Raw genomic sequence first — 57,120 nt, 5'->3', positions numbered from 1 at the left:
TGGGTGAGGCTTCGCACTTTTGGACAGGCGCTTCGAACCATTAGGCGCCCGAGGGTAGGAACGGAACGTCGATAATGCGCCTGCTCGTGCGGTTTCTGGGTTTCTTGTTCGCCGCCGGAACGGTCGTGTTCCTGGTCGGGGTCGCGGCCGTCGCCGGCGCGATCTGGCATTTCTCCAAGGACCTGCCGGACTACTCGCAGCTTCAGGACTACGAGCCGCCGGTGATGACCCGCGTGCATGCCGCCGACGGCGCGCTGCTCGGCGAATACTCCAAGGAACGCCGGCTCTATCTGCCGATCCAGGCGGTGCCGAAGCTCGTGATCAACGCGTTCCTCGCCGCCGAAGACAAGAACTTCTACGAGCATGGCGGCATCGACTATTCGGGCATGGCGCGCGCCGCGATCCTCTACGCACAGAACTACGGCTCCAATCGCCGCCCGCAGGGCGCCTCGACCATCACCCAGCAGGTCGCCAAGAACTTCCTGCTCACCAACGAAGTCTCGTTCAGCCGCAAGATCAAGGAAGCCTTGCTGGCGATGCGTATCGAGCGTGCCTATTCCAAGGACCGCATCCTCGAGCTCTATCTGAACGAGATCTATCTCGGGCTCGGCGCCTACGGCATCGCGGCCGCGTCGCTGGTCTATTTCGACAAATCGGTCAACGAGCTGACGATCGCGGAAGCGTCCTATCTGGCCTCGCTGCCGAAGGCGCCCGCCGCGCTGCATCCGGTGCGCAACCGCGACCGCGCCATCGAGCGCCGCAATTACGTGATCGACCGCCTGCTGGAAAACGGCTGGATCAAGCAGGCCGACGCCGACAAGGCGCGCAAGGATCCGCTCAACGTCACCAACCGCTCCAACGGAGCGCACATCTTCGCCGGCGAATATTTCGCCGAGGAAGTCCGCCGCGACATCTTCGAGCGCTATGGCGAGAAGAAGCTCTATGAGGGCGGCCTGTCGGTGCGCACCACGCTGGATCCCAAGATCCAGGTAATGGCGCGCAAGACCATGGTCGCCGGCCTCGTCAACTACGACGAGGCGCAGGGCTGGCGCGGGCCGGTTCACAAGCTGGACGCGTCAGGCGATTGGGGCGTCAAGCTTGCCGACGTCAAATCGCTCTCCGACATCTCGCCCTGGCGGATGGCGGTGGTGCTGGAGAGCAACGACCAGTCGGCGCGGATCGGCTTCCAGCCGGGCCGCGAACTCGGCGGCGCCGTCAGCAAGGAGCGGCAGACCGGCATCATCACGATGGACGGCGTGCGCTGGGCCAAGTCCAAGGGCAAGGCGCCGACGGCGGTCTCGCAGGTGTTGCAGCCGGGCGACGTGATCTATGCCGACCCGCTGGTGACCAAGGACGGCAATCCGGTCGAAGGCCAGTATCGGCTGCGGCAATTGCCTGAAGTCTCCGGCGCCATGGTGGCGATGGATCCGTGGACCGGCCGTGTGCTCGCGATGGTCGGCGGCTTCTCGTTCGACCAGAGCCAGTTCAACCGCGCGACGCAGGCCTACCGGCAGCCCGGCTCGTCGTTCAAGCCGATCGTGTACTCGTCGGCGCTGGACAACGGCTATACGCCGTCGACCACCGTGATCGACGCGCCGATCGAGATCGATCAGGGGCAGGGCGCCGGCGTGTGGCGTCCGGAGAACTATTCGACCGGCAAGTATTACGGCCCGACCACGCTGCGCAACGCGTTGCAGCGCTCGCTCAACACGGTAACGGTGCGCCTCGCCCAGGACATCGGCATGCCCCTGGTCGGCGAGTATGCAAAGCGCTTCGGCGTCTATGACGAGTTGCCGAACTATCTGTCCTACGCGCTCGGTGCCGGCGAGACCACCGTGATGCGCATGGTCACCGCCTATTCGATGTTCGCCAATGGCGGCCGTCGCGTGAAGCCGACCTTGATCGATCGCATCCAGGACCGCTACGGCCACACCATCTTCAAGCACGACACCCGCGAATGCCGCGGCTGCGACGCGCCCGGCGGCTGGAAGAGCCAGCCGGAGCCGCAGCTGGTCGACCGCCGCGAGCAGGTGCTCGACCCGATGACGGCCTACCAGATCACCGAGATGATGGAAGGCGTGGTCCAGCGCGGCACCGCGACCGTCGTCAAGGAGGTCGGCAAGCCGATCGCCGGCAAGACCGGCACCACCAACGACGAGAAGGACGTCTGGTTCGTCGGCTTCTCGCCGGATCTCGCTGTTGGCGTCTACATGGGCTACGACAAGCCGCGCAATCTCGGCCGTGCCGCGACGGGCGGCCATGTTGCAGCGCCGATCGCCCGCGACTTCCTCAAGCTTGCACTCGCCGACAAGCCGCCGACGCCGTTCAAGGTGCCGGCCGGCATCAAGCTGATCCGCGTCGATGCCAAGACCGGCATGCGCGCCGGCCCGGGCGATGGCGGCAACACCATCCTCGAAGCCTTCAAGCCGGGCACCGCGCCGCCGGAGAACTATTCGGTGATCGGTGTCGCCGATGCCGACGGCCGCGGCCCCGCGCCCGGCCCGCAGCCGTCGCAGAGTGGCGGGCAGCCCGACGGCGGCTTCTTCATGCGCCCGGGAACCGGGGGGCTGTACTAACGGCCGACAGGTCCAAATCGCCGGGATAGGGCCGCCAAGCCGATTGCGCTTTGCTGCGCCGGTCGCTACATCCCCCGGAACCGTTTTAGCCAACACCTGAAAGACCATGCGCGCGGAAATCGAACGCCTTGTTGAAGAGATCAAGCAGTCAGTCGGGCTGCTGAGGAGGCATCTTTGACGTCGAACAATCGACGGCACGCCTCGCTGAGCTGAACAAGCTCGCTGAAGATCCCAATCTCTGGAACGATCCCCAGAAGGCTCAGCGGCTGATGCAGGAGCGCACCTCATTGGAGGATGCGCTTTCGGGCATCGGCAAGGTCGAGCGCGAGCTTGAGGACCAGGTCGGCATGATCGAACTCGGCGAAGCCGAGAACGATGCCGGCGTGGTCGCCGAGGCCGAGAAGGCGCTCAAGGACCTCAAGAAGGAGGTCGCCCGGCGTGAGCTCGAGGCGCTGCTCTCGGGCGAGGCCGACAAGTTCGATTCCTATCTCGAAGTCCATGCCGGCGCCGGCGGCACCGAGAGCCAGGACTGGGCGCAGATGCTGCTGCGCATGTACACGCGCTGGGCCGAGAAGCACGGCTTCAAGATCGAGTTCCTTGAGGAGTCGCAGGGCGAAGAGGCCGGCATCAAGTCCGCGACCATCCAGATCTCCGGCCACAACGCCTATGGCTGGCTGAAGACCGAGGCCGGCGTGCATCGGCTGGTGCGCATCTCGCCGTTCGATTCCAACGCGCGGCGCCACACGTCGTTTTCGTCGGTGCAGATTTTCCCCGTGATCGATGACTCCATCAAGATCGAGATCAAGGAGTCCGATGTCCGTACCGACACCATGCGGTCGGGCGGCGCCGGCGGTCAGCACGTCAACAAGACCGAGTCGGCGGTGCGCCTGACGCACATTCCGACCGGCATCGCGGTGGTCTGCCAGGCCGGCCGCTCCCAGCACAAGAACCGGGCGCAGGCGTGGGACATGCTGCGCGCGCGGCTCTATGAGATCGAGCTGAAGAAGCGCGAGGAGCAGGCGGCAGCCGATCAGGCCGCCAAGACCGATATCGGCTGGGGACACCAGATCCGCTCCTACGTCTTGCAGCCGTACCAGATGGTGAAGGACCTGCGCACCGGCGTGCAGACCTCCGACACGTCCGGCGTGCTGGATGGCGACCTCGATGAATTCATGGCGGCAACGCTGGCGCAACGTGCATTCGGCACCGGGCCCGGCTCCGTCGAGGATGTGGATTAGGGATTAGGCCATGCCGCGCGTCGCATTCATCGGATTGGGACGCATGGGGCACGGCATGGCCGGCCGTTATCTCGACGCCGGCTTCACCGTGGCGGTGTGGAACCGGAGCAAGGCCAAGGCCGAGGACCTGATCGCGCGCGGCGCGATCTGGGCGACCTCGCCGGAGGATGCCGCGATCGATGCCGATGCCGTCGTGACCATGGTCGCCGACGACGAGGCCTCGCGCGCGGTCTGGCTGAGCAAGGACGGCGCCGCCGCCACCATGAAGGCCGGCACGCTCGCGATCGAATGCTCGACGGTCTCCTACCAGCACACGCTCGAGATGGCGCGCGAGCTCAATAGCCGCGGCCTGATCTACATTGATTGTCCCGTCACCGGCCTGCCGGAGGCGGCCGCTGCCGGCAAGCTGACGCTGCTGGTCGGCGCCGATCCGGCCGATCTCGAACGCGCGCAGCCGTTCCTCGCGCCGATCGGCAGCACGATCCGTCATTTCGGGGCGGTCGGCACCGGTACCGTGTTCAAGCTGATCAACAACCTGATCGGCGCGGTGCAGATCGCAAGCCTTGCCGAAGGCGTCGCGATCGCCGAGCAGGCCGGTCTCGACATGCAGTTGGTCGCCGAAGCCCTGGCCTCCGGCGCAATCGCGAGCCCGCAGGTGATCCGCCACAGCAAGCGGATGATCGACCGCAATTTCTCCGGCGCTTCGTTTACCGCAGCGCTGCGCCACAAGGATGCCGACTACGCCGTGCGTCTGGCCGAGACGCTGCTGCCCGGCGTGCCCGTGAGCCGCGCCGCGCTCGTGGCCTACGACAAGGCCAAGGCTCATGCGCCCGATGGCGACGAAGGCCAGATGATCGAGATCGTGTCGCGGCAGAAATAGGCAGGGCCGCCATTCACGGAAATCGGGTGGGAATATCCGCGCGCCTGCGTTAGTCACCTGTGCGATTGCAGGTGAGTGCCCGACATGCCTTCCGCCGACAACCGCATTGATAGCCGCGACTGGGCGCTGCTCGGCCTGCTGTCGGTGCTATGGGGTGGCTCGTTCTTCTTCAACGGCGTGATCCTGCGCGAATTGCCGCCGCTGACCTTGGTGCTGCTGCGCGTGGTGCTGGGCACGATCATCCTGCTGCCGCTGCTGCGATCCCGGAACATCGAACGCCCGCGCGGCCTGTCCGGCTGGGCGCCGTTTGCCGCGATGGGGCTGTTCAACAACGTGCTGCCGTTCTCGCTGATCGTATCCGGACAGACCTATGTTCCGAGCGGGCTGGCCTCGATCCTCAATGCGACGACGCCGCTGTTCGCTGTGGTCGTGATGGCGGCGGCCGGCGAGGAGCGTGTGCAGGCGCAGCGCGTGGCGGGCGTGGTGGTCGGGCTGCTCGGCGTTGCGATCCTGCATGGCGATGCGCGCGGCTTCGAGAGCAAGCAGGGTATCGGCATCCTGCTGTGCCTCGCCGGTGCCTTCAGCTACGGCATCGCGGCGCTGGTCGGGCGACGGCTGCCGCAGCGCGTGCCGCCGCTCGGGACGGCGACATTCCAGATGATGGCGTCCGGCGTGATGATGGCGCCCATCGCCGCCGTGGCGGACCGTCCGTGGCTATTGCCGATGCCGCACGCGACGACATGGCTCGCCGTGCTCGGGCTCGCGGCGTTGTCGACGGCACTGGCCTACATCGTGTTCTTTCAGATCCTGCAGCGCTCCGGGCCGACCAATGTGATGCTGGTGACGCTGCTCATTCCCGTCACCGCGATGCTGCTCGGCTATCTCGTGCTCGGCGAGCCGATTGCGCTGCGCGAGGTGATCGGCGCGCTGGTCATCGCAAGCGCATTGCTGCTGATCGACGGCCGCGTGCTGGGCTGGTTCAGCCGCGCGCCTGCTTCCACGCCGCATACCATCCGGTAAAGCGTCCGCTGTCGCGCTCGCCGCCGTGCCAGGCGGCGTAGGCGCTGCCGTCATCGGCGACCAGCACCACGGCATCGAGCCCCTTGGAGCGGCGCAGCGTGTCCATCGCCTGCGCCGGCGTCTGTGCGATCGGACCTGCGACGTTGAACGAGGTGTTGACCGACATCTCGACGCCGATGTAGCGGCCGAGCGCCTTGAGATAGGCGTAGGTGAGGGGATCGTCCGCCTCGCGCACGATCTGGATGCGGCCGGTGCCGTCGGCATGCACCACGGCCGGAATCTTCGCGCGTGCCTCGGGCTTCGAATGCGCCGTGAGCACCATGTAATTGTAGGCGTTGTAGTCACCGTCGGAGGCGCCGTCTTCCAGCTGGAAGTGATCGCGCGCCGCCTCAAGCGTCGCCATCGGTGCCAGCGGCCGGATCGCCTCGCGATACTTGACGCGCTCGTTGAGGCGCTCGCGCACCTGGGGATCGCAGGGATTGGCCAAGATCGAGCGATGGCCGAGCGCGCGCGGGCCGGTTTCGGCCGCGCCCTGATAGATCGCGATCACGCCGCCTTGTGCCACCATGCTGGCCATCAGGTCCGCGATCGCATCGCGGCCTTCCGAGGTCGCCGCATTGCCGATTACAATCGAGGCGACGTCGTCGGCTTGCAGTGCCGCCGTGATCTCGGCATTCGACGGCGCCAGGCCGCAATAGAACGCGTGCGACAGCGGCGCACCGCGCGGTGCGCCCGCCATGTGCGCGAACAGCCACGCGGCGCCGATCGGCACGCCGGGATCGCCGGGGACCGGCGGGATCCACATATGCAGCCGCGTCTTGCGCCGCTGCGCGCGTTCGAACCACGCCTCGTCGAAATGCTCAAGCAGGCGCATGTTGCCGAGCGCGTTCAGCGCCACGCCGCCGGTCAGCACCAGGCGGTCGGTGCCGGTGATGCGCAGGAGATGATCGATGACATGGATCATCGCGTCCTCGAACACCAATTGCGTCGCGGCCGCCTTGTCGACGCGGTCCTTGGTGTCGGGGCGGTGATTGATGTCCTCGACGCGCAGCACGGCGTCGGGATTCCAGAGTTGGTCGGGCCGTAGCGGGGGGCCGAGAATATCGATCAGCGGCTGATGATAGGGATTGTCGGCCGGATCGGCGTACCAATTGGCCATCGCGCGATTGAGCTGCACGCTGCCATTGGGCCCGAGTTGCAGCACGTCCTTCAGGCGCGAATAATACCGATTGGTCGCACGGCTCATGTCGCCCCAGGCGGCGGCGCCCATGTAGCGGCCCTCGCTGGAGAGCCAGGTCCAGCCGCCCTGGCTCGACGAGACCACGGTGTAGAAGGCGCCGAGCGAATCGAACAGGCTCTCATTGCAATAGAGCTGCTTCATCTCGCCGTTCTCGGCGACATAGAGCGAGATCGAGCCGACATCTCCGGTGCCGTCCAGCACCGCGATCGCGACGCGCTCGCGCAGCTCGGCGAACGGCGATGCGGTGAATGAATACCACGCATGATTGTCGTGATGCGGCATGCAGATCAACGGCAGCTGCTCGCCGAGCCCGTACATCTTCGCAAGCTTGCGCGAGATGCGCCGCACCTGGTCCATCTGCCGCAGGTTGATCGCGGGCGCGATCGGCGCGCGCAGCAATTTGAGGCTGGCCGGCGCCTCCTCGAACGAGGTGCGGATCAGCATCGCCATCAGCGCCGGATAATCCCACGTCGTGACGAAGGCCGCGATGTCGCCGATGTCGCGGCCCATCCGCTGCAACACCCTGCGCATGTCGTCGAGCGCGTGTTGCGGGAACTCGTTGGTGTGCTTGTTGCCGGAGAAGCGCTCTTCCTCGTTGTTGACGATCAGGCGCGGGCCGTCCTTCTGGGTGACCTCGACCAGCGCGACGCCGGTGTTGTGGGTGCCGGGGCAGGCGAGGCCCGCTATGTAGACGGTCTCGCCGCGCTGCAGCCTCTCGCGGATCGACGCGATCGTGCGCTGCGCGAACTCGCCATTGGCCTTGTGCAGGCCAAGCTTGGCCATCGCACGTTCGCTGAGGCGGCGCGTGATTTCATAGCCCGCGGCCGCAAAACGCGGATGCCGCGGACCGGTACGAATGTCCGGTTTACGCAATCAGAACGCCTCGACTCGTGATCCCCAGATCGATCTTCAATCATAAATAGCGCCAGGCAACAATGCCGTTTCGCCCAACGGAAAAACCCGGCGCTTGCCAGCCTATGCGTCTCTTGCGAGACTTGCCGTCAAAACCAACGACAAAAATCGGGAGGAAACGATGCCGGCTCGTTCTGGATATATTGGCGCGATCGTGGCGTTCGCAAGTGCGGCACTGATCGCAAGCCCGGCCGCCGCGCAGAAGAGATACGATCCCGGCGCGACCGATACCGAAATCAAGATCGGCAACATCATGCCGTACAGCGGCCCGGCGTCGTCCTATGGCGTGATCGGCAAGACCGAGGCCGCGTTCTTCAGGATGATCAACGAGCAGGGCGGCATCAATGGCCGCAAGATCAACTTCATCAGCTACGACGATGCCTATTCACCGCCGAAGGCGATCGAGCAGGCGCGCAAGCTGGTCGAGAGCGACGAGGTGCTGTTGATCTTCCAGCCGCTCGGCACGCCGTCCAATTCAGCAATCATGAAATACATGAATGCCAAGAAGGTGCCGCAATTGTTCGTGGCCTCCGGCGGCACGAAATTCGGCGATCCCAAGAACTTTCCCTGGACGATGGGCTTCCAGCCCAATTACCAGAGCGAGGGACGCATCTATGCGAAGTACATTCGCGACAATTTTCCCGACAGCAAGATCGCGGTGTTCTGGCAGAACGATGACGCCGGCAAGGATCAATTCAAGGGCCTGAAGGATGGGCTCGGCGACAAGGCGGGCATGATCATCGCCGACAAGTCCTACGAGGTGTCCGATCCTTCGATCGATTCGCAGATCGTCGCGCTGCACGATTCCGGCGCCGACATCTTCTTCTCCTGGGCGGCGCCAAAGGGCTCGGCGCAGGCGATCCGCAAGGTCGGCGAGCTCGGCTGGAAGCCGAAATTCTTTCTCGCCAACACCGCGACCTCGGTCGCCTCGGTCTTGAAGCCGGCAGGGCTCGAATATTCCAAGGGCATCATCTCGACAGCCTATCTAAAGGATCCGACCGACCCGACCTGGGACAAGGATCCGGCAGTCATGAGCTGGCGTGCCTTCATGGACAAGTATTATCCCGACGGCGACAAGGGCAACGCCAACAACCTCTATGGCTATGTGCAGTCCGAGGCCATGGTGCAGGTCTTGAAGCAGTGCGGCGACAATCTCACCCGTGAGAACGTGATGAAACAGGCCGCCAATCTAAAGAACTTCCATTCCGACCTGATGCTGCCGGGCATCATGGTCAACACCTCGCCGGACGACTACTTCCCGATCGAGCAGATGCAGCTGATGCGGTTCAACGGCGCGGCATGGGAGCTGTTCGGCGACGTGATCACGGGCGAAGTCGGGCACGAGGCGACGCGGTAGGCGGTCGGTATGAAGAGGTAGTGCCGCAACATCAGTGTCGTCCCGACCCCCCGTGCGCAATTGCGCACTAGGCTGGGACGACACCGAGTATTCGTCGCGCCGCTCGCGGTCATCCCCGACGTGCCGCGGCACCGTCCGCCAAAATCTTCTCCGGCCGGCGGGCGCGCAGCGCCGTGCCGCCGGCGACGCCGACGCCGATCACATACATCCAGCCCTCGTGGAAATCGGCGAGATGCGAGTTGAGCAGCGAGCTCGTGACGTTCTGCACGACGGTTGCAAGCCCGATCCAGCTCACGAGATCGCGGCCGGCGAACAGCGTGGCGTGGCTGATCCACATCGCGTAAAGCAACAGGATGCCGGCGAGCCCCCACTGGATCGCGACATTGAGGGTCTGGTTGTGCGGGTTGTTGATCACCTCGGCGTCAAGGCCGGTCTGTCCGGCGGCATCCTGCGTGAACATCTGCTTGATCGAGCCGGTGCCATGGCCGAGCCATGGCGCCGCGACGATGAATTTCACCGACTTTCGCCAATAGGTCAGGCGCTGTGCCGTCGAAGCGATCCCGGACGTATCGTGCGCGCGATATTCGATCCCGACGTCGGCGATGCGCTGGCGCAGATAGGGCGAGGTGGTCCAGACCACCAGGCTGGTGAGGGCGACGCCGGCAAACAGCAGGCGCGTGGCACGCCGGGACAGATGCAGCGAGGCGAACAGGACGAGCAGCACCGGCATGTAGATCAGCGCGGTCCGCGCCGAGACGACGTAGAGCATGTTGACGATGAACAGCAGGATGAGCGCGCCGGCACCGGCTGCGATGCGCCATTGCCGGGCGCGCAGCGCCGTCAACGCCGGCAGTGCCAGCGCGAAGGCGCACAGCGCGAATTCCTGGCTCTGGTCGAGGTAGTTCTTGACCGGCACGCCGTCGGACACCGTGTGCGCGAACCTCAGCTGCGGCAATGCCAGCACGATCCATGACAGGATCATCACCAGCGTGCATGACGCCAGGAAGGCGGCGAACACCCAGAGCCCGCGCTGCGAGCGCTGAAAATAGCCGAGCAGGAACGGCAGCAGCAGCAGCTTGCTGAGCGGTTTGACGCCTTGCAGCCGTTCGGCCCAGCCGGCCTCCGACCACGCCAGACCGATCGCCGCGAGCGCGACCAGCGCGACCGGTAATGCATAGGCCGGCTGCGCGAGGTCGAACACGAACTGCTCCCAGTCGATCGTCGGGATCACGGCGACCAGCCACAGCAGCATGAAAACGGCGAGCGCCGTCGTCGACCAGGGCAGCGAAGCCGCCGCCAGCGCCATCAGGATGTCGGCGGCGCGGACATAGGCGGCCGTACCGGACCAGGCGCGGACGCGGTCGCGCCATTGCAGTGCAGGTTCGGCGGCGACGTCGATCGCGTGGGACTCGGTGGTCATGATCGGATTACGCGGTCGCGCCGTTGAAGGTCGCCATCGCCGCGGTGAGCGCCGCGGCGGCGGTCGTGACATCGGCGGCAGCCCGATGCGACAGCAGGTCGCGCGCCTGGGTGTGGTGGCCGAAGCGGTCGGCGAGCTCGGCCCGCCGCTCGCGGATCCGGTCGCGCCAGTGCTCCTGCTGCGCCAGCACGCGCCGCACCGAGGCGCAGATCGATTCGGTCGAGAACGGATCGAAATAATCCGCAAGCTCGCCCGCGACCTCGCGAAACACGGCGATATCGGAGCACAGCACCGGGGTATTGGCCGCGAATGCCTCGATGATCGGGACGCCGAAACCTTCGGCGAGGCTCGGCATGATCAGGCCGTGCGCATCGGCGATCAACGCCGCCTTCTCGTGCTCGTCGACATAGCCGGAGAAGCGGACGTTCTTCGGCAGGTTGCTCGCCTGGTTGGCGCCGCCGGCATAGCCGATCACGACAAGATCGGCCTCCGGCAGCTTGCGGAAGGCGCGCACGACGGCCGCGAGGTTCTTGCGAGGCTCGTTCGAGACGATGACGACGAAGCTCGGCCGTGCCGTGACGGCCGCCGGCGCCGGCGCAAGCGGCACTTCCGGCACGTCGAAACGGGTCCGCGGATAGACCACCCGCGCGGGAATATGCGCATATTGCGGCAGCAGGGCGCGGAAGCGGTTCATGCTGTAGTTGGAGACGAAGGCGAGCTCGTCAGCCTGCTGCACGCTCGTGAACAGGCGCGACAGGAACAGGCGGGTCGCGATATCGTCCAGCTTGAGATCGGTGATCGGCAACAGGTCGTGCACGACGCAGATCACTTTGGCGTTCCGGCGGCGCTTGATCGCAACCCGGGTCGGGGTGTCGATCAGGATGACGTCGTAGTCGCGCGCATCGACCCGCGGCGGCGGCAAGCGGGTCAGGGCCGAGGTGTCCTGATAGCTGTAGAAGCCGGGCTCGAGCAGGAAATCGCCGAACAGCTCGAGATGGCGCAAATCGGTCGGAATGTATTCGAGGCCCTCGGTCCGGTTCTCGATTCGCTTGACGCTGGTCGGCAGCAGCTGAATCGAACGCAGGAAGGCGATGATGAACTCGAGCGAGGTCGCCGCCTTGAGCTTGTGCTTGAACCAGTCGACGGTGCGGCGCAGGCCGCCGCGCATGATCGGCGAGTTCATGTCGGTCTCGTCGAGGAAACGATAGAGCGCGAGCAGCTCGATCAGCCGCGAGTCCTCGGGCAGCAGGCGCGTCCGCTGCTGCCTGCGGCGCAGCTTGCGGTAGCGGCGCGTCGTCTCGACGACGAGCGTCAATTCATGACCGGCGCCGGCCAGCGAGCGGATCAGCTCGCGCGTGAAGTGAAAGATGCCGCGCTTGTGGTTGGGCTCGCCAAGCGCCTCGCTGACGACCAGGATCTTTGTCATGCGCTGATTTCTCTGAGCTCGAGGTGATGCGGGACGGGCGGATCCAGCGCGACGGTGCTGGCAATGCGGCCGTGGTCGAGATTGATGATGCTGGTGCAGGTCCGGCGCAGCAGTGCGTGGTCGTGCGAGGCGATGATCACGATCGCCGCGGTCTCGACCATCTTGCGCAGCCGCTGCTCGGCCTTGGCCGAGAATTTCTCGTCGACCACGCTGAGCCATTCGTCGAGCAGCAGGATGTCGGCGGGAAAGGCGGTCGCGGTCGCGAACAGCACCCGCATCAGCATGCCCGAGGAGAACATCCGCAGCGGCAGCCGTTGCATGCGCTCCTCGAGCTCGGTGAACGCCCAGATCTCGTCCAGGATCGCTTGCGTCGGCTTGCGGCCGGAGATCCGCAGCAGCAGGTTGATGTTGTCGGCGGCGACGAAATCGAGATTGACGCCGGCGCCCAGGCCGAGCAACGGCACGACGTTGCCTGTCGTCTCGACCCGGCCGCTGGTGGCCGGGAACACGCCGGCGATCAGCCGCAGCAAAGTGGACTTGCCGGAACCGTTCGGGCCGGCGAGCCCGATGCGCGCGCCGGCCTTCGCCTCGATCGAGAAGTTGTCGATCGCGCGGATGGTGCGCATCTCGCTGCTTTGCCGGAACAGGCGCCCAAGCAGGCGGCGCTTCAGCGAGAAGTCGTAGGCGCCGTACAGCGGATAATCGAGGCAGGCGTCTTGGAGGTGGATGCTTGCCATGACTAGATCCAGAACGCCGCTTTGCGCAGATGGGCGATGGTGACGGTCGCGGCGACCGCGAGCACGGCGAGGCAGGCCAGCACGTAGATCAGGCTGGTCATTGCGACGTGGCCCGTCGCCAGCGGCTCGCGCCAGATCGCGAACAGATGCGTCAGCGGGTTGAGCCGCATCACGGTCGAGCCGCGATCGATCATCTCCGATGTCCAGATGATCGGCGAGGCCAGGAAGGCCAGCGTCAGCGAGGACTCGATGATCGGCTTGATGTCGCGGTAGCGCGTCGCCAGCGCACCGAGCACGAGGCTCAGCGCCATCGTGCAGACGACGAACAGCGCGAGGCCGGGCAGGGCGATGACGGCGCCGCCGAAATCCCGCGGCGTCAGCACAAGCCACAGGATCATCGGCACCACTGCGTTGTGCGCCGCGAACAGTGCCTGGCGGAAGGTACATTGCAGCAGGAAGATCACCGGCGGCAGTGCGCGATCCTTGATCAGGCTGGCCGAGTTCTGCAACGCGGTGGTGGCATCGAGCACGACGCTGTTGAGGAAGGTCCAGGCGGTGAGGCTTGCCGCCAGCATCGGCAGCCGCGCCAGCGCGCCGGCGTTCGAGAAATGGCCGATGACCGAGCCGAGCACGGCCACCATGATCGCCATCTGGATCGACATCCAGAAGGGTCCAAGGAGGGAGCGGACGTAACGATGCCGCATGTCGGACCATGCCAGCGCGGCGGCGATCCGGATCGCACCGACGGGGCCGGCCGTTTGGCGATGCAAGCCTGGGGCTGACGAGCTTGCATCCTTTGCGGCGGCCTCTTCGGCGACGACTTTGCGGTACACCGTCTCCACTCCCTCCTTGAAGGCTGTTGTCGAGTATTTCGTGATCGCGCGGTGCCGCGCGGCCTGACCCATGCGGCGGCGCCGCTCCGGATCGTTGATCAGGCTTTCGATGGCGTCGGCGAGTGCCGCGGGATCGCCAGGCGGCACCGTGATCGCCTCGAGCCCGTGGCGGGCGACATGGGGAACGCCGGTGTCGAGCGCGGTGTTGACGACGGGACGGCTTGCGGCCATCGCCTCGAGCTGAACCAGCCCGAAGGTCTCCGCATTGGTCACCGACGGCATCACGAAGACATCGGCGATGCGCATCAGCTTGACGCGCTCGCTCTCGGATACCGAGCCGAGCAGGCGGACCCGGTCCTGCAGGCCGTAGTCGCGGATCAGCTGCTCGAGATTGGCGCGCTCGCGGCCCTCGCCGACGATCCAGACCTCGAAATTGCGGGCGTGGGCCGATCGCACCAGCACGTCAAAACCCTTGTAGGGCACCAGCCGCCCGCAGGCGAGGACGAGGCGGCCGCGGGCGTTGACATCGTCAGCCTGTGCGGCCGGCCGGTCATATTTCTCCACATCGACGCCGAACGGGACGGCGTGGCACTTGTCGGAAAACTCCTGCAGCAACGGCGTGGTTTCGACCAGCACCGGATCGGAAACGATGATCGCGGCGGCGCGGTGCAGGGTTCGCCGCATCAACGGCTCGACCAGGAAGCGCAGTGCCGCGTGCGAGACGATATCGGCGTGCCAGTGCACCACCAGCGGCCGCGAGCGTCCGAGGCCGAACGCGAACACGAGGTCGGCGAGCGGGAAGGGGGCGTGCAGCGCCAGCAGATCGTGATTGGCGATGCGGCGCCACAGCCGCCACGGATAGGTCGGCGCCGCCGGCAGCGACAGCACGTCACCGAACGAATGCACGCGCTCGACGGCAACCTCGTTGACCACGATCTGCCGCTCGCCGCCGGAGCGCGAGCAGACCAGCACGGCGGCGTTGAACGTGCCCTTCAATCCGGCGCAGATGTCGCGGATGACGGTCAGCGTACCGCCGAACAGGTCGGGGTAGTAGACCTTGAAGATGTGCAGCACCGACGGACGTCGGGCCGGCTCGTTGACGACGATCATGGGCGGCTCGATCCGGATCATGCTGCGTACAGGGCGACGACGAACGGCAGCGCCAGCGCGGCGAAGAACACCAGCGAGCGCAGCAATGCCGGAAACACCGGCTCGATCGGGCCGCAAGGCGCCTGCGGCGTCAAGCAAGACGGCGCCTGCGGCGTGAAGAGTGTGGCGGCGGCGAACCGAGCGGATTGGCGCGGCGAATCGGATTCGCGAAGCGAATAGAGGCCGCGGGCCGAACGAAGAGACATTGCGTCGGATTCCCTGCTGAATGGATTTCGAATACGTGGGAGAATTTCACACGTCAATGGCTGCGAACTAAAATGTGGGATTATGTCCCACGTAAGGCGGTGGAAAACTTTTTGAGGGATGGAATGGCGCCCATAGGGGCGCGATCGCGCCGCGACTGCGCGGGGCGGGCGGGCGAATACGGGAGGTACCTAACTGGGCGTCAGGCCGGCTCGGCTGGGCGCGTCGTTGATGTCAGCAACTGGCGCCGGATGGTGGCGATGTCGAAATGGATCCGCTCCGGCAGCATCGCGGCTGCGGGCCGCTGCAGATCCTGCTCGATCACGACACGCTTGCCGCCGTCCGATGTCAGCGCGATCGAGATCGATTGCGCGCGCGGCTCGGCGCAGAGGCCGGCATGCGCGCGGCTGGCATATTCGCCGGCGCGCAAGCCGCCGAAGCCGAAGGCGAGCAGCCGGCCGTAGATGTACAGCGCCAGCAGGTCGGTTTCGCCGAAGCGGCGCGGCGAGCCGGGCACGACGCCCGGCAGGCAGGGATAGCCGCCCGCCATCACCGTCGACACGAACTCCTCGTAAGGAACCTGGGCGATCCGGCAGGCTTCCGCGATCGCAAGATCGAATCGGGCAGGCGTCATGGAAGGGATCCGTATGCCAGGCACCGCGACAGCCGCGCCGGCAAGCGCGCGGTGTGTCCGGAGGTAACTTTGTTTCCAATAAGTGGGAAAATATCACACGTCAAGTGATGCGAGTTGAGCAGTGGGATTGTATCCCACGCAATCGACGGCTAAAAGTTAGGCATGAATGCCAAGGCCCCGAAGTCGAAGGCGGGATCGTCCGCGCCGATCGCCGCAGCGAAGCTGCACGCGCCGCTGGCGCGGATGCTGCGTCCGCTGGTGCGGCTTTGCATTCGCGGCGGCATGACATTTCCGGCGCTGACGCAGCTGCTGCGCGAGCTCTATGTCAATGTCGCCGAGCACGACTTCGCGCTCGAGGGCAAGGAGCAGACCGACAGCCGCGTCAGCCTGTTGACCGGGATCCACCGCAAGGAGGTGGCGCGGTTGCGCGGCGCCGGCGCGCCGGTCAATGCGGTGCCGGCGACGTTGTCGCGCACCAGCGCGATCATCGCACGCTGGCTGGCCGCACCCGAATTCACCGACGCCAAGGGCGATCCGCTGCCGCTGCCGCGCACCGCCGACGGCGGCGCGCCGTCGTTCGAGACGCTGGTCGAATCGATCACCAAGGACGTGCGGCCGCGCGCTGTGCTCGACGAATGGCTCGACCGCAAGCTCGTCACCATCAATGATGACGACGAGATCATGCTGGTCGAGGAGGCGTTTGTGCCGTACGGCGACGACGACCGCAAATGGCACTATCTCGGGCGCAATCTGCACGACCATGTCGCGGCCGCCGAGCTCAACGTGTCCTCGGCGACGCCGCGCTTCCTTGAACGCGCGGTGCATTACGACGGGCTGTCGGCGAAGTTGGCAAAACGGCTCGAGGGGCGCTCGCGCGAGCTGGCGATGGAGGCATTGAAAGTCGCCAACCGCGAGGCCAACCGCGCGCTCGCCAAAGACAAGGGTGGCGACTATCGCTGGAATTTCGGCATCTACATCTATCGCGAGGGCCCGGACGGGCCGGTCGATGACGATGCGGACGAAGGCGGTGCGTCATGACGCGCCCGCCAGGCATCTCGCGCCGGGCGCTGCTGATCGGCTTCTGGCTTGGGGGAACCTCGCTCGCCGGCGCGCAGGTCAAGAAACGCGGCAACGACCACGGCATCGGCGGCACCGGCATCACCGGCTCCGACCAGGGCATCGGTGGCACCGGCATCGTCGGCGTGATCCAGCGGTTCGGCTCGATCTACGTCAATGGCGAGCGCGTCGCCTATGCGGCCGACGTGCCGGTCAGGATCGACGGTGAGGCGGCGAATGCGAAGGCGCTGCGGATCGGACAACTCGCGCGCGTCGTGGCGCAGCGCGACGCCGGCGGCACGCTGTCGACCAGGCGCATCGATGTCACGAGCGAAGTGACCGGGCCGGTAGAGCATGTGAAGTCGGGCGAGCTGACCGTGCTCGGCCAGAAGGTCGCCTGGAGCGGCCGCGAGAGCTGGCTGAAGCCGGGCGCGCAGGTCGCCGTGTTCGGGCTGCGTCGCACGGATGGCGTCGTCGTCGCCAGCCTTGTGCAGGAGCGTCACGATGCGGCGATGCGCGTCGCCGGACCGCTCGAGCGCGATCGCGCCGGCAGCTTGCGGATCGGCGAACTCAAGCTCGCCGGTGTCGATGCGGCGCTGGTCGGGCAGCGCGTGCAGGCCGAGGGCCACGTCGCGCAGGGCGTGATGCAGGTGTCGCGCAGCCGCGCCGACGACTTCTCCGATCTCACCGGTGCCAAGCGGCTCCTGATCGAGGCCTATGTGCGGCGGGTCGGCAATGACCTGCAGCTCGGCTCCGGCTTTGTCGCGCGTGACCACTCGCGCTTCTCGCCGGCGGCGGATACGCGTGTCGTCGTCAATGCGCAGCTGTCGGGCCCGCGCGAGCTGCGGGTCGAATCGGTGCAGTCGGTCGGCCATTTCCCGGGTTCGTCGGTGCGCAATCCCGGCACGCCGGGGCGCGGCGCCGGTGGTGGCGGACCTGGCGGCGGAGCAGGGCCGGGCGGGCGCGGCGGGCCCGGTGGCGGACCGGGCGGAGCTGGTCCCGGCGGCGGGCCGTCCGGTGCACCGGGAGGCGGTCCACCGCCAGGCGGTGGTCCTGCGCCCGATCCCTTGAGCGGCGGAACGACCGGCCCAGGTCCGGGCGGCTTCGGCCCGCCTGGCGGACCGTTCGGCCCAGGCGGCGGCGGTGGTCCGTTCGGACCCGGCGGTGGATTCGGTGGCGGCGGGCCGCCCGGCGGCATGGGCGGCGGCCGCCGCTGAGCAAACAACGAAACGGCGCAAGCGAGCCGCTTGCGCCGTTATTCAGGTCGATCGTTGAGGGCTTGAATTAGCCCGCGCTGAGCCGGACGCCGGCGCGGAGGAATTTCTGCGGGTCGACCGCTTCGCCGTCGATGCGGGTTTCGTAATGCAGATGCGGACCGGTGGAGCGGCCGGTCGAACCGACGGCGCCGATCACCTGACCGATCTTGACGTATTCGCCGACCTTGACGCCGATCTCGGAGAGATGGCCGTAGCGGGTCGACAGCCCGTTGCCGTGATCGACCTCGACCATGCGGCCGTAGCCGCCGGCCCAGCCCGCCGACACCACCTTGCCGTTGGCGGTGACCCGCACCGGATCGCCCTGCGCGGCGCGGAAGTCGAGGCCGGTGTGCATCGCCGGCCGGCCGAGGAAGGGATCGGAGCGAACGCCGAAGCCGCTGGTGAACTCGACTTCGCCGACGACGGGCTTGCGATAGGGCACCAGGGCCAGCGTCTGGTTCAGCCGCTGCATCTGGGCGCGGTTGATGTTGATGCGGTAGAGCTGGCGCTCGAACGCGCCGGCGTCGGGGGAAAGTTTCACGGGAACAAAAGGTCCGCCCATGCCCGAGCGCGGCACGGCTGCTTCGAGTTGCGCCATGTTGAGGCCGAGATCGCTGATCACGCCGCGCATCCGGCGCACTTTGGAATCGATGCTGTCCTCGACCGACGAGAGGGCCGCGACCTGGCGACGCTCGACCTGATCAAGCGAGGTCTGCAGCCGGACCAGCACGTTGTCGACGCCCTGCGCCTTGACGAACTGGTTCGGCTGCGCCTTGGCGATCAATGGCGCGCGCGATTCCAGCCGCGCCTCTCGATCCGGCGGCGCCACGAAGATCACGGTGTCGCTGATCGGAGATGGTTTCAACGGACCGGAGGAGGGCGCCGCCTCGGCGCGGCCCTGCGGCTTGATCGAGCCGGTCACGGTGGCATCGGGCATCGCGCCGAGCGCGGTGGCGCGCTGCTCCAGCGTCGACTGCCGCTTCATGATCTGGTCGAGCTTCTGGTCGAACTGCTCCTGGTCGAGCAGCTGGCGGCTGGTGGTGCGGTCGACCTTGGCGCGCAGTTCCGAGATGCGGTCCTCATAGGCGTACTGCATCTCGGCCTGGCGCGCGATCAGCCGGGTCAGGACGTCATCGCGGAACGCGAAATAGGTGGCGGTCGCCGCCGACCACATGCCGAGCAACACGACGGTGCCGACCGCGATCCAGAACACGACCGGTCCGAACCGGACCTGCTTGCCGGCATGGACCAGCGTATAGCCCTCGCCGGAGGCGGCCACCGCAGCGGCATGCTGGGCTGCCGGACGGCGCATCGGCGTCCGGCCATGGTCCTGCGGATGATGGTGTTTCTGGTATTCCTGGTGATGACCGGACCGGCTCGACATCGGTACTCCCGCGGCCGGTCGGACCAAGCTCCGTACGGCTAATTTGCGGGGGCGATTTGAGCCCGGCATGGTTAATTTTCAGGAAACGGAACCGCCCGGGTCAGAGCGAACGGGCGGCCTCCAATACCGCTTCGGCATGGCCGTCGACCTTCACGTGGCGCCAGACGCGGGCGATTTTTCCATTGGAATCGACCAGAACGGTGGTGCGAATAATTCCCATGAAGGTCCTGCCATACATGGATTTTTCGCCCCAGGCGCCATACGCCTCGAGCATCTCATGGGCCGGGTCGGAGGCCAGCGGCACCGACAACTGGTGTTTGTTTCGAAATGACTCCTGCGTCCTAACCGTATCGGCGGATACGCCGACCACTTCGGTTCCCGCGGCTGCGAACTCGTTTTTGAGCCGGGTGAAATCGATCGCTTCCCGGGTACAGCCGGGCGTGTCGGCCCGGGCATAGAAGAACAGCACCAGCTTCTTGCCGGCGAAATCCTTCAGGGAGATGCTGCTGCCGCCGTCGCGCGGCAGGTTAAAGGCAGGCGCCGCGGCACCTTCGACAAGCGCCGGGGCACCTTCGGCAAGTGTGACGGCTGACGGTTTGGTCACGGTCGCGGCCGGCTCTCGCTTTAACGGTTTCGATGCGGCCTTGTGCGAGGCTTTGCCGTGAACACCCGCTGCGGTCTTTGGCTTCGTCGCTTTCTTGGCCGTTTTCTTGGCCGCTGCCGTCTTCGCAACCGCTGTGCGGGTTTTCGTCGCGGACTTCCCAGTGCTTGCGCTTGCGGCGCGCGCAACTTTCGTTGCGACCCGCTTTCCGGTTGTCTTGGAGGATTTCTTGCGCGTTTTCTTGGACATACGCCTTCCTTTCGTCGCTTTCCGAAGCTCAACCATTGGGGTATTGCGGGGCTCATTCGCGGCGACCGGATTCGCAACCGGCCGCTGGGCAAGTTTGATGGCCACGGAGTATGGTGACAAGGAATTCGACGCGTCACCCCGTCTGTTTGCTGAATTGGCGTTTGATTGGTTGGTCTGGTCCATTTTGGGGCCATCGGCGAGTAACATGATGAGGCGAGGATAGGCGGCGATGCCGGCAGGGGAGCGCTCGATACGAATCGACGGGCGCCCCGATGACGGCGATCAGAGTCGCCGTCAGCACCGAGAGGCAATGGCAAGGAACACGTCGCCGCAGGGTCCAAATCCGCGCGCCGGGGCTGACTTCTCGCAATGGGAAGACGACGCCGCGTGGGACGAGCAGGATGAGGCGGCGGGCAACCGTGCGCGGCAATTGCTGTCGCGTTCCAACACCAATTTGCATCGCTTCACCGATTTCTGTTCCGGCATGCAGCGCTGGTTGAACGGCGAGCGCTGGATCCGCCGCGTCGGATTGGTCCTCGTGGTGCTGGTCGTGATGTTCGCGACCTGCTTCGGCGCGCTGTGGTGGCGGCTCGGCGCGGGTCCGATCAATCTCGATCTGGCGACGCCCTGGCTTGCCGCGGCGATCGAGGAGAATATCGGCCACGGCAATACGGTCGAGGTCGGCGGAACCCAGATCGAGCGCGCCGGCCGGATCCGAATCGCGGTGCGCATCCGCGACATCATCGTCCGCGACCGCGACCATGCCGTCGTTGCCAGCGCGCCGAAGGCGGAAGTGCGCCTGTCCGGGACGGCGCTGCTGATGGGGCAGTTGCGGGCGGAGAGCCTCAACCTGGTCGATGCCGAACTGTCGGTGCGGATCACGCCGGACGGCAATGTGACGGTGTCCGCCGGCGACACCGCAAAACCGCTCGCCACCGGCGTCGCCTCCAAGCGCGATGCGGGGATGCCGCCGACCTTCCCGCGACCCGCACCCGCGGCGTCGCCGCCGGTTGCTTCGCCGCCTGCTGCCTCCGAGCCCGCGGCGGCCTCGTCCGATTCGGCGCAGAGCGGACTGCTCGCCGGTCTCGACTGGCTCGACAGCCTCAGCATGACCGGCCTCGATGGGCAGAACCTCAACGAGATCGGCCTGAAGAACGGCAACCTCGTCGTCGACGACCAGCAGCGCGGCAACAAATGGAGCTTTGAGAATATCAGCCTCAGCCTGCGGCGCCCGAGCGGCGGCGGCGTCGCGCTCAGCTTCGGCGAGGAGGGCACAAAGCCCTGGTCGGTCCGCGTCCTGGTCGGACCGCAGCAGAACGGCGTGCGCTCGGTCGATATCAAGGCCGACAAGGTGTCCACCCGGAACATCCTGCTCGCGATGCGGAGCAAGGATCTGACCTACACCGCCGACCTGCCGTTATCGGGCGAGATGAAGGGCGAGCTCGGCCGCGACGGCCTGCCGACCTATTTCCGCGGCAAGATCAATGTCGGCGCCGGCAACATCATCGACACCGATACGCCGGACTACCCGATGCCGGTCGATTCGGCCGAGATGAGCGTCGAATGGGATTCCGGACGGCGCGTGCTGCTGGCGCCGATCAAGATCGTCTCGGGTGCCAACCGCATCACGCTGCTCGGTCATCTTGAACCGCCGAACGACAACGTCACCGACTGGCAGGCGGGCCTGTCCGGCGGCACCATCGTGTTGGCCGGCGCCGACAAGAACGAGCCGCCGCTGATCTTCAACCGCATCAACATCGGCTTCCGCTTCGACACCGAGAAGAAGCGCGTGCTGCTGACCCAGGCCGACATCTCGAACGGCGAGATCGGCGTCGCCGGCACCGGCAGCATCGACTATTCCGGCGAGCCGCGACTGCAACTCGGATTCGCCGGCACGCCGATGTCGGCCTCCGCCTTGAAGCGGATGTGGCCTGTCATCATCGTGCCCGAGGTGCGCGAATGGGTGCTGGAACGGATCGACCGCGGCACGCTCCAGCGCATCGATGTCGGCGTCAATTCGCCGGTGCATAACCTGTCGCGCAAGGGGCCGCCGATTCCCGATGACGGTCTCTCGGTCAACATCGTCGCCTCCGGCGTCACGGTGCGCCCGGTGGACCAGATGCCCGCGGTGCATGATGCCGATCTGAAGGCCAGGGTGACCGGCCGCACTGCGACCGTGACCATCAACCAGGGCATCGCCGACACGCCGGCGGGCCGCAAGATCACGATCTCGGATTTCACCTTCGAGGTGCCGGACATGGCGCCGAAGCCATCGCCGTCCAAGGTCAAGTTCCGGGTCGACTGTCCGGTGCCGGCCGCGGCCGAGATCCTCGCATCCGACCGGCTCAGCGATCTGTCCGGTCCGCCGATCGATCCCAACGCCAGCAAGGGCAACGTCACCGCGACGATCAATCTCGGCATGCCGGTGAAGGGCGAGCTGACCAAGGCCGATACGATGTACTCGGTCGCCGCCGACATTTCCGGCGTCGCCGTCGATAAGCTGGTGATGAACCAGAAGCTCGAGGCCAATGCGCTGAAGCTGGTTGCCAGCAATGCCGGCTTCCAGGTCAAGGGCGACGTCAAGATCAACGGGCAGGCTGCCTCGCTCGACTATCGCAAGCCGGCCGATGGCGACGCCGACGTCAAGCTGCAAGCGACGCTGGACGATGCGAGCCGGGCGCGGCTCGGGCTCGATCTCGGTCCCGCGGTGTCGGGGGCGATCCCGATCAAGCTGAACGGCAAGATCGGCAGCGGCGACAACCCCACCACCAAGATGGGCGTCGAGGCCGACCTGACCCAGCTCAAGCTCGACAACATCCTGCCGGGCTGGGTCAAGGCGCAGGGCAGGGCCGGCAAGGCGACGTTCAACGTGGTGCCGAAGGGACAATCGACGCGGTTCGAGGATATCTCGATCGACGGCGTCGGCGTGTCGATCAAGGGCGCGCTCGAGGTCGACCAGAACGGCGACCTGATGAATGCGAACTTCCCGACCTATGCGCCGTCGGAAGGCGACAAGACCTCGCTGCGGGCCGACCGCGGTCCCGACGGGGTGATCAAGGTGACGATGCGCGGCGACGTGTTCGACGGCCGCGGCTTCCTGAAGTCGGCGATCTCGGGCCGCGACAGCGATCCGAAGAGCAAGACCAAGACCACCGATTTCGACGTCGATCTGAAACTCGGCGCGGTGGCGGGCTTCAACGGCGAAGCGCTGCGCAGCGTCGATGCCAAGATCTCGCGCCGCAACGGATTCTTCAAGGGCTTCACGCTGAGCGGCAAGGTCGGCCGCGATACGCCGGTGACGGTCGACATGCGCGGCCGCCAGCAGGGCCGCGAGGTGATCTACCTCCAGACCGGCGACGCCGGCGCATTCCTGCGCTTCATCGACACCTATTCGAAGGTGATCGGTGGTCAGCTCACGCTGGCGATGGAGCCGCCGATCCCCGAACCGAGCCCCAGGGAAGGCCTGATCAACATCACCGGCTTCTCGGTGAAGGGTGAAACCCAGCTCGACCGCGCCGTCGCCGGCGGGCCGGTCAGCACCCAGAACGGCATCGGCTTCGACGCACTGCGCGCCGAGTTCACCCGCCAGAGCGGCCAGCTCTCGATCCGCAACGGCGTGGTCAAGGGACCGAGCATCGGCGCGACCATCGAAGGCAGCATCGACTACATCGGCAACCAGGTGCGGATGAACGGCACCTTCATTCCGATGTACGGCTTGAACAACATGTTCGGCCAGATCCCGTTCTTCGGCATCTTCCTCGGTGCCGGCAGCAATGAGGGCCTGATTGGCGTGACCTATGAAGTGGTGGGAACGCCGAGCCAGCCGGTGCTGCGCGTCAACCCGATCTCGGCGCTCGCGCCCGGCCTGACGCGGAAGATCTTCGAGTTCAAACAGTACGGCCCGAACGATCTGCCGACGACGAATAACTAGGCCGTTTCGAGCCAAGCGGATACCGGTCGCGCTTCGATCAGATGAAGGGGCGCAAAGCACGCTTCGAAGATCAGCCGTCCAGCAGCTCCGCCAGCCGATGTCGATCGAAGATGCCGGGGGGCGGCGGTAATGCCTCGCCGTCCAGTTCGGCTAGTTTTGCGGCGACGCGCGGCCTCGCAATGACGTCTTGAGGCAGCGCAACGCACATTGCAATCTCGAGTATCCCGCGAAAAACGTCGGCGTCATGGGACGCGGCAGCAAGCAGCCTGGCGGTGATCGGATTGGGCTCAGGCATTGCCAAGCCTTGGTCCAGCGCGTTCATCTCGGCGACCCGCGCTCGGTCCGCCGCGATCTGGTTTCGATAATACGGACCGACCTGGCGGTCGGTCTCCAGATCGTAGTCCCGTGAGAATGCGTCGGGATTGTTGATGTGCCGGCGCGCGACATCGCGGAGCACCTGCGCGTGGAGCAAACCGACGCTCAATCCCCGTCCGCCGGACGGGTTGGTGCAGGCCCATGCGTCACCAACAGCGGCGAACCCCGTGACGACGGGCCGGCCATCGACGATGAACCGCCGGTACCGGTCGAGAACTCCCGCCATCAACAGGACGTCCGTCATCGGCTCCCCGTCGAGCCAATGGGCCTGAAGCGGACACGCGGAAACGACGCGATGGAATGTGACAGGATCACGCAAGGCTCGCATCGCCTTGTTTTTCGACGAGGTATACAAGGTGACCGACCAGGTGTCGTTGTCTCCGTCCAGCGTCAGGATCGAGAACAGGCCCATCGGCGTGAGCGTGCTGCCCATCCGGCGAGGCCGCTGCTGCCCTGAGAAATAGCGCCCGAAATAGACGAAGTTGCAATCTTCGGATTCCTCGATGGGACTGCGGCCGCCTGCACCGAGAATCCATTCGCTGGCCGGGCTTCTCCGTCCCATGGCGTCGACGACCAGATCGGCACGAATCTCTTCGCCGGCCATGGTGCGGACCCCGGCAATGTGAGGCACGCCAGGGATGGCCGATGTGCCGGTGATCAATTCGCGAACCTTGGTTCCCCGACGGACGGTCACGTTCGATGCTGCCTGCGCCATCGCGGCCACCACCCACTCAACCGTAGGCCTGCGACCGGCGACGCAGCGCATCGCTTCATCGCCCGGACGCGGCGCCCGGTCGGTGATGGTCGGGGGAAGGGATCGACCATCGAGATAATCCACCCAGACGCAACCGGCGCGAAGCAGGCCGTCCGTCAGCCCTGGCAATTCTCGATCGCTGATCATTCGAAATCGCGAATGGAGACTGTGGGGTTGTCTGAACTGCGCAACTCCCGGGCGCTGCCACGCGTCCCAGCCCTCGATAGAGGTCGAAGGGTGATCTTCGGGATCGGCCTCCAGCACCGTGACGTGGTGACCGTCGCGGCCAAGCATCATCGCGGTGCACAACCCGATCAAGCCACCACCGCAAACCAGGATTCTGCTCATCTATTTCCCCGCTGCCATGGATGGCTCCAGCGCGCGGGCGAGCCAAATGCCCACCTTGGCACTAGCAGGCACCCGTGATTTTGCCTTTCAGAAAGCCTTGATTTTCGCTTGAGAAGCTTGTGATTTGTATGCGAGCCAAGCTCAGCCCTGAGGAGCCTGATGCGCTTCAAGTTCAGCGATTACGTTCTGGATGCGGAGCGGCGCGAGCTGCAATGCGGCGCTCAAACGATTACGGTCGAACCGCAGGTTTTCGATCTGCTTCTTCACCTCATCCAGCACCGTCACCAGGTAGTTTCCAAAGATGATCTCGTGACCTCGGTTTGGCGCGGCCGGATCGTCTCGGACTCGACGATAGCCAGCCGGATCAACGCGGCTCGCCGCGCTATCGGAGATGACGGCATCAGCCAGCGATATATTCGGACAGCTGCGCGGCGGGGAATCCGTTTCGTCGGTGACGTGGAGCAGGAGGAAGCACGACCGGCCTCAGAACATGCCTCATCCCGCTTTCCAAAGGGTGCTTCTGGGCCGCCCAAGGAACTTGGGTTGCGCGAGGAGATTACGTTCTGCGAAGCGCCTGACGGAGTCCATCTTGCCGTAGCGAGCGTTGGCCAGGGTTCTCCTATCGTAAAGACGGCGAATTGGCTGACCCATGTCGAGCATGACTGGCAAATCGAGGTTTCGAGTCCGCTTCACGCTCAACTGGCCGCCCGGCACAAACTGGTTCGATACGATCAGCGCGGTAACGGTCTGTCCGACTGGCGCGTCGCCGACTTTTCGTTTGCGGCCCTCGTGCAGGACCTTGAGACAGTCGTCGATGCGCTGTCGCTCGAGCGCTTTGCCCTGTTCGGCATATCGCAGGGCGCTGCGGTTGCCATCGCATATGCCGCGCGACATCCCGACCGTGTGTCGCGCCTCGTCTTGCACGGTGGATACGTGCGCGGTTTCCGTAACCGGGGCGCTGCCGACCAGATTGCCAGGTGCGAGGCTCTCGCGACTCTGATCCGGGAGGGGTGGGGCAAGGATACCCCGGCATTCCGTCAGGTCTTTACCTCGCTGGTGCATCCAAACGCGACGCAGGAGCAAATGCGCGATTTCAACGAAGTGCAGCGCATATCGACATCACCGGAGAACGCTGCGTCGCTGTTCCTGGCCTTTGGCGACATCGACGTTTCCGAGGCGCTGCAACAGATCGCGGCGCCGACGCTCGTCACGCACAGCCGCGGCGATGCGTTGGTTCCGTTCGATCAAGGCCTGGCACTCGCGCACGCTATTCCAAACGCGCGGTTCGTTCCGATTGAAAGCCGCAATCATATTCTGCTTCCAGACGAGCCGGCATGGCCTGTGTTTGTCGCCGAGATATGCGACTTCCTCGATGAAAAACCCCGAGATGCTAGCGCCGCAGCGCCGGCACCACCAAAAACGGTATCAGGCCGAGCACGACATTGACCAGCGCAAACGCAATCAGCGGATTGTAGCTGTGGGTCCAGTCGTGGATCAGGCCGCCGCCCCATGAGCCGAGGCCGGAGCCGAGGCCGCTGCCGATCATGATCGTGCCGTAGATCGTGCCGACGCGCTCGCCGCGGAAGATCTTCAGCGCGGTCGCGGTGATCAGCGGACCGCGCGAGCCGATCATGCTGCCGAAGCATATGATGAAGCCGGTCAAGAGCCAGTAGTTCGGATACCATTGCAGCAGCCAGAGCAGGATGATGCCTGCTATCGAGACGCCGTAGCTGAACAGCACGCTTGGCCGGCGGCCGATGATGCCGTCGAGCGTGGAGACGCCGAGCATGCCGACGAACAGCGCGACGCCGGAGAAGCCCCAGGCGGTGGCCGCCTGCAGCGGCGGGAAGCCGACGTCGATCAGATAGGCGACGATCTGCGCGGTCAGCGCATACATCGCGATCGCGGTGAAGAAGAAGGTCGAGAACAGCGCCCAGAAGGCGTGGTGGCGCATCGCGCTGAGCAAGGTCCAGCCCTCGTCAGCCAGACTGGCCTCCGCCTTCTTCACGATGTGCGGCGATCCGCCGGCGAGCAGCCGCCACGGCAGGAAGACGAGCGGTACGAGGAGGCACAGCGCGCCGACGCCGAACACCTGATAGGCCTCGCGCCAACCGATCCGGTCGATCAGGACCTGCGACAGCGGCAGCAGCAACAGCAGGCCGGCGCCGGTCGCCGAATACATCACGGCCATCGCGGTCGGCAGCCGCGGCCCGAACCAGCGGCCGAGCAGGATCGAGTTCGAGACGTTGCCGATCAGCGCGGTGCCGAAGCCGACGCAGAGCCCGACGCTGAGCTGGAATTGCCACAGCTGCTGCGCGCGCGAGGCAATCAGGAACGCGCAGCCGAGCAGCGACAGGCCGAGCGCATAGACCACGCGCGGCCCGGAGCGATCGAACAGGCGCCCGACCAGCGGCGCGGTGAGGCCGCTGGCGAGCCAGGTCAGCGAATAGACCGACACCACCGAGGCGCGGTCCCAGCCGAAATTTTCCGAGATCGGTTTCAGGAACACCGTGAAGCTGTCGCTGAGCCCGCGCCCGAGCACAGACAGCACGAAGCAGAGCGCGAGCACGTTCAACGCGACGCGCGACTGTTTCGCAGGTGCGGAAAGCGTGTCGTTTGGAGGCGTGGTCTGCTGGTCCATCGCATTCTTTTCGAGCGCGATCGGACGCAAAACCGGAAGTCCACTTTTGCTGATCGCGCTCCTAGATGGGAGCGCGCTTTCCGCACTCCCGACAACCGACAAAAGCGAATGCGCCTATGCAGGCTTCAGCAGGACGTGGCGCTTCTTGCCGAGCGACAGCTTGACCACGCCCTCCGGCGTGAGGTTGGCCGATGTCAGCAGCATCTTCTCGTCGGTCACGGCAGCATCGTTGACGCGCAGGCCGCCGCCCTTGATCTGCCGCCGCGCTTCGCCGTTCGAAGCGACGAGCTCGGCCTTGACGAAAGCGGCGAGCACGCCGACGCCGGCTTCAAATTCGCCGCGCGGAATTTCAACCGTCGGAAGCGTCTCGGCCAGCGCGCCTTCCTCGAAGGTGCGGCGCGCGGTCTCGGCGGCTTCATTGGCGGCATCGCGACCATGGAGCAGGGCGGTCGCTTCGGTCGCCAGCACCTTCTTGGCCTCGTTGATCTCGCCGCCCGCCAACGCCGCGAGCTTGTTGATCTCGCTCATAGGAAGGATGGTGAACAGCTTGAGGAACTTGACAACGTCGGCGTCCTCGACATTGCGCCAGTACTGCCAGAAGTCGTAGGGCGAGAACTGGTCGGCGTTGAGCCACACCGCGCCCTTGGCGGTCTTGCCCATCTTGTCGCCGGAGGCGGTGGTGAGCAGCGGCGTGGTCAGCGCGAACAGCTGCGGCGAGCCCATGCGGCGGCCGAGATCGACGCCGTTGACGATGTTGCCCCACTGGTCGGAGCCGCCCATCTGCAGCCGGCAGCCGGCACGGCGCGACAGCTCGACAAAGTCGTAGGCCTGGCAGACCATGTAGTTGAACTCGATGAAGCTCATCTCCTGCTCGCGCTCGAGCCGGAGCCGCACCGAATCCATCGTCAGCATGCGGTTGACCGAGAAGTGCCGGCCGATGTCGCGCAGCATCTCGATCCAGTTCAATTTCGTCAGCCACTCGGCGTTGTCGAGCATGATGGCGTCGGAGTGGCCGTCGCCATAGCGCAGCACCTTGGCGAACACGCCGCGGATCGAGGCCTTGTTGGCTTCGATCTCGGCGACCGTGCGCATCGCGCGCGTCTCGTCCTTGCCGGAGGGATCGCCGACCATCGTGGTGCCGCCGCCCATCAGCGTGATCGGCTTGTTGCCGCTCTGCTGCAGCCAGTACAGCATCATCATGGTGAGGAAGTTGCCGATGTGCAGCGACGGCGCGGTGCAGTCATAGCCGACATAGGCGGTGGCCTCGCCCTTCGCGGCGAGCGCGTCGAGGCCCTCAAAATCGGAGCACTGGTGGACGAAGCCGCGTTCCTGTAGAGTGTTCAGGAAATCCGATTTAAATGCAGTCATTTGTCGGCGAGCCAGATCATTCTTGTTTTACGGTTTTTGCATCTATTTGCGGAACCTTGATGCTCAGGGCTGCCGCGGCGGACGCGCAGTGGCATTATAGGATGTACTTGTTTGAGACAAGCCGGGGGTTCCCGGCTGGGGCGCTTCCAGCATGATGTTAACGGCACTCGGTCTGATGAGCGGGACCTCGCTCGACGGGGTCGACGTGGCATTGATCGAGACCGATGGCCGCCAGATCAAGGCCTTCGGACCCACCGGCTATCGCCCCTACACCGATGGCGAGCGCGGCCTGCTGCGCCAGGCGCTGACGGAGGCCGTTCACCTGTCGCAGCGCGACGCCCGACCGGGGATCTTGCGGCAGGCCGAACAGGCCGTCACCACAGCCCATGCCGAGGCGGTCGCCAGCTTCTCGGCGCAGCACCGGATCTCCGCCCAGGAGATCGACATCGTCGGGTTCCATGGCCAGACCGTGCTGCATCGCCCCGAGCGCAAGCTCACGGTGCAGATCGGCGATGCGCCGGCGCTCGCCAAGGCGATCCACATCCCGGTGATGCATGATTTCCGTGCCGCCGACGTCGACGCCGGCGGGCAGGGCGCGCCGTTCGTGCCGGTGTACCACCGCGCGCTGGCGCAATCGCTGCACCGCGAAGGGCCGATCGTCGTGGTCAATATCGGCGGCGTCTCCAATATCACCTATATCGACGGCGCCGACGCGCTGATCGCCTGCGACACCGGGCCGGGCAACGCGCTGCTCGACGACTTCATGTTCCGCCAGATGCACCAGCCGTTCGACACCGCCGGCAAGTTCGCGGCACTCGGCAAGCCTGACGAGGCCTGGATCGCGCAGGCGCTGACGCTGCCGTTCTTCTCGGCTCCGCCGCCGAAATCGCTCGACCGCAACGATTTCGCGAGCCTCAAGCTCGGCGCCGTGGCGCCGGCCGATGGCGCGGCGACGCTGACCGCGTTCACCGCGGCCGCGATCGCGCGGATCGTGCCGCTGCTGCCGAAGGTGCCGAAGAGCTGGATCATCTGTGGCGGCGGCGCCGCCAACCTGACGATGCTGCGAATGCTGCGCGACCGCCTGGCGCCGGCAACCGTCGAGCCGGCCGAAGCGCTCGGCTGGGCCGCCGACGCGATCGAGGCCCAGGCGTTCGGCTTCCTCGCCGCGCGCGGCATGAAGGGACTGCCGCTGAGCTACCCCACCACCACGGGGGTGCCGATCCCGATGACCGGGGGCATCATCGCGCGACCGTGATTTAGATGCAAATGCATCTATCTTGACAGTTCCATGCCGGTGCATTTAATTCGATGCAGTTGCATTGAACGCGAGGTTCGTCATGGCCGCCCTGAAGCTGATCAGCCACAAGCTCTGTCCCTATGTGCAACGCGCTGTGATCGCGCTGCATGAGAAGGGCGTGCCGTTCGAGCGGATCGACATCGATCTCGCCAACAAGCCGGATTGGTTCCTGAAGATCTCGCCGCTCGGCAAGGTGCCCGTGCTGGTGGTGACCGGCGACGACGGCAAGGAAGTCGCACTATTCGAAAGCAACGTGATCTGCGAGTACATCGAGGAGACGCAAGCCGGCGCCAAGCTGCATCCGCAGGACGCGCTCACGCGCGCCGAGCATCGCGCCTGGATGGAGTTCGGCTCGGCCGTTCTCGGCGATCTCTGGGGGCTCGAGACCGCAACGGATGCCGCGACCCATGAGAGCAAGCGGCAGGCGGTCGCGGCGAAATTCGCGCGCGTCGAGGCGGCGCTCGGCGCCGGTCCGTTCTTCGCGGGCGACAAGTTCGGCCTGGTCGATGCGGTGTTCGCGCCGGTCTTCCGCTACTTCGACCTGTTCGACCAGCTGACCGATCTCGCCGTGTTCACGCATACGCCGAAGCTGCGCGCCTGGCGCAGTGCGCTGGCGCAGCGGCCGAGCGTGCGCAACGCGGTGTCGCCGGACTACCCGGCGCTGCTGCACGCGTTCCTGGTCGGCCACCGCGCGCACATGCTGAAGCTTGCCGCCTAAGCCATGTCGCACTCGCTTGCCTGGATCGCGCTCGTCGTCGCCGGTCTTCTCGACGTCGGCTGGGCGATCTCGATGAAATATGCCGAGGGCTACACGCGACTTGGCTGGACGCTGGTCTCGCTGCTGCTGCTCGCCGCGTTCGTGTTCCTGCTCGGGCGCGCGCTGCAGGTACTCGGCGTCGGCGTCGCCTACACGGTGTGGACCGGCATCGGCGCGGCCGGCACGCTCGCGATGGGCGTGCTGTTGTTCAACGAAGCGCTGAACCCGATGAAGGTCGCGGGGATTGCGCTGGTGCTGGTCGGGATCGCGGCGCTGAAATTCGCGCCGGAGTAAAGCCGTAGCCGGATGAAGCCAACGGGTCGCGCGAACGCGCGCCCGATGACAGGCACCGCGTAATCCGGGGTTCTATCCGCGTTGAGAGTGGTCCCGGATTTCGCTGCGCTCCATCCGGGCTACAAGATCCGCGTCCTCAGCGCACGTTGGCGAGACGCATGTCGAGATAGCCGGTCACCGTCTCCATCAGCGGCTCGAGCTTGCCGTCGAAGAAATGGTTGGCGCCCGGGATCACCTGCTGGTCGATCACGATGCCCTTCTGCGTCTTCAGCTTCTCGACCAGCGTGTTGACGTCCTTGGGCGGCACCACGGCATCCTTGTCGCCATGCACGATCAGGCCCGACGACGGGCAGGGCGCGAGGAACGAGAAGTCGTAGAGATTGGCGGGCGGCGCGATCGAGATGAAGCCCTCGACCTCCGGCCGGCGCATCAGAAGCTGCATGCCGATCCATGCGCCGAACGAGAAGCCGGCGACCCAGCAGGCGCGCGCCTCGGGATTGATCGCCTGCGCCCAGTCGAGCGCGCTCGCCGCGTCGGACAGTTCGCCGGTGCCGTGATCGAACGAGCCCTGGCTGCGGCCGACGCCACGGAAATTGAAGCGCAGCACCGAGAAGCCGCGATGCGCGAACGCGTAGTAGCACTGATAGACGATCTGGTGGTTCATCGTGCCGTGGAACTGCGGATGCGGATGCAGGATCATCGCAATCGGCGCGTTCTTCTGCTTGGCCGGGTGATAGCGGCCTTCGAGACGGCCAGCGGGGCCGGTGAAAATCACTTCAGGCATTGTGTTCCCTTGATTGACGCGTTCCCTTGATTGACGTCGATCAATCAACCGGTTGGAGCCATCTTCAGCGACGGGCGCGAACAGGGCGGCTCATGATGAAATCGGGCGCAGGCACCGCCGGGCGGCACGCTGGAGGGCCTTCTAGCATGACGCAAGGGGCAAAAATCAAGGAAATTGTGCCGCTTGGCGGCGGCGAATCCATATCGTGAGGCGCGTGCAGCCGACACATCCGCGACGATCAAGATCGGCATGCCGGATTTTGCCATCGGCTACCTGAAGCTTTGGTTTGTCACGGGTGCTTGCGAATGTCTTGCTTGGCAACACCATGAGACGTCCGGCGAGATACGAAAAATCCTTCGCACCGGGGACTCTGATCTGGTCTCGGTGCCGGACTACGGTTATGTCGCAGTGGGAGGGCCGCAACCACGCTGATTGCGGCGACAAGCTCGATGGCCGATCGCGTCTATCTCGACTGGAACGCCACCACGCCGCTTCGCCAGGAAGCGAAGGCGGCGATGGCTGCGGCGTGGGAGTTGAGCGGCAACCCGTCCTCGGTGCACAGCGAGGGACGGCGGGCGCGCCGGCTGGTCGAGGATGCCCGCAACGCGGTGGCCAAGGCAGTCGGCGGCCGGCCGCAGGACGTCGTGTTTCTCTCCGGCGGCACCGAGGCCAATGCGCTGGCGTTGACGCCGGGATTGCACCGCGGGGCGGGCGCGCCGGTGCGGCGGCTGCTGGTGTCGGCGATCGAGCATGCCTCCGTGCTCGCGGGCGGGCGGTTTGCCGCGGACGCAATCGGCGCCATCAAGGTCACACGCGCCGGTGTGATCGATCTCGAACACCTGCGCGCACTGCTGGCGGATGGTGCGCCAGCTTTGGTCTCCGTGATGCTGGCGAACAACGAGACCGGCGCGATTCAGCCGGTGGCCGGCGTCGCCGAGATCGTCCATGCGGGCGGCGGGCTGCTGCACGTCGATGCGATCCAGGCGTTCGGCAAGATCCCGTTCGATCTGGCCTCGATCCAGGCCGACCTCGTGACGCTGTCGGCGCACAAGATCGGCGGGCCGAAGGGTACGGGCGCGCTGGTGCTTGCCGATGGCATCGAGGGGCTCGAGGCGGCGCTGCGCGGCGGCGGGCAGGAACTCGGGCGGCGGGCGGGGACCGAGAACGTCGCCGGGATTGCCGGCTTTGGTGCGGCCACCAAGGCCGCGATGGCGGCGCTGAAGGCCGACGCCGCGCGCGTGCGTGGACTGCGTGAGCGGCTCGAGCACGGGCTGCGGCAGACGCCGGACGTGCTGGTGTTCTCCGACGACGTCAAGAGGTTGCCGAATACCGTTTTGTTCACCGCGCCAGGGATGAAGGCCGAAACGGCGGTCATCGGCTTCGACCTCGGGGGAATCGCGGTCTCCTCCGGTTCCGCCTGTTCGTCGGGCAAGGTCCAGCCCTCGCACGTACTTGAGGCAATGGGATACCGTTCAGAGGTGTCGCGGGGAGCGGTGCGGCTCAGTCTTGGCTGGTCTACCACGGAGACAGACGTGGATTTGACCCTCAAGGCTTGGCGAAAGCTCGCCGATACCTTAGTTAAGGGGGAACGACGAAACACAGCTTGAACTGTTCTAAGCGGATTTCGTCGTCAAAGCATCGTAAGAGATTTTCGGAACTTGAGATCCACCGCGGTCCTTGAAACCGCGAGCGGAGGATTGAATGCCTGCTGTACAAGAGACGGTCGAGCGCGTCCGGCGCATCGACGTCGACCAGTATCGATATGGGTTTGAGACGCTGATCGAGTCCGACAAGGCCCCGAAGGGGCTGTCGGAAGACACCGTCCGCTTCATCTCCGCAAAGAAGAATGAGCCGGCCTGGATGCTGGAATGGCGCCTGGAGGCGTATCGCCGCTGGCTGACCATGACCGAGCCGACCTGGGCGCGCGTCGACTATCCGAAGATCGACTACCAGGACATCTATTACTACGCGGCGCCGAAGCCGAAGAAGACGCTGTCCTCGATCGACGAGATCGATCCGGAAATCCTCAAGACCTATGAGAAGCTCGGCATTCCGCTCCGCGAGGTCGCGATCCTCGAGGGCGTCGAGCCGCCGCCCGGCGGCGAGCAGACGCCGAACCGCAAGATCGCGGTCGATGCCGTGTTCGATTCGGTCTCGGTCGCGACCACCTTCCAGAAGGAGCTGAAGGCGGCCGGCGTGATCTTCATGCCGATCTCGGAGGCGATCCGCGAGCATCCCGAGCTGGTGCAGAAATATCTCGGCACCGTGGTGCCGACCTCGGACAATTACTTCGCGACGCTGAATTCGGCTGTGTTTTCGGACGGCTCGTTCGTCTATGTGCCGCCGGGCGTGCGCTGCCCGATGGAGCTGTCGACCTATTTCCGCATCAACGAGCGCAACACCGGTCAGTTCGAGCGCACGCTGATCATCGCCGACAAGGGCTCCTACGTCTCCTATCTCGAAGGCTGCACCGCGCCGCAGCGCGACGAGAACCAGCTGCATGCAGCGGTGGTCGAACTCGTCACGCTCGATGACGCCGAGATCAAATATTCGACGGTGCAGAACTGGTACCCCGGCAATTCCGAGGGCAAGGGCGGCATCTACAATTTCGTCACCAAGCGTGGCGACTGCCGCGGCAAGAATTCCAAGATCTCCTGGACCCAGGTCGAGACCGGTTCGGCGATCACCTGGAAGTATCCGAGCTGCATCCTGCGCGGCGACAATTCGAGCGGCGAGTTCTACTCGATCGCGATCTCGAACGGCTTCCAGCAGGTCGATAGCGGCACCAAGATGATTCATCTCGGCAAGAACACGTCGAGCCGGATCATCTCCAAGGGCATCGCCGCCGGCAAGTCGCAGAACACCTATCGCGGCCTCGTCAGCGCCCATCGCAAGGCGACCGGAGCGCGCAACTACACCGCCTGCGACTCGCTCCTGATCGGCGACAAATGCGGCGCGCACACCGTGCCCTATGTCGAGGCCAAGAATTCCTCGGCGACGTTCGAGCATGAAGCGACGACGTCGAAGATTTCCGAGGACGTGCTGTTCTACTGCATCCAGCGCGGGCTCAGCCAAGAAGAAGCCGTCGGCCTCGTCGTCAACGGCTTCGTGAAGGACGTGCTGCAGCAACTGCCGATGGAGTTCGCGGTGGAAGCGCAGAAGCTGATCTCGATCAGCCTTGAAGGTTCGGTTGGTTAATCCATCCCGCGTGAGGGCGCGACCGACGCGCCCCCGGGTGATGCTCAGGAAAAATCAGATGTCTCTGCTTGAAGTGAAAGATCTCAAGGTTCGTGTTGAGGAGCGCGAGATCCTCCACGGGCTGTCGCTCACCGTGAACCCGGGCGAGGTGCACGCGATCATGGGGCCGAACGGCTCCGGCAAATCGACGCTGTCGCACGTCATCGCCGGCAAGCCGGGCTATGAAGTCACCGGCGGCCAGATCCTGTTCAAGGGCGAAGACCTCCTGGAGATGGAGCCCAATGAGCGCGCCGCCAAGGGCGTGTTCCTGGCGTTCCAGTATCCGGTCGAGATCCCCGGCGTCACCACCTGGAATTTTCTGCATGCGGCGCTCAACGCGCAGCGCAAGGCGCGCGGCGAGGACGAGATCTCGTCGCCGGCCTTCCTCAAGAAGGTCCGCGAGGTCGCCAAGTCGCTCAACATTCCGCAGGACATGCTGAAGCGCGGCGTCAATGTCGGCTTCTCCGGCGGTGAGAAGAAGCGCAACGAGATCCTGCAGATGGCGCTGTTCGAGCCGGCCGTCTGCATTCTCGACGAAATGGACTCTGGTTTGGACATCGACGCGCTGCGGATCGCCGCCGACGGTGTCAACGCGCTGCGCTCGCCGGAGCGCGCGATGGTCGTGATCACCCACTACCAGCGGCTGCTCAACTACATCGTGCCTGATGTCGTGCACGTGATGTCGAAGGGCCGGGTGGTGAAGAGCGGCGGCAAGGAACTGGCGCTGGAGCTGGAAGAGTCCGGCTACGCGCAGTTCGAAGACGCTGCCTGACAAATACGGGTTTTGAGATGAACGTTGTCGCAAAGACCGAGACAGGGCGCGCGCTGGGCGATGCATTCGCCGTCGTGCGCGACCGTCTGCCGGGCAAGGGCAAGATCGCCGATCAGCGCCGCCAGGCATTCGAGGCCTACGAGCGCCTTGGACTGCCGCATCGCCGGATCGAGGATTGGAAATACACCGATCTGCGCGCGCTGATGCGTGGGGTGCTGCAGCTGGCCCCCGCGCCGGATGCCGCCGCGCTTGATCGCGCCGCAGCCGCGATCAAGCTGCGCGCGATCGACGGCGTGCGCCGCCTGGTGCTGGTCGACGGTGCGTTCGTGCCTGATCTCTCGGATCTCGGCAATCTCGACAAAGGCTTCAGCATCCGCCCGCTGCGCGACGTACTCGACGCGGGCGACGACGCGCTGTCCGCGCAGGCCATTGCGACCGACGTCTCCAACCCGATGATCGCGCTGAACGGTGCGATGGCGACCGACGGCGTCGTCATCGAGGTTGCCGACGGCACCGTGCTGACCCAGCCGCTGCACATCGTTCACGTCGCGTCAGGCACGGCGCCGGCCTCGATGTTCACGCGCTCGCTGCTGCGGCTCGGCCGCGATGCCGGCGTCACGCTGGTGGAGAGCTATCTCGCCGGCGTGGGCGCCAAGGCCTACCAGACCCATGACGGGCTGATTGTCGCGATCGGCGACAATGCGCGGCTCGATCATGTCCGCCTGGTCGAAGACAGCATCGATGCCTTCAACATTTCCTCGGCGACGGTGTCGCTCGGCGCGCATGCCCATTTCAACACCTTCGGCCTGACCTCGGGCGGTCACGTCAGCCGCTACCAGCTGACGGTGACCTGCGCCGGCGAGGGCTCGAAGGTCGAGACCAATGGCGTCAACCTGATCAACGGCAAGCAGCACGCCGACACCACGCTGTTTATGGATCACGCGGTGCCGCATTGCGCGAGCCGTGAGATCTTCCGTGCCGTCGTCGACGACCGCGCCCACAGCGTATTCCAGGGCCGCATCATCGTTCGTCCGGACGCGCAGAAGACCGACGCCAAGATGATGACCCGCGCGCTCTTGCTGTCCGACGACGCGGAAGCCGACAACAAGCCCGAGCTCGAGATCTTCGCCGACGACGTCACCTGTGGTCACGGTGCGACCACCGGTGCGCTCGACGAAAGCCTGCTGTTCTACATGCGCGCCCGCGGGCTGCCCGAGAAGGAAGCGCAGGCGCTTCTGATCCAGGCCTTCGTCGGCGAGGCGATCGAGACCATTGCCAGCGACGCGTTGCGCGAGGTCGCAATTGCGACCGCGCAGCGCTGGCTGGAAGCGAGGGCGTGAGCATGCACAAGGCGGTCGCCAACGGTTCTTACGACGTCGCACTGGTGCGGCAGGATTTCCCGGCGCTCGCCATGCAGATCTACGGCAAGCCGCTGGTCTATCTCGACAACGCGGCCTCGGCGCAGAAGCCGAATGCGGTGCTCGACCGCATGACCGAGGCCTACAAGAGCGAATACGCCAACGTGCATCGCGGCCTGCATTACCTCGCCAACGCGGCGACGGAGGCCTATGAGGGCGCCCGCGGCAAGGTCGCGCAGTTCATCAACGCCCGCCGCGATGAAGAGATCGTCTTCACCCGCAACGTCACCGAGGCGATCAATTTGGTCGCATCGTCCTGGGGCGGGGTGAACATCAAGGAGGGCGACGAGATCGTCCTCTCGATCATGGAGCACCACTCCAACATCGTGCCGTGGCATTTCCTCAGGGAGCGCCAGGGGGCCGTGATCAAGTGGGCGCCGGTCGACGACGAAGGCAACTTCCTGATCGAGGAGTTCGAGAAGCTCCTGACCCCGCGCACCAAGATCGTCGCGATCACCCAGATGTCGAACGCGCTCGGCACGCTGGTTCCGGTCAAGGAGGTGATCCGGCTGGCGCATGCCCGCGGCATTCCGGTGCTGGTCGACGGCGCGCAGGGTGCGGTGCATCTGCCGATCGATGTCCAGGACCTCGATTGCGATTTCTATGCCTTCACCGGCCACAAGGTGTATGGCCCGACCGGCATCGGCGCGCTCTATGCCAAGCACGACCTTCTGGTGGCGATGCGGCCGTTCAACGGCGGCGGCGAGATGATCCGCGAAGTCGCCAGGGATTGGGTCACCTATGGCGATCCGCCGCACAAGTTCGAGGCCGGCACGCCGCCGATCGTCGAGGCGATCGGGCTCGGTGCTGCGATCGACTACGTCAATTCGATCGGCAAGGAGCGGATCGCCGCGCATGAGCATGACCTGCTCACCTATGCGCAGGATCGCCTGCGCGAGATCAACTCGCTGCGCGTGATCGGAACCGCCCGCAACAAGGGCCCGGTGATCTCCTTCGAGATGAAGGGCGCGCATCCTCATGACGTCGCGACCGTGATCGACCGTCAGGGCATCGCGGTGCGTGCCGGTACCCATTGCGTGATGCCGCTTTTAGAGCGGTTCAACGTGACGGCCACCTGCCGTGCATCCTTCGGGATGTATAATACAAGGGAAGAAGTCGACCATCTGGCGCAGGCGCTGATCAAGGCGCGGGAATTGTTCGCATGACCGATACAGCCGAAGTCAAGACGGCCTCCATGGAAACCACCTCGGCACTGCCGGCGGAGGAGACCGAGCGCATGAGCGGCGAAATCGTCGCGGCGCTGAAGACGGTGTTCGATCCGGAAATCCCGGCTGACATCTACGAGCTCGGCCTGATCTACAAGGTCGACCTCAAGGACGATCGGTCGGTCGACATCCTGATGACGCTGACCACGCCGAACTGCCCGGCCGCGGGTGAACTGCCGACCATGGTCGAGAACGCGGTTGCCAGCGTTCCCGGCGTCGGCGTGGTGAACGTCAATCTGGTCTGGGATCCGGCCTGGACGCCGGACCGGATGTCGGACGAGGCGCGCCTCGTCCTCAATATGTGGTGATGCGTTAGGGGATTGAACTTAACATCGGAATATCCGGCAATTGATTTGCCGCTGGGACTGACCACATGAGTGACATGACGCAAGCTTCACCAACCCCAGCCAAGCCGAAGCGGCCGCGCCCGCAGGTCATGAGGCTGACCGATGCCGCGGCGGAGCGGATCAGCGAGCTGACCAAGCGCGCCGACTCGGAGATTATCGGGCTGCGCGTCGGCATCAAGAACGGCGGTTGCGCCGGACAATCCTACACCGTCGAATACGCCCACGAGATCCGCCCGAGCGACGAAGTGGTCGAGGACAAGGGCGTCAAGATCCTGGTCGATCCGAAGGCCGTGCTGTTCCTGCTCGGCACCGAGATGGATTACGTGGCCGACAAGATGCAGGCCCAGTTCGTGTTCAACAATCCGAACCAGGTCTCCGCCTGCGGCTGCGGCGAATCGGTGCAGCTCAAGCCGGCCACGGTCTAGAAAGATCGGGCGAACGCCGGTCTGTGCGTGCGACCACCAATTCCATCCGGGGTCATTGCGAGGAGCAAAAGCGACGAAGCAATCCATGGGTCCGCATACGCGGTTGAATGGATTGCTTCGCTTCGCTCGCAATGACGTGGATGGCGCTGCGCTATTCACTTGAGCGCGCAAAGCGAGGCGATGGGCCCATGGACCGTGAGTTTCTCACCGATCTGTTCGTCGATTTCGGCCCGGTCACGCTGCGCCGGATGTTCTCCGGCTACGGCATCTCCGCCGACGGCACCAATTTCGCGCTTGCCTTGCGGGCCGGGCTCTACTTCCGCGCCGACGAGGCGACCATCCCGCAATTCGAGGCGGAAGGCTCCAAGCCGTTCCAGTACACGACGCGGAGCAAGGCCGTCACGGTGAACTCCTACTGGCAGCTGCCGGCGCGGCTGTTCGACGATACCGAGGAGCTCGCAGCCTGGGCGCGCTCGGCGCTCGGCGCCGCCCAGCGCGCCGCGCTGCGCAAGCGGCCGAGGAAACGAGCGGCCGCGGGAAAGTCGAAGACGCCGGCGAAGGAGACAGCTGCGGCCCAGAGCGTAGCGAAGAAGCGTGCCGCCAAATCGAAGCGTAGGGTGGGCAAAGCGAAGCGTGCCCACCAGACTCGACGGCGCTAGGACGGGGGGCACGGCGCTATCGCGCCTTTGCCCACTCTACGAAGTTCTGAGAGGGGAATTTACGCGACGCGCGTCTGGCTCTCGGCGCTGTATTCCGGATCGGCCTCGCAGATCACGCGGTTGCGGCCGGCATGCTTGGCAGCATAGAGGCAGGCGTCGGCGCGTTCGATCAGCGAATCCGTGTCGTCGGCCGGCTTCAGCATGGAGACGCCGACCGAGATCGTGACACGGCCGAGGATTTCGCCGGTCGACTTCTTCTTCAGCTCCTTGGCCATCACGGCACGACGGATGTGGTCGGCGACCGTCAGCGCCTGGCGCAGCGCGGTGTTGGGCAGCACGACCGCGAATTCCTCGCCGCCATAGCGGGCGGTGATGTCCTGGCCCTTGATGTTCTGCTTCAGCGATTGCGCCACCAACCGCAGCACCTGGTCGCCGGTGAGATGGCCGTAGGAATCGTTGAACGACTTGAAGTGATCGATGTCGAACATCAGAAGCGACAGCGGTTCGCCGCTGGCGAGTGCCGTCTGCACCGCCATGTCGATCGAGCGGTCGAAATATTTCCGGTTGCCGAGGCCGGTGAGCGGATCGGTCAGGCTCTCGGCGCGGATCGCCTCGAGGCTGTGTTGCAGGTCGCTGATCTCCGACTTCGACAGCGCGAGCCGGTTCTCCAGGGCCTGATTGGTCTCGCGCATCTCGCGCGTCGATCTGGCCAGCCCCTCGACGATGGTCTTGATCTGGTCTCGGGTGGTCGCCGTCGAGAGGCGGTCGCTGGCGCCGACGAGGCTCGCGTCGTAGGTCGCGGACACACCGAGCGCATCGGTGATCAGCCGCATGACGGCATCGATCTCGCCGATGACGCGCGCGCCGACCTTGTCGATGCGGTCCGAGGTCTTGATGTGCGAGAGATAGGTTTCGTAGATCTGCTCGAGATCGGACTCGGAGAGCTTGCCGCTGCGCGCCAGCGTCTCGTTGATGACCTTGTTGAGCGGTGCGTTGTAGCCGGTCGCGTAGACGTACCAGATTTCATAGTTGCGGGGGACGGCGGTCTGGCGAAGCGAGCGGATCTGACCAAGCGCGACTTCGGCAAAGGCCAACGTACGTTCGTGTTCGTCCAGCAGCTTGACCACTGTTACGTCCTCAATGCACGCAATGCCGGTCATGCCCGGCAGCAATGACTAAATTATTGGCGCGAGGGTACGGGACGAGAATGAAGGCAAGGTAAACAGTGGAACTACGGGAATTTGCCTGCAACTGACGTTGTCGCGCTCGATTCCGTCGCGGGTCGAACGCAGCTTTCGGGCGCCTTTCGCTTGTTCGTCGTTGCGATGCGAAAACCGCGCGCATTTGCCTCAAACGCCGGCGATCGGCGCGTGCGTCGGTGGTTTGGCGGCAACGCAGCTTGCCCTGATACCGCCGCTGGTGCGGCGGTATCAGACAAGCCTTATGCGCGTGCGCGCACAGGTCGCAGCAGGAAAGCGGGCAGGTGCGAATGATCGGCGGGCTCGTGGTCCACCTCGCGCTGCGGCCGCCGCGGCTCGGCACGCCCGATCGACGGCACATGCGACGGAGCGGACTGCGGAGCCGAGTTGCGGCCGTGGCGCGGCTCGCGCTCCGGCTTGGCTGCGCGCTCCTGGCGGGGCTCCTGGTCGTGACGCGGCTCGCGCTCACGGCGCGGCTTTCGGCCGCCGCGTCCGCCATCGCGCGAACCGTCGCGGCCGCGCGAGCGGCGCGGCGCGGCATCCTCGTCGGAGCCGTCGCTGTGAACGGTGTAATCGCCTTCGGTGCGCGGAATCTGCTGGCCGATCAGCTTCTCGATCGCAGCCATCGACTTGCTGTCGAGCGGGGTGACGATGGAGATCGCGGTGCCGGTCCGTCCGGCGCGGCCGGTGCGGCCGATGCGATGGACGTAATCGTCGGGGTGATGCGGCACATCGAAATTGAAGACGTGGCTGACGGCGGGGATATCGAGGCCGCGGGCGGCGACGTCGGAGGCCACCAGCAGAGGCAGCTCGCCCTTGCGGAATTGATCGAGCGCGGCCATGCGCGCGCTCTGGTCCATGTCGCCGTGCAGGGCGCCGACGCTGAAGCCGTGCTTCTGCAGCGATTTGTGAAGGACGGCGACTTCGCGCTTGCGATTGCAGAAGATGATCGCGTTGTTGAGGTCCTTGGCGTCGCGCAGCAGGCGGCGCAGGATCTCGCGTTTCTCGTGCGGCTCACGGCCTGCCGGCACCTGGGACTGGGTCACGGTCACCGCGGTCGTCGCGGGCTTGGAGACTTCGATGCGGGCCGGGTTGTGCAGGAAGGTCTCGGTGATGCGGCTGATTTCCGGCGGCATCGTCGCGGTGAAGAACAGGGTCTGCCGCGTGAACGGGACGAGCTTGCAGATGCGCTCGATGTCGGGGATGAAGCCCATGTCGAGCATGCGGTCGGCTTCGTCGATCACCAGCAACTCGACGCCGGTGAGCAGCAGTCCGCCGCGTTCGGTGTGGTCGAGCAGGCGACCGGGCGTTGCGATCAGCACGTCGACGCCGCGCATCAGCTTGGAGTCCTGGTCGCCGAACGAGACGCCGCCGATCAAGAGCGCGACGTTGAGCTTCTGCCCGGCGCCGTATTTGTCGAAATTCTCCTTCACCTGCGCGGCGAGTTCGCGGGTCGGCTCGAGAATCAGGGTGCGCGGCATCCGTGCCCGGGCGCGGCCCTTCTCGAGGATGGTGAGCATCGGGAGAACGAAGGCAGCGGTCTTGCCGGTGCCGGTCTGGGCAATGCCGAGCACGTCGCGTCGGGCGAGGACGTGCGGGATTGCCTGTTCCTGGATGGGAGTGGGATTGGTGTAACCGGTGGCCGCAACAGCGGCGAGGACCTTATCGGACAGGCCTAGATTGGAAAAAGACATTGAGCCTCTGGTCGACACCGCCGTTCGGAATCGAAGGTAAAAGGCTGTCGCGTTCGGCCCCGAAACGGCTCGCTTTTCTATAAAGCTCGGGGGCTCTGACTAACGCTGACGGACGGCAAACCTGACGAATCGCGTTTCGATCCGAGGGCCGCGTTGCCTCGCAACATAGGGGCGAAACCGGTAAAGTCAATCTTGGAACCGGCCGGAAAGCCCAAAAAGCTTAACGTTTTCGCCAAAATAACCGTCATTTCCGTCATTTGGCGGTCAAATGAATCGACCGCTTCGGATCCGATGACGAGGCGCTGCGGGGCCCGCGCCGGCCTTGCGGGGGAGGCGCGTTGCCAAATATCGGAAAACAACCCCATGCAAAGGAGCCGGCGGCGGTCGCGGCGTTCGGCCAAGGCCTAGCGGGCCGCCGTCGCGGCTAGTGCTCCGCAGCGCGGTATTCGCCGGGCGACAGGCCTTCGGATGCGCTGAATATCCGGTAGAACGTCGCCAGGCTGCCGAACCCGCAGGAGAGGGCGACGTCGGCGATCGGCCGCGGCGGCTTTTCGCGCAGCAGCCTGCGGCTCTCGCTCAGGCGCTGGGCGGTGACAGTCTGCGAGAAGCTCGCGCCCGTCACCTCGAACAACACGTGCAGGTAGCGGACCGAGACGCCGAGCAGGTCGGCGACCATCCCTGGCGACAGCGACGGCTTGGCGAGATGGCGCGTGATCAGGCGGCGCGCGAGGCTGAGCCGGCCGACGCGCAGCGCCTGCTGGGCGCGGCGGCTGCCCGGCCTGATCGCGCCGCGTTCGATCAGCGCGAGGTCGGCCACGATCTTGACCAGCGCAGGAATGCGCGCGTTATCACCGGCCTCCGTGGCCTCCTTGAAGTCGGCAAGACAGGCTTCGAGCAGCGGCGCCCAGCCGCGATTGCTGATCGCCGAAGCACCGTGGCTGATGGTCTCGACGGCCGGAGTTTGATCCGCGCGCAACGCCACCACGGTCGGTGCGACCAAGTGCGTTGGGCCGCTCGATAAGGCCTCCCGGCTCTGATCCTCGTACTTACCGCGCATCGTGCATGACCCTTCGCTCTGCATGAGAGCGCGCGTCGCCGGTAACGGATTGGCTGTGGCTGGTCCGGGCGAAGCGCCAGCCCGGTTCTGGCGAAGTCGACGGAAATTATCTTCTCAATGCGCGCAGCCTGATCACTTCGCGTCAAGGAGCGGCAGATCTGAATTCAAGGAGATACAGGGGGCACGGAGCACCGGCCGGTCCGGATCGGCACTCAGGCCGGTCGCGCCCGGTAATCGCCCGGCGTCATCGATTCGGATGCGTTGAACAGGCGATAGAACGTCGCAAGGCTCTCGAAGCCACAGGCAAAGGCGACCTCGGCGATCGTCTGCCTCGGCTGTTCGCGGAGCAGGCGGCGGCTTTGCGCCAGCCGGAGCGCGGTGACGGTCTCCGAGAAGCTGTTCTCCGTCTCCTCGAACAGGATGTGCAGGTGACGGACCGAAATGCCGAGCAGGCCGGCAATCAGGCTTGGCGTCAGTGCCGCGCTCGAGAGATGCCGACGGATCAGGCGGCGGGCCAGCGACAGATGGGCGGTGCGCAGCGCCTGCTGGGCGAGCCGGCTCTTCGGCCGCATTTGACCGCGTTCGATCAGCGCGAGATGGGCGAGGGCCTGAAGCATCGGGTCCGCGGCCGCAGCCGCCGCGTCGTTGCTTTCGACGAGGTCGCGGAAGCAGGATTCCAGCAGCGTCCGCAGCGCGCTCGCATCCTGCACGGGCCTGGGGACGAGCTCGCCGAGCTCGGCACCCGGCGGCACGATGTTCGCCACCGGAATCTTGATGATGCGCAGATGAAAGCCGGCATCGTGCAGCGGCACGGTGCGGTAGGGCAGGTCCGAATAGCTGGTCGCGAACATGCCGTCGCGCACCGCGAACTCATCGAGCCGCGCGCCGCCGAACCAGCCGCCACCGCCGAGCTGCTGGTAGATGCACAGGCTGTCGCTCGCCGCATCGGCGATATCGCCGGCGCGCCGCTCGACGCGGTATGGCGAAGCGCGCAACTCGACCAGTCCGGCATCGCCGAGCTTGCGCAGCGAGAACTCGCCGAAGAAGTCATGGCGCCGGTCGGGCTCGAGCTCGGCGGTGACGCCGAACAAGCCCTTGGCGCGGACCTCGCGCCAATAGTCGAAGCGATCCCGGGGATCGACTTGATCGGTGGACCATGTGTGCACGGAAAAGCCCTTGGGACCTGTGGAGAGCTCGCGCCGGAGTGGATACCTGAATCTATCACGCCGGCCGTAAAAAGAAACTTGACCTGAGGCGGACGGACCGCGCCATGGTGGCCTGGCGGGGGCCGGGACGATGGTCCGGTATGGCCGGCCTTGAACCGGCCAAAGGGCTGATCCGACTATTAAGCGGCGGTCGCACGAGCGGCACACTTGTTGTGCAGGCGGGAAATGGAATGAAGAGCTGGCTTTCGGTACTTTCGGCGACCCTGTTGGCGGTCGCTCTTGTCGCATCGGCCGCGCCCGCCCAGGCCGAGAAGCGCGTCGCACTGGTGATCGGCAACAACGACTACCGGAATGTGCCCAAGCTTCAGAAGGCGGTGAACGACGCCCGCACCATGGGCGATACGCTGAAGCAGCTCGGCTTCAACGTCATGGTGGCCGAGAATCTGAACCGGCAGGCGTTCTCCGAGGCGCTGCTCGCCTTCGACCGCGCCGTGGAGCCCGGCGACACTGCGTTCTTCTTCTATGCCGGCCACGGCTTCGAGATCGCCGGCCAGAATTTCCTGCTGCCGACCGACGTGCCTGCGGCGACCGAAGGGCAGGAGGAGCTGGTGCGCGACGCTTCCGTTCTTGCCGACCGCATCATCGAGCGGTTGCAGAACAAGAAGGCGCGGACCTCGATCCTGGTGTTCGACGCCTGCCGCAACAATCCGTTCGAGCGGGCCGGCACGCGCGCCGTTGCCGGCGGCGGCGGCCTCGCGCCGATGACGCAGCTGCCCGAAGGCGTGTTCTCGGTGTTCTCGGCGGGGCCGCGCCAGACCGCGCTCGACCGTCTCTCGAACGACGATGCCAATCCCAATTCGGTGTTCACGCGAACCTTTGCCAAGGAGTTGCTGCAGCCTGGTGAGAACCTGGTGCAGGTCGCGCAGCGCACGCGGCGCCTGGTCAGCGAGATGGCCGAGACCGTCAAGCACAAGCAGATCCCGGTTTATTTCGACCAGATGGTCGACGACGTCTTCCTGAACGGGATCGCCAAGGCGGAGGCGCAGCCGGGGGCGGTCAAGTCATCCGGGCTGCCGCAGCAGGTGGCCGCGCTGCCGCCGGTCTCGGTGCCGAAGCTGCCGAAGGAGGACTCGGTCAACGCGCCGATCGCGAGCTTCTCGCGGCACAATGGCGGCTGGACCGTGGTGTTCTCGATCGCCGATCCGACACTCGGGATTTCCTGGCGGATCGGCGACAGCGGCGACTTCCGCGAAACCGGCTTCATGGACACGCTCGATCCGCGGACGCGCAAACGGATGCCCAATCCGTCGATCGAGCTGCCGGCCGATGCGCCGGCGGCCACGATCGAGCTTCGCTATATCGATAGCCAGGGCGAGATGCAGGGGCCGTTCCCGATCAAGTTCGATCCCGATGCCGCGCTGATCCGCGACCAGCGCAAGATCCTCGACATGACCGCGACGAGTTGGCTGTCGTTCCGCGAGTTCAACGGGCTCTTGGTCTACTACACCCATCTGATGTCGTACCGCTGCGCGATCCGCGAGGTGCGGATCGGCATCGACAGCGCGGTGCCGGACAAGGTGCTGAAGATGCCCCCCTGCAACCAGCGCGACCCCAGCGCAATCCCGTCCGACGCGCAGCCCTATCTGAAGCTCGCCCCTCAGACCAAATCGGTTTCGGTCGAGCTGACCTATCGCGACGGCAGCGTGTCGGAAATCAAGACGTTCCGGCGATAGCTTTGCATCCTTGTCGTCCGATCCGCGTTACAGTCGGAGCCCGATGGGCGAGGCAGCGGCAAGGATGGCAACATGGATGCAGGAAGTCCGGCAGGGCCGACTACGCGACAGATGAAGGTCCGCTGCTGCGTGGTTGGCGGTGGGCCGGCCGGCATGATGCTCGGCTACCTGCTCGGGCGCGCGGGCGTCGATGTCGTGGTGCTGGAGAAGCACGCCGACTTCTTCCGCGATTTCCGCGGCGACACCGTGCATCCCTCGACCTTGCAGGTGATGGACGAACTCGGTCTGATCGGCGGCTTCCTGAAGCTGCCGCACCAGGACATCCAGAAGCTCGATGGCATGTTCGGCGGCACCTCGGTGCGGATCGCCGATCTCAGCCGCCTCCGGGTCAAATATCCTTATATCGCGATGATGCCGCAGTGGGACTTCCTCAATTTCCTGCGCGAGAGCGGCACGCGTTTCCCCGCGCTGAAGGTGCTGATGAATGCCGAGGCGACCGATTTGATCCGGCGCGGCGACGCGGTTGCCGGCGTGCGCGCGACCACGCCCGACGGCCCGATCGATATCGAAGCGGATCTCACCATCGGCTGCGATGGCCGCCATTCCATCGTGCGCGAGCGCGCAGACCTCGAGGTCGAGGAGATCGGCGCGCCGATGGACGTGCTGTGGTTTCGCGTCGGGCGACGTCCGGACGAGACCGAGAACCTGTTCGCCCGCATCGACCACGGCAAGATGATGGTGACCTTCGACCGCGGCGACTATTGGCAATGCGCCTATGTGATCGCCAAGGGGCAATACGAGGCCGTGAAAGCGAGGGGACTGCCGGCGCTGCTCGACGACGTGCTGCGGCTGGCGCCGATCCTCAAGCCCGGCATCGGCGACGTGAAGAGCTTTGACGACGTCAAGCTGCTCACGGTCGCGATCAATCGCCTGACACGCTGGACCCGGCCGGGTCTGCTCTGCATCGGCGATGCCGCCCACGCGATGTCGCCGATCGGCGGCGTCGGGGTCAACCTCGCGGTGCAGGACGCGGTCGCCACCGCCAATATCCTGGCGGCGAAGCTCGTTCGCGGCGTGCCGTCCGAGGACGAGCTCGATGCGGTGCGGCGCCGCCGCGAATTCCCGGTGCGCGTGACGCAGCGCATGCAGGTGATCGCGCAGAACAACATCATCAGCGCGGCGCTGAAGGGGGGCGACCAGCCGGTGCCGTTCGCGCTGCGGTTGATCACCGCGATGCCCTGGCTGCAGGGGCTGACGGCCCGTCTGGTCGCGGTCGGGGTGCGGCCGGAGCATGTCCATTCGCCTGCCGTGGGCTGATGCGCGCCGCGTGGCGAAACCCGATCAAAACGCGATGCATGATCCCCGGCCCGTGCCGGGGCTGCTGCGCGTCAGGCCATCACCGAATAGCCGCCGTCGACCGGAATCGCGGTGCCGGTGACGAAGTCCGATGCCGGCGACGCCAGGAATACGGCGATCCCGGCGAAGTCGTCGATGACACCCCAGCGCGCCGCCGGCGTGCGTGCCAGCACGCGATCGTGCAGCCCGGCGACCTGCTGGCGCGCGCCCCTGGTCAGGTCGGTGTCGATCCAGCCCGGCAGGATGGCGTTGACCTGGATGTTGTCGGGCGCCCAGGCGTTGGCGCAGGCGCGGGTGTATTGGACGATGCCGCCTTTGCTCGCGGCATAGGCCGCCGCGAAGCTGGCGCCGAAGATCGACATCATCGAGCCGATATTGATGATCTTGCCGTGGCCGGACGCCTTGAGCGCCGGATAGGCCGCCTTCGAGCACAGGAAGGCGCTGGTGAGGTTGGTGTCGATCACCTTGCTCCACTCGTCGAGCTCGAGCTCGTGCGGCGGCTTGCGGATGCTCATGCCGGCATTGTTGACCAGGATGTCGATCCGGCCGAACTCGCCTGTGACCCGCTCGACCATGGCCGCGACCGCGGCCTTGTCGGTGACGTCGGTCGCCACCGCGATCGCCTTGACGCCGCGCTTGCCGAGATCCTCCACGGCGGCCTTTGATTTCGCCTCGTTGCGGCCGACCACGGCGACCGCTGCGCCGGCATCAGCCAGGCCGCGCGCCATGCCGAGCCCGATGCCGCCATTGCCGCCGGTGACGATCGCGACCCGGCCCGAGAGATCAAACTGTCCGTTTTTCATTGTTGTTGTCCGCTCCGGTTTGAATCTGGTCGCGAGAGTGCCCGATCATCGCAGCACTGATCAGATCGGACACGGCCGGTCGGCCCTGCGTCGGCTGGTGTGCGGACTGGGCGTCTCCCGGAGCGATTCGGGCAACAAAAAAAGCCCCGGACAATGCCGGGGCTTTTGGTCTGCTATTTCAGAAGAGCTCAGTACTTGGCAACAACCGGACCGGTCCAGTTGAAGCGGTAGACCAGCGAGGTGCTGATGGTCTGGACGAACGGCTTGAAGGTGATGTCGGTACCGGTCAACGCGTTGGTGCCGTCAACCAGCTCCGAGATGTTCTTCTTGTCGTAGTAAGCGGCGCGATATTCGGTCTTCATGAACCAGCCCGGCGCGGTGATGCCGAAGATGTTCAGGTTGTTCTCGACGCCGCCGCCGACGAACCAGCCGCTGCGATCGAAGCCGTTGGTGTGGAAGCCACCGGGGAGAGCCGTCGCGGTGTTGAACAGCGTGGTGCCCTTCCAGTGCGAGCTGGAGTAACCGGCGTTGACGTAGGACAGAACGTTCGGAGCGACCAGGTAGCCCAAGCGCGCACCAGCGGCCCAGCTGTAGTCGTTCTTGATGTTGCCGGCGAGGAACGCCGTCTGATCCTGGATCGTGCCCTTCAGGCTGCCGAACTGACCGTCGGCGAACACGCCGATCACCCAGCTGTTGGCAGTCTGCCAGTCATAACCAGCACCGACCGTGCCAAACCAGCCGTCGCCGCCCTGGCGCTGGTTGAAGCCGAGGATCGGCGCACCCGTCGCGGTCGACTGGGTGCCGGTGTCAGCGTCCCAGACGCCGCCGCCGCCGCCGCCGAAGATGTAGAAGCCGGTCCAGCTCGGCGCCACCGCGATCGGGGCGGGAGCCTTGGTGTAGGGGCGGGCGGCCAGATCGGCAGCCGACGCGGAACCCGTCATCGCAGCAACCGCGGTCAGAGCGAGCAAAATCTTCTTCATATCCAAATCCTCGACTAGCGTTCGATCAGGTCGCTGACGGGGGTGCGTTGGCACCGATTCCCGAAACTCATGGTGGGGACTATACGTGGTTCCTCCGGAAATGCTGTTGCGGGTGAGACACAACCGTCCGAAAACGAAACCATTGGAGCTCTCCGACAGGGCGAACGACAACGGCCGCCCCGATCAGGAGGCGGTCGGAAAATCGTTTCAAATCAGTTGGTTGGGCTAGACGTCGAGCAGGTCGTCGCTGGCGAATTCGGCCTTGTCGGAGATGAAGGCAAAGCGGGCTTCCGCCTTGGTGCCCATCAGCCGCTCCACCGAGTCGGCGGTGCCCTCGCGATCGTCGGCGAGCAGCACCACGCGCAGCAGGGTGCGCTTGGCCGGATCCATCGTGGTTTCCTTGAGCTGCGCCGGCATCATTTCGCCGAGGCCTTTGAAGCGATTGACCTCGACCTTGGCGTTGGCGTTGAACTCGCTCTTGAGCAGCTCTTCCTTGTGCGCGTCGTCGCGGGCGTAGACCGATTTGGTGCCGTGCTTCAGCTTGTAGAGCGGCGGCACCGCCAGATAGAGATGGCCCTCGTCGATCAGCCGCGGCATCTGCCGGTAGAAGAAGGTGATCAGCAGTGAGGCGATGTGCGCGCCGTCGACGTCGGCGTCGGTCATGATGATGATGCGCTGATAGCGCAGATCCTCTTCGCGATAATGCGCGAGCGTGCCGCAGCCGATCGCCTGCACGAGATCGGAGAGCTGCGCGTTGGCGGTCAGCTTGTCCTTGCCGGCAGACGCGACGTTGAGGATCTTGCCGCGCAGCGGCAGCACGGCCTGCGTCTTGCGATCGCGCGCCTGCTTGGCGCTGCCGCCGGCCGAGTCACCTTCGACGATGAAGAGTTCGGAGCCTTCGGTGCCGGCGTCGGAGCAATCCGCGAGCTTGCCGGGCAGGCGCAGCTTCTTGCCGGCGGTCTTGCGCGCGGTTTCCTTTTCCTGGCGGCGGCGCAGCCGCTCTTCGGCGCGATCGATCACGAAATCGAGCAGCCGGTTGGCCTGGTTCGGATTGCCCGACAGCCAGTGATCGAACGGATCCTTCATCGCCTGTTCGACGATGCGCTGGGCTTCGGCGGTGGCGAGACGATCTTTCGTCTGGCCCTGGAATTCAGGCTCGCGCACGAACACCGAGAGCATCACGGCGGCGCCGACCATCACGTCTTCCGAAGTGATGGAGGCTGCGCGCTTGCCCTGGCCGGCGCGCTCGGCGTGATCCTTCAAGCCGCGCAGCAGCGCGCTGCGCAAGCCGGATTCATGCGTGCCGCCGTCGGGCGTCGGCACCGTGTTGGTGTAGGACGACAGGAAGCCGTCGGCATCGGCGGTCCAGGCAACCGCCCATTCGCAGGCGCCGTGCGCGCCGCTGCGGCCGGACTTGCCGGAGAAGATGTCCTGATGCACCAGCGTGTCGGCGTGGATCGCCGCGGCAAGATAGTCCTTCAGGCCGCCGGGGAAGTGAAACTTGGCTTCCGCCGGAACGTCTTCGACGCCCTTCAGCAGCTCCGCATCGCAGTGCCAGCGAATCTCCACGCCGCCGAACAGATAGGCCTTCGAGCGCGTCATCTTGAACAGGCGTTGCGGTTTGAACGCCGCCTTGGCGCCGAAAATGTCGGTGTCCGGCTTGAAGCGGATCCGGGTGCCGCGGCGGTTGTTGACCTTGCCGAGGTCTTCGAGCTTGCCCTTGGGATGGCCGCGCTCGAACGTCATGCGGTGCAACTGCCCGCTGCGTGCAACCTCGACCTCGAGCCGCGAGGACAGGGCGTTGACCACGGAGACGCCGACGCCGTGCAGGCCGCCCGAAGTCTCGTAGACATCGGAATTGAACTTGCCGCCCGAGTGCAGCGTGCACATGATGACTTCGAGCGCCGACTTCTTCGGGAATTTCGGATGCGGGTCGACCGGAATGCCGCGGCCATTGTCGGTCACCGACAGGAAGCCGTCGGCCGTCAGTTCGACTTCGATGAAGGTGGCGTGGCCTGCCAGCGCCTCGTCCATGGAGTTGTCGATCACCTCGGCGAACAGGTGATGCAGTGCCTTCTCGTCGGTGCCGCCGATATACATGCCGGGGCGTTTGCGAACCGGTTCCAGGCCCTCCAGCACCTCGATGCTGGCCGCCGTATAGGCGGATTCGGCATCCTTCGCGGGCTTGGCGGCAGGCTTCGCCGGTGCGCGTCCCTTCGGTTCCGGGGCTCCGAACAGATCTTCATCGGATTTGCTTTTGGCGTTTGACTTCAATGCTTTGGCCATGGCTCTTCAAGTAAGCGCGCCGGTCCCGGCGCAGCGAATCGGTTGCTCTGACTATGCCACGGATGGGCTGCCAAATGGGCGCGGTAGATAGGAAGCTGCGATTACGCCCGCGAGGTACGAAATACAACGACCGTGAACAGGGCCATGGCGGCGACCACCATCAGGGAGCCTGCGATCGGGGCGGCCTCGAACGAGGGCCCCTTTAGCAGCACGGCGGCGACGCCGGCCGGAAACAGGATGCCACCGGCGATATGCAGCCAGCCTTGGATCCTGGCGAGCAGCATGCTGCCCGCGGCCGGCACCAGCCGGTAGTACAGGCCGAACAGGAACAGCAGCACGCCGCCGACGAGATTGAGATGCGCGTGCGCCGGCCCCAACGTGAAGTCGTGCTGGATACCCATCGCGATGCCCGCGAGCATTCCGAACAGCAGGACGAGCACGCCCACGCACATCATCAGTGACCCGATCATCCAGTGATTCCTTTTTTCTTGTGAGGGAAATGCTTCTTGTGAGGGAAATGCCGGCCAGCCCGAACCGCAGGTGGCTTGCGGGAAATCACGATTGATCCCCGCCTTTGTGACTTGATGTCACGCAATGGGCCGGCTTACCTGTTCTTAGGCTGCGGGCTGGTAGAAAGGTTCATTCGGGGTTCAACGGAGCAGAAGGCACTCGACGAGATGGAAGACTTAGCGCGGGCCTTGGCCGAATTCGTGCGCCACCACCAGGCCTGGGCCGCTCCGATCGTCATGTTGCTGGCGTTCGCTGAATCGCTCGCCTTCATCTCATTGCTGGTGCCCGCCTGGGGCGCGCTGGTTGCGATCGGCGCGCTGATCGGCGTCAGCGGGATCAACTTCTGGCCGATCTGGATCGCCGGCGGCATTGGAGCAGCGCTCGGCGACTGGGTCTCCTACTGGTTCGGCTATCGCTACAAGGAACACGTCGCGCAGATGTGGCCGCTGTCGCGCTACCCCGAGATCCTGCCGCGCGGCGAGGCCTTCGTGAAGACCTGGGGCGTGCCCAGCATCTTCATCGGCCGCTTCTTCGGCCCGCTACGCGCGTCGGTGCCGCTTGCAGCGGGCATTTTCGAGATGTCGTACTGGCAATTCCAGGTCGCCAATTTCGTCTCCGCACTGGTCTGGTCCGCGGCGCTGCTGCTGTTCGGCGATGTCATCGCCCATGCTGTGGAGTGGATGTGGCGAGTCGTGTAGGCTGGCCAGCCCGCCAGATCATGCGGCGTCCACACGCGATGGGCGAAACTTAAAAGTTTTCTATCCGGGCGAGGGGACGGTAATGTCTCGGTGCTAGCTCAACAGCCGACGTTTTGGTCGTCGTCGGGCTTGCATCACCATGATCGCGCGCATCTGTCTCGTTTTCGCCCTGCTGCTGCCGCGTGTCGTTGCAGCGGAACCAGCAGACACGGTCGCCGCGGCCGCAAAGCCGCACCAGGTCTGGGTCGATCCAGGCTGGCGGCGCACGGTCGTCCGTTACGCAATCACCTTCGACGAGCAGGGCCTGAGCACGACCGTTTTCGATTTTGAGGCTGTGGCACTCAATGAGAAGGGGGCAGAGGTGCTCGCCCGCCGGATCTTTGGCTACAACAGCTACTTCTATGATCTGGCGTCCAGCGAGCTGGCGACGTTGAAGGCCGACGGCCGCGTGATCGCGGTCGACGAGCGCGCTGTGCGCGACCAGCCTGCCTCGACCGACTCGTCCTCTCCCTATTTCGATGAGCAGCGGCAACGGATGGTCGCTTATCCCGATGTCGCTCCCGGCGACAAGATCAAGGGCCGGCTGATCTACAAGGCGAAACGCGCCGAGTTTCCCGGGGAATATGCCGGCTTCTGGAGCCAGCCCGTGGACCAGCCGCCCGAGGTGATCGAGCTGTCGCTCGACGCGCCTGCCTCGAAGCCATTGCATATCGCGGTCCGTGGCGTCGAGCATCGCGAGGAACGATCGGGCGACCGGATCGTGCATCATGTCCGCTTCAGGCAGGAGACGCCGACGTTGCGCCAGATCGACGCGGGATCGTTCGACGATGCCAAGCGCTTCGAGGCCAGCACCTTCGCGGACTATGCGGCCTTTGCGGCGACGTTGAACGCGCGCAACGCGCCGATGGCGCTGCCGGATGAGGCTTTGCGGAAGCTGTCGGCGGAGATTGTCGGCGACGCCGGCGACGTGCGCGCCAAGGTCGAGCGGATCGACAACTGGGTCGCGCGCAACATCCGCTATGTCGGGATCGGACTCGAGGATGGCGGCCTGACGTCGCAACCCGCATCCGCCGTGTTTGCGGCGCGCTACGGCGATTGCAAGGCGCACGCGACGGTCCTCAAGGCATTGCTCGCGGCACAGGGGATCGAGGCCAATTTCGTCGTGGTGAACGCCGGCGTGCAATACACGCTGACGGAGGTCGCTACGCAGAATTTCGACCACGCGATCGTCTACGTTCCGGCGCTGGACCAGTATCTCGATCCGACGGCATCGCTTGTCGCTTTCGATTCCCTGCCGGCGAGTCTTGGCGGCAAGCCCGCGCTCAACATCGACAAGGGGACGCTCGCCCGCATTCCGGTCGCGGGGCCGCAGCGCTTCGTGCTTGCAGCGGATACCGACTACACGCTGCTCGGCGATGGCACCCGCCGCGCGCGCTCGGTCCTGTCCGGGAGCGGACTTGGAGCGACCGTCGGACGTTCTGTCGCGCAAGGCCTGGAAAGGGTGGATCGGCAGACCAGCGCCAGACGGAAATGATCGAGCAGGCCGGGCTGAGCGGTAGCGGTGACTACGGCTTTCCGAATCCGAGAGAACTGTCGGACGGCTATGCTATCACCGCGACCTTCGAGATCAGCAAGCCCGTCGGCCTCAATTATCCAGAACGCATTCGAATGCTGCCGCTGACAGATCCACGGCCGTCGCTGCTGTTGCTCGCCACGGGTGGGGTGACCGACCGCGCCTTCCTCTGCCGCTCGCTGGAATATCGTGAGACCAGCTCGCTCACGGTGCCGGAGGGAACGCATTTCTTCGAAAAGCCGGCACCACTGACCTATAGCCAGAGCTTCAGCGGCAGCACCCTGTACGGCGCTACCACGGGCCGTGTCGAAGTCGACGCGACGGCGACGCTGGATGGCCAGACGATACGCTCCAGCGCCGTGCTGAAGCTGAGCGTCGACGCCGCGGTCTGTCCCGCCGAGTTCGCAACGGCCATCAAGGCTGGCTTCGACAAGTTCACGGAGTTCAAATTCCGACAGGTCGGATTGACGCCAAGGTCAGTGCCGTTGGTCAATGAGGTCAGCGCCGACTTCACCGAAGGGGTGAACGCGTATGACGCGCGGAACTACGCGCGCGCGATGGCGCTGCTTCGACCCTACGCCGAGAGCGGAAACGCCAAGGCCCAATCCTATGTCGGCTACATGTATGACAGCGGCTTCGGTATCGAGCGCGACTATGCCGAGGCGATCCGCTGGTTCTCAATGGCGGCGGAGCAGGGTGATTCCTACAGCCAGGGCAAGCTGGGCTATGCCTATGAGTACGGGCTCGGCACGGCGCGCGACGAGAAGGTCGCCGCTCAATGGTACGCAAAGGCAGCCGAGCGGGGCAGCGTGTTCGGTCAGTCCCGTCTGGCGCGCCTCTATCGGGACGGCGTCGGCCTTGCCCAGGACTATCAGCAGGCGGCCAACTGGTTTTCAAAGGCCGCTGACCAGGGCTCGACGTGGGCGCAGATGAATCTCGCGCTGCTCTATCTCAAGGGCCAGGGGCTGCCGATGGATCAGCTCAGGGGCATTGCGTTGCTCCGGATTGCTGCGGACCAGAACGACAGCGATGCCCAGTACAATCTGGGATACGCCTATGAGAGCGGCACCGGCGTGCCGAAGGACGCCCAGGAAGCCATCAAATGGTACGCCAGGGCGTCCGATCGCGGCAGCACGCTGGCCCGCGCCCGCCTTGACGGATTGCTGGCCGGCGGCGGCTTCTGGGAAAGCCTGTTCCGCCACATCGGCCTGCTCGGCAGGCTGTGAAGGCGACAGGAACGTGCCGGACCTCGGAATAAGG

47 protein-coding genes are annotated in these 57,120 nt (G+C 65.3%); 26 read left to right on the top strand and 21 right to left on the bottom strand.

Annotation, left to right across the window (positions count from 1 at the left end):
- Window positions 1–74: 74 nt before the first annotated feature.
- The 4 genes from ACVW17_RS29000 (at window position 75) to ACVW17_RS28985 (ending at window position 5,714) form a co-directional block, all read left to right on the top strand.
- A complete protein-coding gene (locus ACVW17_RS29000) occupies window positions 75–2,576 on the top strand; it encodes a penicillin-binding protein 1A (RefSeq protein WP_456755043.1) in 2,502 nt (833 codons plus the stop codon).
- Window positions 2,577–2,682: 106 nt separating this feature from the next.
- Window positions 2,683–3,814, top strand: a protein-coding gene (prfB, locus tag ACVW17_RS28995; protein ID WP_456755042.1) for a peptide chain release factor 2 whose coding sequence is annotated in 2 segments (ribosomal slippage) — window positions 2,683–2,751 and window positions 2,753–3,814 — 1,131 coding nt in all. Because the reading frame shifts where the segments join, the coding sequence is not laid out codon by codon here.
- 10 nt (window positions 3,815–3,824) lie between these two features.
- Window positions 3,825–4,694: an NAD(P)-dependent oxidoreductase gene (locus ACVW17_RS28990; protein ID WP_456755041.1), complete on the top strand. Its 870-nt coding sequence runs from the start codon at window positions 3,825–3,827 to the stop codon at window positions 4,692–4,694.
- A gap of 84 nt (window positions 4,695–4,778) precedes the next feature.
- Window positions 4,779–5,714: a DMT family transporter gene (locus ACVW17_RS28985; RefSeq protein WP_456755040.1), complete on the top strand. Its 936-nt coding sequence runs from the start codon at window positions 4,779–4,781 to the stop codon at window positions 5,712–5,714.
- On the opposite strand, the gene ACVW17_RS28980 is transcribed toward ACVW17_RS28985, so the two are convergent.
- The gene (locus tag ACVW17_RS28980; RefSeq protein WP_456755039.1) at window positions 5,674–7,737 is read right to left on the bottom strand and encodes a carbamoyltransferase C-terminal domain-containing protein; all 2,064 of its coding nucleotides are present in this window, start codon (window positions 7,735–7,737) and stop codon (window positions 5,674–5,676) included. The genes ACVW17_RS28985 and ACVW17_RS28980 overlap by 41 nt on opposite strands.
- 250 nt (window positions 7,738–7,987) lie before the next feature.
- On the opposite strand from ACVW17_RS28980, the gene ACVW17_RS28975 reads away from it, so the two are divergent.
- Complete coding sequence (locus tag ACVW17_RS28975; protein ID WP_456755038.1) at window positions 7,988–9,223, top strand: ABC transporter substrate-binding protein; 1,236 nt, start codon at window positions 7,988–7,990, stop codon at window positions 9,221–9,223.
- Window positions 9,224–9,332: 109 nt separating this feature from the next.
- On the opposite strand, the gene ACVW17_RS28970 is transcribed toward ACVW17_RS28975, so the two are convergent.
- The 6 genes from ACVW17_RS28970 to ACVW17_RS28945 form a co-directional block, all read right to left on the bottom strand.
- Entirely contained in the window at window positions 9,333–10,643 is a 1,311-nt protein-coding gene (locus ACVW17_RS28970; RefSeq protein ID WP_456755037.1) for an O-antigen ligase family protein, read from the bottom strand.
- A 7-nt stretch (window positions 10,644–10,650) separates the two neighbouring features.
- Window positions 10,651–12,069, bottom strand: coding sequence for a glycosyltransferase family 4 protein (locus ACVW17_RS28965; protein ID WP_456755036.1), 1,419 nt, complete (start codon window positions 12,067–12,069; stop codon window positions 10,651–10,653).
- Window positions 12,066–12,806, bottom strand: a complete 741-nt coding sequence (locus ACVW17_RS28960; RefSeq protein ID WP_456755035.1) for an ABC transporter ATP-binding protein — start codon at window positions 12,804–12,806, stop codon at window positions 12,066–12,068. The genes ACVW17_RS28965 and ACVW17_RS28960 overlap by 4 nt, the downstream gene beginning before the upstream one ends.
- 2 nt (window positions 12,807–12,808) lie before the next feature.
- A complete protein-coding gene (locus ACVW17_RS28955; RefSeq protein ID WP_456755034.1) occupies window positions 12,809–14,749 on the bottom strand; it encodes a glycosyltransferase in 1,941 nt (646 codons plus the stop codon).
- A 17-nt stretch (window positions 14,750–14,766) separates the two neighbouring features.
- Window positions 14,767–14,994, bottom strand: coding sequence for a hypothetical protein (locus ACVW17_RS28950; RefSeq protein ID WP_456755033.1), 228 nt, complete (start codon window positions 14,992–14,994; stop codon window positions 14,767–14,769).
- Between the two features lie 200 nt (window positions 14,995–15,194).
- Window positions 15,195–15,626 carry a hypothetical protein gene (locus ACVW17_RS28945; RefSeq protein ID WP_456755032.1) on the bottom strand — a complete coding sequence of 144 codons (432 nt, stop codon included), beginning with the start codon at window positions 15,624–15,626 and terminating at the stop codon, window positions 15,195–15,197.
- A 162-nt stretch (window positions 15,627–15,788) separates the two neighbouring features.
- Between ACVW17_RS28945 and ACVW17_RS28940 the strand changes: the two genes are divergently transcribed.
- Entirely contained in the window at window positions 15,789–16,664 is an 876-nt protein-coding gene (locus ACVW17_RS28940) for a DUF6502 family protein (RefSeq protein ID WP_456755031.1), read from the top strand.
- Complete coding sequence (locus ACVW17_RS28935) at window positions 16,661–17,899, top strand: DUF5666 domain-containing protein (RefSeq protein WP_456755030.1); 1,239 nt, start codon at window positions 16,661–16,663, stop codon at window positions 17,897–17,899. Before ACVW17_RS28940 ends, ACVW17_RS28935 begins: the two co-directional genes overlap by 4 nt.
- A gap of 67 nt (window positions 17,900–17,966) precedes the next feature.
- Here the strand turns inward: ACVW17_RS28935 and ACVW17_RS28930 are convergent, their stop codons facing one another.
- Together ACVW17_RS28930 and ACVW17_RS28925 are read right to left on the bottom strand one after the other, a co-directional pair.
- Window positions 17,967–19,322, bottom strand: coding sequence for a peptidoglycan DD-metalloendopeptidase family protein (locus ACVW17_RS28930; protein WP_456755029.1), 1,356 nt, complete (start codon window positions 19,320–19,322; stop codon window positions 17,967–17,969).
- 100 nt (window positions 19,323–19,422) lie between these two features.
- Window positions 19,423–20,172 (bottom strand): peroxiredoxin, encoded by a 750-nt coding sequence (locus tag ACVW17_RS28925; RefSeq protein WP_456755028.1) that lies wholly within the window; start codon window positions 20,170–20,172, stop codon window positions 19,423–19,425.
- A 229-nt stretch (window positions 20,173–20,401) separates the two neighbouring features.
- Between ACVW17_RS28925 and ACVW17_RS28920 the strand changes: the two genes are divergently transcribed.
- Window positions 20,402–24,103, top strand: a complete 3,702-nt coding sequence (locus ACVW17_RS28920; protein WP_456755027.1) for a YhdP family protein — start codon at window positions 20,402–20,404, stop codon at window positions 24,101–24,103.
- 70 nt (window positions 24,104–24,173) lie between these two features.
- Here ACVW17_RS28920 and ACVW17_RS28915 read toward each other — a convergent pair whose 3' ends face one another.
- Complete coding sequence (locus ACVW17_RS28915; protein WP_456755026.1) at window positions 24,174–25,580, bottom strand: FAD-dependent oxidoreductase; 1,407 nt, start codon at window positions 25,578–25,580, stop codon at window positions 24,174–24,176.
- 159 nt (window positions 25,581–25,739) lie between these two features.
- Between ACVW17_RS28915 and ACVW17_RS28910 the strand changes: the two genes are divergently transcribed.
- Window positions 25,740–27,026 carry an alpha/beta fold hydrolase gene (locus ACVW17_RS28910; protein ID WP_456755025.1) on the top strand — a complete coding sequence of 429 codons (1,287 nt, stop codon included), beginning with the start codon at window positions 25,740–25,742 and terminating at the stop codon, window positions 27,024–27,026.
- On the opposite strand, the gene ACVW17_RS28905 is transcribed toward ACVW17_RS28910, so the two are convergent.
- Both ACVW17_RS28905 and tyrS read right to left on the bottom strand, forming a co-directional pair.
- The gene (locus ACVW17_RS28905) at window positions 26,971–28,221 is read right to left on the bottom strand and encodes an MFS transporter (protein ID WP_456755024.1); all 1,251 of its coding nucleotides are present in this window, start codon (window positions 28,219–28,221) and stop codon (window positions 26,971–26,973) included. The genes ACVW17_RS28910 and ACVW17_RS28905 overlap by 56 nt on opposite strands.
- A 114-nt stretch (window positions 28,222–28,335) precedes the next feature.
- Window positions 28,336–29,589: a tyrosine--tRNA ligase gene (tyrS, locus tag ACVW17_RS28900; protein WP_456755023.1), complete on the bottom strand. Its 1,254-nt coding sequence runs from the start codon at window positions 29,587–29,589 to the stop codon at window positions 28,336–28,338.
- Window positions 29,590–29,740: 151 nt separating this feature from the next.
- On the opposite strand from tyrS, the gene ACVW17_RS28895 reads away from it, so the two are divergent.
- The 3 genes from ACVW17_RS28895 (at window position 29,741) to ACVW17_RS28885 (ending at window position 31,937) form a co-directional block, all read left to right on the top strand.
- A complete protein-coding gene (locus tag ACVW17_RS28895) occupies window positions 29,741–30,844 on the top strand; it encodes an anhydro-N-acetylmuramic acid kinase (RefSeq protein ID WP_456755022.1) in 1,104 nt (367 codons plus the stop codon).
- 82 nt (window positions 30,845–30,926) lie between these two features.
- Window positions 30,927–31,604: a glutathione S-transferase family protein gene (locus ACVW17_RS28890; protein ID WP_456798157.1), complete on the top strand. Its 678-nt coding sequence runs from the start codon at window positions 30,927–30,929 to the stop codon at window positions 31,602–31,604.
- A gap of 3 nt (window positions 31,605–31,607) precedes the next feature.
- A complete protein-coding gene (locus tag ACVW17_RS28885; RefSeq protein WP_456755021.1) occupies window positions 31,608–31,937 on the top strand; it encodes a DMT family transporter in 330 nt (109 codons plus the stop codon).
- A gap of 136 nt (window positions 31,938–32,073) precedes the next feature.
- Here the strand turns inward: ACVW17_RS28885 and ACVW17_RS28880 are convergent, their stop codons facing one another.
- The gene (locus ACVW17_RS28880; RefSeq protein ID WP_016843213.1) at window positions 32,074–32,721 is read right to left on the bottom strand and encodes an alpha/beta hydrolase; all 648 of its coding nucleotides are present in this window, start codon (window positions 32,719–32,721) and stop codon (window positions 32,074–32,076) included.
- Window positions 32,722–32,904: 183 nt separating this feature from the next.
- On the opposite strand from ACVW17_RS28880, the gene ACVW17_RS28875 reads away from it, so the two are divergent.
- The 9 genes from ACVW17_RS28875 (at window position 32,905) to ACVW17_RS28835 (ending at window position 40,805) form a co-directional block, all read left to right on the top strand.
- Window positions 32,905–33,153 carry a hypothetical protein gene (locus ACVW17_RS28875; protein WP_456755020.1) on the top strand — a complete coding sequence of 83 codons (249 nt, stop codon included), beginning with the start codon at window positions 32,905–32,907 and terminating at the stop codon, window positions 33,151–33,153.
- A 17-nt stretch (window positions 33,154–33,170) separates the two neighbouring features.
- Window positions 33,171–34,328 (top strand): cysteine desulfurase family protein, encoded by a 1,158-nt coding sequence (locus ACVW17_RS28870; protein ID WP_456755019.1) that lies wholly within the window; start codon window positions 33,171–33,173, stop codon window positions 34,326–34,328.
- Window positions 34,329–34,422: 94 nt separating this feature from the next.
- On the top strand, window positions 34,423–35,919 hold the full coding sequence (sufB, locus tag ACVW17_RS28865) for a Fe-S cluster assembly protein SufB (RefSeq protein ID WP_018271445.1): 1,497 nt from the start codon (window positions 34,423–34,425) through the stop codon (window positions 35,917–35,919).
- Between the two features lie 58 nt (window positions 35,920–35,977).
- Window positions 35,978–36,730 (top strand): Fe-S cluster assembly ATPase SufC, encoded by a 753-nt coding sequence (gene sufC, locus ACVW17_RS28860; RefSeq protein ID WP_456755018.1) that lies wholly within the window; start codon window positions 35,978–35,980, stop codon window positions 36,728–36,730.
- A 17-nt stretch (window positions 36,731–36,747) separates the two neighbouring features.
- On the top strand, window positions 36,748–38,070 hold the full coding sequence (gene sufD, locus ACVW17_RS28855; RefSeq protein ID WP_456755017.1) for a Fe-S cluster assembly protein SufD: 1,323 nt from the start codon (window positions 36,748–36,750) through the stop codon (window positions 38,068–38,070).
- The gene (locus ACVW17_RS28850; protein ID WP_456755016.1) at window positions 38,067–39,314 is read left to right on the top strand and encodes a cysteine desulfurase; all 1,248 of its coding nucleotides are present in this window, start codon (window positions 38,067–38,069) and stop codon (window positions 39,312–39,314) included. Before sufD ends, ACVW17_RS28850 begins: the two co-directional genes overlap by 4 nt.
- Entirely contained in the window at window positions 39,311–39,682 is a 372-nt protein-coding gene (locus ACVW17_RS28845; RefSeq protein WP_024578412.1) for an SUF system Fe-S cluster assembly protein, read from the top strand. Before ACVW17_RS28850 ends, ACVW17_RS28845 begins: the two co-directional genes overlap by 4 nt.
- A gap of 74 nt (window positions 39,683–39,756) precedes the next feature.
- Window positions 39,757–40,146, top strand: coding sequence for a HesB/IscA family protein (locus ACVW17_RS28840; RefSeq protein ID WP_456756552.1), 390 nt, complete (start codon window positions 39,757–39,759; stop codon window positions 40,144–40,146).
- 188 nt (window positions 40,147–40,334) lie between these two features.
- Complete coding sequence (locus ACVW17_RS28835; RefSeq protein WP_456755015.1) at window positions 40,335–40,805, top strand: TfoX/Sxy family protein; 471 nt, start codon at window positions 40,335–40,337, stop codon at window positions 40,803–40,805.
- Between the two features lie 59 nt (window positions 40,806–40,864).
- Here ACVW17_RS28835 and ACVW17_RS28830 read toward each other — a convergent pair whose 3' ends face one another.
- From ACVW17_RS28830 to ACVW17_RS28815, 4 genes are all read right to left on the bottom strand, one after another.
- Window positions 40,865–41,932 (bottom strand): GGDEF domain-containing protein, encoded by a 1,068-nt coding sequence (locus ACVW17_RS28830; RefSeq protein ID WP_456755014.1) that lies wholly within the window; start codon window positions 41,930–41,932, stop codon window positions 40,865–40,867.
- Between the two features lie 314 nt (window positions 41,933–42,246).
- Window positions 42,247–43,698, bottom strand: coding sequence for a DEAD/DEAH box helicase (locus ACVW17_RS28825; RefSeq protein WP_456755013.1), 1,452 nt, complete (start codon window positions 43,696–43,698; stop codon window positions 42,247–42,249).
- A gap of 424 nt (window positions 43,699–44,122) precedes the next feature.
- Entirely contained in the window at window positions 44,123–44,779 is a 657-nt protein-coding gene (locus ACVW17_RS28820) for a helix-turn-helix transcriptional regulator (protein ID WP_456798156.1), read from the bottom strand.
- A gap of 188 nt (window positions 44,780–44,967) precedes the next feature.
- A complete protein-coding gene (locus ACVW17_RS28815; protein ID WP_456755011.1) occupies window positions 44,968–45,921 on the bottom strand; it encodes a helix-turn-helix transcriptional regulator in 954 nt (317 codons plus the stop codon).
- Between the two features lie 230 nt (window positions 45,922–46,151).
- Between ACVW17_RS28815 and ACVW17_RS28810 the strand changes: the two genes are divergently transcribed.
- Together ACVW17_RS28810 and ACVW17_RS28805 are read left to right on the top strand one after the other, a co-directional pair.
- Window positions 46,152–47,654 carry a caspase family protein gene (locus ACVW17_RS28810; RefSeq protein ID WP_456755010.1) on the top strand — a complete coding sequence of 501 codons (1,503 nt, stop codon included), beginning with the start codon at window positions 46,152–46,154 and terminating at the stop codon, window positions 47,652–47,654.
- Between the two features lie 72 nt (window positions 47,655–47,726).
- Window positions 47,727–48,971: an FAD-dependent oxidoreductase gene (locus ACVW17_RS28805; RefSeq protein WP_456755009.1), complete on the top strand. Its 1,245-nt coding sequence runs from the start codon at window positions 47,727–47,729 to the stop codon at window positions 48,969–48,971.
- A 71-nt stretch (window positions 48,972–49,042) separates the two neighbouring features.
- Here the strand turns inward: ACVW17_RS28805 and ACVW17_RS28800 are convergent, their stop codons facing one another.
- From ACVW17_RS28800 to ACVW17_RS28785, 4 genes are all read right to left on the bottom strand, one after another.
- Complete coding sequence (locus ACVW17_RS28800) at window positions 49,043–49,813, bottom strand: glucose 1-dehydrogenase (protein WP_456755008.1); 771 nt, start codon at window positions 49,811–49,813, stop codon at window positions 49,043–49,045.
- Between the two features lie 188 nt (window positions 49,814–50,001).
- The gene (locus tag ACVW17_RS28795) at window positions 50,002–50,793 is read right to left on the bottom strand and encodes an outer membrane protein (protein ID WP_456755007.1); all 792 of its coding nucleotides are present in this window, start codon (window positions 50,791–50,793) and stop codon (window positions 50,002–50,004) included.
- Between the two features lie 225 nt (window positions 50,794–51,018).
- Window positions 51,019–53,079, bottom strand: a complete 2,061-nt coding sequence (parE, locus tag ACVW17_RS28790; protein WP_456755006.1) for a DNA topoisomerase IV subunit B — start codon at window positions 53,077–53,079, stop codon at window positions 51,019–51,021.
- Between the two features lie 101 nt (window positions 53,080–53,180).
- Window positions 53,181–53,549, bottom strand: coding sequence for a hypothetical protein (locus tag ACVW17_RS28785; RefSeq protein ID WP_456755005.1), 369 nt, complete (start codon window positions 53,547–53,549; stop codon window positions 53,181–53,183).
- Window positions 53,550–53,756: 207 nt separating this feature from the next.
- Between ACVW17_RS28785 and ACVW17_RS28780 the strand changes: the two genes are divergently transcribed.
- The 3 genes from ACVW17_RS28780 (at window position 53,757) to ACVW17_RS28770 (ending at window position 57,086) form a co-directional block, all read left to right on the top strand.
- On the top strand, window positions 53,757–54,287 hold the full coding sequence (locus tag ACVW17_RS28780) for a DedA family protein (RefSeq protein WP_456755004.1): 531 nt from the start codon (window positions 53,757–53,759) through the stop codon (window positions 54,285–54,287).
- Window positions 54,288–54,426: 139 nt separating this feature from the next.
- Complete coding sequence (locus ACVW17_RS28775) at window positions 54,427–55,821, top strand: DUF3857 domain-containing transglutaminase family protein (RefSeq protein WP_456798155.1); 1,395 nt, start codon at window positions 54,427–54,429, stop codon at window positions 55,819–55,821.
- Window positions 55,818–57,086 carry a tetratricopeptide repeat protein gene (locus ACVW17_RS28770; RefSeq protein ID WP_456798154.1) on the top strand — a complete coding sequence of 423 codons (1,269 nt, stop codon included), beginning with the start codon at window positions 55,818–55,820 and terminating at the stop codon, window positions 57,084–57,086. Before ACVW17_RS28775 ends, ACVW17_RS28770 begins: the two co-directional genes overlap by 4 nt.
- Window positions 57,087–57,120: the final 34 nt, after the last annotated feature.

It is taken from the genome of Bradyrhizobium sp. USDA 4473 (assembly GCF_054063335.1).
This window is presented reverse-complemented; position numbering and strand designations above follow the sequence as displayed.

What these genes read in the sequence shown, in the direction of transcription:
- ACVW17_RS29000 (WP_456755043.1), top strand. Translation starts at nt 75, where the DNA reads ATGCGCCTGCTCGTGCGGTTTCTGGGTTTCTTGTTCGCCGCCGGAACG.
- ACVW17_RS28990 (WP_456755041.1), top strand. Translation starts at nt 3,825, where the DNA reads ATGCCGCGCGTCGCATTCATCGGATTGGGACGCATGGGGCACGGCATG.
- ACVW17_RS28985 (WP_456755040.1), top strand. Translation starts at nt 4,779, where the DNA reads ATGCCTTCCGCCGACAACCGCATTGATAGCCGCGACTGGGCGCTGCTC.
- ACVW17_RS28980 (WP_456755039.1), bottom strand. Translation starts at nt 7,737, where the DNA reads ATGGCCAAGCTTGGCCTGCACAAGGCCAATGGCGAGTTCGCGCAGCGC.
- ACVW17_RS28975 (WP_456755038.1), top strand. Translation starts at nt 7,988, where the DNA reads ATGCCGGCTCGTTCTGGATATATTGGCGCGATCGTGGCGTTCGCAAGT.
- ACVW17_RS28970 (WP_456755037.1), bottom strand. Translation starts at nt 10,643, where the DNA reads ATGACCACCGAGTCCCACGCGATCGACGTCGCCGCCGAACCTGCACTG.
- ACVW17_RS28965 (WP_456755036.1), bottom strand. Translation starts at nt 12,069, where the DNA reads ATGACAAAGATCCTGGTCGTCAGCGAGGCGCTTGGCGAGCCCAACCAC.
- ACVW17_RS28960 (WP_456755035.1), bottom strand. Translation starts at nt 12,806, where the DNA reads ATGGCAAGCATCCACCTCCAAGACGCCTGCCTCGATTATCCGCTGTAC.
- ACVW17_RS28955 (WP_456755034.1), bottom strand. Translation starts at nt 14,749, where the DNA reads ATGATCGTCGTCAACGAGCCGGCCCGACGTCCGTCGGTGCTGCACATC.
- ACVW17_RS28950 (WP_456755033.1), bottom strand. Translation starts at nt 14,994, where the DNA reads ATGTCTCTTCGTTCGGCCCGCGGCCTCTATTCGCTTCGCGAATCCGAT.
- ACVW17_RS28945 (WP_456755032.1), bottom strand. Translation starts at nt 15,626, where the DNA reads ATGACGCCTGCCCGATTCGATCTTGCGATCGCGGAAGCCTGCCGGATC.
- ACVW17_RS28940 (WP_456755031.1), top strand. Translation starts at nt 15,789, where the DNA reads ATGAATGCCAAGGCCCCGAAGTCGAAGGCGGGATCGTCCGCGCCGATC.
- ACVW17_RS28935 (WP_456755030.1), top strand. Translation starts at nt 16,661, where the DNA reads ATGACGCGCCCGCCAGGCATCTCGCGCCGGGCGCTGCTGATCGGCTTC.
- ACVW17_RS28930 (WP_456755029.1), bottom strand. Translation starts at nt 19,322, where the DNA reads ATGTCGAGCCGGTCCGGTCATCACCAGGAATACCAGAAACACCATCAT.
- ACVW17_RS28925 (WP_456755028.1), bottom strand. Translation starts at nt 20,172, where the DNA reads ATGTCCAAGAAAACGCGCAAGAAATCCTCCAAGACAACCGGAAAGCGG.
- ACVW17_RS28920 (WP_456755027.1), top strand. Translation starts at nt 20,402, where the DNA reads ATGCCGGCAGGGGAGCGCTCGATACGAATCGACGGGCGCCCCGATGAC.
- ACVW17_RS28915 (WP_456755026.1), bottom strand. Translation starts at nt 25,580, where the DNA reads ATGAGCAGAATCCTGGTTTGCGGTGGTGGCTTGATCGGGTTGTGCACC.
- ACVW17_RS28910 (WP_456755025.1), top strand. Translation starts at nt 25,740, where the DNA reads ATGCGCTTCAAGTTCAGCGATTACGTTCTGGATGCGGAGCGGCGCGAG.
- ACVW17_RS28905 (WP_456755024.1), bottom strand. Translation starts at nt 28,221, where the DNA reads ATGGACCAGCAGACCACGCCTCCAAACGACACGCTTTCCGCACCTGCG.
- tyrS (WP_456755023.1), bottom strand. Translation starts at nt 29,589, where the DNA reads ATGACTGCATTTAAATCGGATTTCCTGAACACTCTACAGGAACGCGGC.
- ACVW17_RS28895 (WP_456755022.1), top strand. Translation starts at nt 29,741, where the DNA reads ATGATGTTAACGGCACTCGGTCTGATGAGCGGGACCTCGCTCGACGGG.
- ACVW17_RS28890 (WP_456798157.1), top strand. Translation starts at nt 30,927, where the DNA reads ATGGCCGCCCTGAAGCTGATCAGCCACAAGCTCTGTCCCTATGTGCAA.
- ACVW17_RS28885 (WP_456755021.1), top strand. Translation starts at nt 31,608, where the DNA reads ATGTCGCACTCGCTTGCCTGGATCGCGCTCGTCGTCGCCGGTCTTCTC.
- ACVW17_RS28880 (WP_016843213.1), bottom strand. Translation starts at nt 32,721, where the DNA reads ATGCCTGAAGTGATTTTCACCGGCCCCGCTGGCCGTCTCGAAGGCCGC.
- ACVW17_RS28870 (WP_456755019.1), top strand. Translation starts at nt 33,171, where the DNA reads ATGGCCGATCGCGTCTATCTCGACTGGAACGCCACCACGCCGCTTCGC.
- sufB (WP_018271445.1), top strand. Translation starts at nt 34,423, where the DNA reads ATGCCTGCTGTACAAGAGACGGTCGAGCGCGTCCGGCGCATCGACGTC.
- sufC (WP_456755018.1), top strand. Translation starts at nt 35,978, where the DNA reads ATGTCTCTGCTTGAAGTGAAAGATCTCAAGGTTCGTGTTGAGGAGCGC.
- sufD (WP_456755017.1), top strand. Translation starts at nt 36,748, where the DNA reads ATGAACGTTGTCGCAAAGACCGAGACAGGGCGCGCGCTGGGCGATGCA.
- ACVW17_RS28845 (WP_024578412.1), top strand. Translation starts at nt 39,311, where the DNA reads ATGACCGATACAGCCGAAGTCAAGACGGCCTCCATGGAAACCACCTCG.
- ACVW17_RS28840 (WP_456756552.1), top strand. Translation starts at nt 39,757, where the DNA reads ATGACGCAAGCTTCACCAACCCCAGCCAAGCCGAAGCGGCCGCGCCCG.
- ACVW17_RS28835 (WP_456755015.1), top strand. Translation starts at nt 40,335, where the DNA reads ATGGACCGTGAGTTTCTCACCGATCTGTTCGTCGATTTCGGCCCGGTC.
- ACVW17_RS28825 (WP_456755013.1), bottom strand. Translation starts at nt 43,698, where the DNA reads ATGTCTTTTTCCAATCTAGGCCTGTCCGATAAGGTCCTCGCCGCTGTT.
- ACVW17_RS28820 (WP_456798156.1), bottom strand. Translation starts at nt 44,779, where the DNA reads ATGCAGAGCGAAGGGTCATGCACGATGCGCGGTAAGTACGAGGATCAG.
- ACVW17_RS28810 (WP_456755010.1), top strand. Translation starts at nt 46,152, where the DNA reads ATGAAGAGCTGGCTTTCGGTACTTTCGGCGACCCTGTTGGCGGTCGCT.
- ACVW17_RS28805 (WP_456755009.1), top strand. Translation starts at nt 47,727, where the DNA reads ATGGATGCAGGAAGTCCGGCAGGGCCGACTACGCGACAGATGAAGGTC.
- ACVW17_RS28800 (WP_456755008.1), bottom strand. Translation starts at nt 49,813, where the DNA reads ATGAAAAACGGACAGTTTGATCTCTCGGGCCGGGTCGCGATCGTCACC.
- ACVW17_RS28795 (WP_456755007.1), bottom strand. Translation starts at nt 50,793, where the DNA reads ATGAAGAAGATTTTGCTCGCTCTGACCGCGGTTGCTGCGATGACGGGT.
- parE (WP_456755006.1), bottom strand. Translation starts at nt 53,079, where the DNA reads ATGGCCAAAGCATTGAAGTCAAACGCCAAAAGCAAATCCGATGAAGAT.
- ACVW17_RS28785 (WP_456755005.1), bottom strand. Translation starts at nt 53,549, where the DNA reads ATGATCGGGTCACTGATGATGTGCGTGGGCGTGCTCGTCCTGCTGTTC.
- ACVW17_RS28780 (WP_456755004.1), top strand. Translation starts at nt 53,757, where the DNA reads ATGGAAGACTTAGCGCGGGCCTTGGCCGAATTCGTGCGCCACCACCAG.
- ACVW17_RS28775 (WP_456798155.1), top strand. Translation starts at nt 54,427, where the DNA reads ATGATCGCGCGCATCTGTCTCGTTTTCGCCCTGCTGCTGCCGCGTGTC.
- ACVW17_RS28770 (WP_456798154.1), top strand. Translation starts at nt 55,818, where the DNA reads ATGATCGAGCAGGCCGGGCTGAGCGGTAGCGGTGACTACGGCTTTCCG.